The 57,671-nt window shown below is 43.1% G+C and carries 44 protein-coding genes (2 of these 44 cut by a window edge); 15 read left to right on the top strand and 29 right to left on the bottom strand.

Going from position 1 to position 57,671, the window contains the following annotated elements:
* The 5 genes in view from PR795_RS15900 to ltnD are tightly spaced (at most 10 nt apart) and all read right to left on the bottom strand, a layout consistent with a single transcriptional unit that may run on beyond the window.
* Window positions 1–690, bottom strand: partial view of a DeoR/GlpR family DNA-binding transcription regulator gene (locus PR795_RS15900; protein WP_006658331.1) — the 5' portion only. Its footprint begins 78 nt before the window's first position; 690 of the gene's 768 nt are visible here — the first part of the coding sequence; its start codon is at window positions 688–690; its stop codon lies off the left edge, out of view.
* Between the two features lie 9 nt (window positions 691–699).
* On the bottom strand, window positions 700–1,479 hold the full coding sequence (gene otnI / locus PR795_RS15895) for a 2-oxo-tetronate isomerase (protein ID WP_006658330.1): 780 nt from the start codon (window positions 1,477–1,479) through the stop codon (window positions 700–702).
* A 10-nt stretch (window positions 1,480–1,489) separates the two neighbouring features.
* Window positions 1,490–2,131, bottom strand: coding sequence for a 3-oxo-tetronate 4-phosphate decarboxylase (gene otnC, locus PR795_RS15890; RefSeq protein ID WP_006658329.1), 642 nt, complete (start codon window positions 2,129–2,131; stop codon window positions 1,490–1,492).
* On the bottom strand, window positions 2,124–3,401 hold the full coding sequence (otnK, locus tag PR795_RS15885) for a 3-oxo-tetronate kinase (RefSeq protein WP_181480562.1): 1,278 nt from the start codon (window positions 3,399–3,401) through the stop codon (window positions 2,124–2,126). Before otnK ends, otnC begins: the two co-directional genes overlap by 8 nt.
* On the bottom strand, window positions 3,398–4,306 hold the full coding sequence (gene ltnD, locus PR795_RS15880) for an L-threonate dehydrogenase (protein WP_181480561.1): 909 nt from the start codon (window positions 4,304–4,306) through the stop codon (window positions 3,398–3,400). Before ltnD ends, otnK begins: the two co-directional genes overlap by 4 nt.
* A gap of 386 nt (window positions 4,307–4,692) precedes the next feature.
* Between ltnD and PR795_RS15875 the strand changes: the two genes are divergently transcribed.
* Complete coding sequence (locus tag PR795_RS15875) at window positions 4,693–5,082, top strand: YidB family protein (protein ID WP_006663291.1); 390 nt, start codon at window positions 4,693–4,695, stop codon at window positions 5,080–5,082.
* Window positions 5,083–5,144: 62 nt separating this feature from the next.
* Here PR795_RS15875 and metE read toward each other — a convergent pair whose 3' ends face one another.
* Window positions 5,145–7,424, bottom strand: coding sequence for a 5-methyltetrahydropteroyltriglutamate--homocysteine S-methyltransferase (gene metE, locus PR795_RS15870; RefSeq protein ID WP_181480560.1), 2,280 nt, complete (start codon window positions 7,422–7,424; stop codon window positions 5,145–5,147).
* 108 nt (window positions 7,425–7,532) lie between these two features.
* Between metE and metR the strand changes: the two genes are divergently transcribed.
* A complete protein-coding gene (gene metR, locus PR795_RS15865; protein ID WP_181480559.1) occupies window positions 7,533–8,489 on the top strand; it encodes an HTH-type transcriptional regulator MetR in 957 nt (318 codons plus the stop codon).
* Here the strand turns inward: metR and PR795_RS15860 are convergent.
* The 3 genes from PR795_RS15860 to PR795_RS15850 form a co-directional block, all read right to left on the bottom strand.
* Window positions 8,386–9,273, bottom strand: coding sequence for a carboxylate/amino acid/amine transporter (locus tag PR795_RS15860; RefSeq protein WP_181480558.1), 888 nt, complete (start codon window positions 9,271–9,273; stop codon window positions 8,386–8,388). The two genes, metR and PR795_RS15860, sit on opposite strands and share 104 nt — an antisense overlap.
* Before the next feature lie 67 nt (window positions 9,274–9,340).
* On the bottom strand, window positions 9,341–10,990 hold the full coding sequence (locus tag PR795_RS15855) for a Na+/H+ antiporter (RefSeq protein ID WP_006658322.1): 1,650 nt from the start codon (window positions 10,988–10,990) through the stop codon (window positions 9,341–9,343).
* Window positions 10,991–11,282: 292 nt separating this feature from the next.
* Window positions 11,283–12,629, bottom strand: coding sequence for an NCS2 family permease (locus tag PR795_RS15850; protein ID WP_006658320.1), 1,347 nt, complete (start codon window positions 12,627–12,629; stop codon window positions 11,283–11,285).
* A gap of 605 nt (window positions 12,630–13,234) precedes the next feature.
* Here PR795_RS15850 and PR795_RS15845 point away from each other — a divergent pair.
* A complete protein-coding gene (locus PR795_RS15845; protein ID WP_272516941.1) occupies window positions 13,235–14,872 on the top strand; it encodes an ArnT family glycosyltransferase in 1,638 nt (545 codons plus the stop codon).
* Between the two features lie 57 nt (window positions 14,873–14,929).
* On the opposite strand, the gene PR795_RS15840 is transcribed toward PR795_RS15845, so the two are convergent.
* Window positions 14,930–16,126 (bottom strand): MFS transporter, encoded by a 1,197-nt coding sequence (locus PR795_RS15840; protein WP_272516940.1) that lies wholly within the window; start codon window positions 16,124–16,126, stop codon window positions 14,930–14,932.
* A 326-nt stretch (window positions 16,127–16,452) separates the two neighbouring features.
* On the opposite strand from PR795_RS15840, the gene PR795_RS15835 reads away from it, so the two are divergent.
* Entirely contained in the window at window positions 16,453–17,010 is a 558-nt protein-coding gene (locus PR795_RS15835; protein WP_006658315.1) for a helix-turn-helix domain-containing protein, read from the top strand.
* 45 nt (window positions 17,011–17,055) lie between these two features.
* On the opposite strand, the gene ilvN is transcribed toward PR795_RS15835, so the two are convergent.
* The 4 genes from ilvN to PR795_RS15815 all read right to left on the bottom strand — a co-directional run bounded on the left by ilvN (window position 17,056) and on the right by PR795_RS15815 (window position 20,016).
* Window positions 17,056–17,340 carry an acetolactate synthase small subunit gene (gene ilvN / locus PR795_RS15830; RefSeq protein ID WP_006658314.1) on the bottom strand — a complete coding sequence of 95 codons (285 nt, stop codon included), beginning with the start codon at window positions 17,338–17,340 and terminating at the stop codon, window positions 17,056–17,058.
* Between the two features lie 2 nt (window positions 17,341–17,342).
* Window positions 17,343–19,040: an acetolactate synthase large subunit gene (ilvB, locus tag PR795_RS15825; RefSeq protein ID WP_181480556.1), complete on the bottom strand. Its 1,698-nt coding sequence runs from the start codon at window positions 19,038–19,040 to the stop codon at window positions 17,343–17,345.
* A gap of 104 nt (window positions 19,041–19,144) precedes the next feature.
* On the bottom strand, window positions 19,145–19,234 hold the full coding sequence (gene ivbL / locus PR795_RS15820) for an ilvB operon leader peptide IvbL (protein ID WP_108479355.1): 90 nt from the start codon (window positions 19,232–19,234) through the stop codon (window positions 19,145–19,147).
* Between the two features lie 263 nt (window positions 19,235–19,497).
* Window positions 19,498–20,016, bottom strand: coding sequence for a single-stranded DNA-binding protein (locus PR795_RS15815; protein ID WP_006658311.1), 519 nt, complete (start codon window positions 20,014–20,016; stop codon window positions 19,498–19,500).
* A 348-nt stretch (window positions 20,017–20,364) separates the two neighbouring features.
* Here PR795_RS15815 and uvrA point away from each other — a divergent pair, with 348 nt between their 5' ends.
* Window positions 20,365–23,199: an excinuclease ABC subunit UvrA gene (uvrA, locus tag PR795_RS15810; protein ID WP_006658310.1), complete on the top strand. Its 2,835-nt coding sequence runs from the start codon at window positions 20,365–20,367 to the stop codon at window positions 23,197–23,199.
* 66 nt (window positions 23,200–23,265) lie between these two features.
* On the opposite strand, the gene PR795_RS15805 is transcribed toward uvrA, so the two are convergent.
* The 3 genes from PR795_RS15805 to dnaB all read right to left on the bottom strand — a co-directional run bounded on the left by PR795_RS15805 (window position 23,266) and on the right by dnaB (window position 27,336).
* Window positions 23,266–24,459 carry an amino acid aminotransferase gene (locus PR795_RS15805; RefSeq protein WP_006663296.1) on the bottom strand — a complete coding sequence of 398 codons (1,194 nt, stop codon included), beginning with the start codon at window positions 24,457–24,459 and terminating at the stop codon, window positions 23,266–23,268.
* 64 nt (window positions 24,460–24,523) lie between these two features.
* The gene (gene alr, locus PR795_RS15800) at window positions 24,524–25,606 is read right to left on the bottom strand and encodes an alanine racemase (protein ID WP_181480554.1); all 1,083 of its coding nucleotides are present in this window, start codon (window positions 25,604–25,606) and stop codon (window positions 24,524–24,526) included.
* A gap of 320 nt (window positions 25,607–25,926) precedes the next feature.
* Entirely contained in the window at window positions 25,927–27,336 is a 1,410-nt protein-coding gene (gene dnaB / locus PR795_RS15795; RefSeq protein WP_006658307.1) for a replicative DNA helicase, read from the bottom strand.
* Between the two features lie 212 nt (window positions 27,337–27,548).
* Here dnaB and PR795_RS15790 point away from each other — a divergent pair, with 212 nt between their 5' ends.
* Complete coding sequence (locus PR795_RS15790) at window positions 27,549–28,532, top strand: quinone oxidoreductase (RefSeq protein ID WP_036959788.1); 984 nt, start codon at window positions 27,549–27,551, stop codon at window positions 28,530–28,532.
* A 64-nt stretch (window positions 28,533–28,596) separates the two neighbouring features.
* Here the strand turns inward: PR795_RS15790 and PR795_RS15785 are convergent, their stop codons facing one another.
* From PR795_RS15785 to PR795_RS15755, 7 genes are all read right to left on the bottom strand, one after another.
* Complete coding sequence (locus tag PR795_RS15785) at window positions 28,597–28,770, bottom strand: hypothetical protein (protein WP_006663299.1); 174 nt, start codon at window positions 28,768–28,770, stop codon at window positions 28,597–28,599.
* A gap of 97 nt (window positions 28,771–28,867) precedes the next feature.
* A complete protein-coding gene (gene dusA / locus PR795_RS15780; protein WP_272516939.1) occupies window positions 28,868–29,893 on the bottom strand; it encodes a tRNA dihydrouridine(20/20a) synthase DusA in 1,026 nt (341 codons plus the stop codon).
* Between the two features lie 214 nt (window positions 29,894–30,107).
* Window positions 30,108–30,719, bottom strand: coding sequence for a hypothetical protein (locus PR795_RS15775; RefSeq protein ID WP_181480553.1), 612 nt, complete (start codon window positions 30,717–30,719; stop codon window positions 30,108–30,110).
* Window positions 30,720–30,913: 194 nt separating this feature from the next.
* Entirely contained in the window at window positions 30,914–31,387 is a 474-nt protein-coding gene (locus tag PR795_RS15770) for a DUF6882 domain-containing protein (RefSeq protein WP_181480552.1), read from the bottom strand.
* 16 nt (window positions 31,388–31,403) lie between these two features.
* The gene (uriH, locus tag PR795_RS15765) at window positions 31,404–32,339 is read right to left on the bottom strand and encodes a uridine-preferring nucleoside hydrolase UriH (protein WP_006663302.1); all 936 of its coding nucleotides are present in this window, start codon (window positions 32,337–32,339) and stop codon (window positions 31,404–31,406) included.
* Window positions 32,340–32,437: 98 nt separating this feature from the next.
* On the bottom strand, window positions 32,438–34,597 hold the full coding sequence (locus tag PR795_RS15760; protein ID WP_272516938.1) for an ornithine decarboxylase: 2,160 nt from the start codon (window positions 34,595–34,597) through the stop codon (window positions 32,438–32,440).
* Window positions 34,598–34,869: 272 nt separating this feature from the next.
* The gene (locus PR795_RS15755) at window positions 34,870–35,883 is read right to left on the bottom strand and encodes a mechanosensitive ion channel family protein (protein WP_006658299.1); all 1,014 of its coding nucleotides are present in this window, start codon (window positions 35,881–35,883) and stop codon (window positions 34,870–34,872) included.
* Between the two features lie 143 nt (window positions 35,884–36,026).
* Here PR795_RS15755 and PR795_RS15750 point away from each other — a divergent pair, with 143 nt between their 5' ends.
* The gene (locus PR795_RS15750) at window positions 36,027–36,434 is read left to right on the top strand and encodes a DUF2750 domain-containing protein (RefSeq protein WP_181480551.1); all 408 of its coding nucleotides are present in this window, start codon (window positions 36,027–36,029) and stop codon (window positions 36,432–36,434) included.
* A 33-nt stretch (window positions 36,435–36,467) separates the two neighbouring features.
* Here PR795_RS15750 and PR795_RS15745 read toward each other — a convergent pair whose 3' ends face one another.
* The 3 genes from PR795_RS15745 to rbsK form a co-directional block, all read right to left on the bottom strand.
* Window positions 36,468–37,484 carry an aldose 1-epimerase family protein gene (locus tag PR795_RS15745; protein ID WP_006663305.1) on the bottom strand — a complete coding sequence of 339 codons (1,017 nt, stop codon included), beginning with the start codon at window positions 37,482–37,484 and terminating at the stop codon, window positions 36,468–36,470.
* A gap of 63 nt (window positions 37,485–37,547) precedes the next feature.
* Window positions 37,548–38,855, bottom strand: a complete 1,308-nt coding sequence (fucP, locus tag PR795_RS15740; protein WP_006658295.1) for an L-fucose:H+ symporter permease — start codon at window positions 38,853–38,855, stop codon at window positions 37,548–37,550.
* 160 nt (window positions 38,856–39,015) lie between these two features.
* The gene (gene rbsK / locus PR795_RS15735) at window positions 39,016–39,936 is read right to left on the bottom strand and encodes a ribokinase (protein ID WP_006663306.1); all 921 of its coding nucleotides are present in this window, start codon (window positions 39,934–39,936) and stop codon (window positions 39,016–39,018) included.
* 182 nt (window positions 39,937–40,118) lie between these two features.
* Here rbsK and deoC point away from each other — a divergent pair, with 182 nt between their 5' ends.
* Entirely contained in the window at window positions 40,119–40,787 is a 669-nt protein-coding gene (gene deoC / locus PR795_RS15730; RefSeq protein WP_006658293.1) for a deoxyribose-phosphate aldolase, read from the top strand.
* 46 nt (window positions 40,788–40,833) lie between these two features.
* Window positions 40,834–41,613, top strand: coding sequence for a DeoR family transcriptional regulator (locus tag PR795_RS15725; protein ID WP_006663307.1), 780 nt, complete (start codon window positions 40,834–40,836; stop codon window positions 41,611–41,613).
* A 58-nt stretch (window positions 41,614–41,671) separates the two neighbouring features.
* On the opposite strand, the gene rnz is transcribed toward PR795_RS15725, so the two are convergent.
* A complete protein-coding gene (rnz, locus tag PR795_RS15720) occupies window positions 41,672–42,589 on the bottom strand; it encodes a ribonuclease Z (protein ID WP_154635936.1) in 918 nt (305 codons plus the stop codon).
* A gap of 257 nt (window positions 42,590–42,846) precedes the next feature.
* On the opposite strand from rnz, the gene PR795_RS15715 reads away from it, so the two are divergent.
* Window positions 42,847–51,051, top strand: coding sequence for an invasin domain 3-containing protein (locus PR795_RS15715; protein WP_272516937.1), 8,205 nt, complete (start codon window positions 42,847–42,849; stop codon window positions 51,049–51,051).
* A gap of 93 nt (window positions 51,052–51,144) precedes the next feature.
* Here PR795_RS15715 and PR795_RS15710 read toward each other — a convergent pair whose 3' ends face one another.
* Window positions 51,145–51,567 (bottom strand): DoxX family protein, encoded by a 423-nt coding sequence (locus PR795_RS15710; RefSeq protein WP_006663313.1) that lies wholly within the window; start codon window positions 51,565–51,567, stop codon window positions 51,145–51,147.
* Window positions 51,568–52,196: 629 nt separating this feature from the next.
* Between PR795_RS15710 and PR795_RS15705 the strand changes: the two genes are divergently transcribed.
* The 5 genes in view from PR795_RS15705 to PR795_RS15685 are tightly spaced (at most 52 nt apart) and all read left to right on the top strand, a layout consistent with a single transcriptional unit that may run on beyond the window.
* Complete coding sequence (locus PR795_RS15705; protein ID WP_006663314.1) at window positions 52,197–52,790, top strand: fimbrial protein; 594 nt, start codon at window positions 52,197–52,199, stop codon at window positions 52,788–52,790.
* Between the two features lie 52 nt (window positions 52,791–52,842).
* Window positions 52,843–53,535, top strand: a complete 693-nt coding sequence (locus tag PR795_RS15700; protein ID WP_006663315.1) for a fimbrial biogenesis chaperone — start codon at window positions 52,843–52,845, stop codon at window positions 53,533–53,535.
* Between the two features lie 14 nt (window positions 53,536–53,549).
* Window positions 53,550–56,057 carry a fimbria/pilus outer membrane usher protein gene (locus PR795_RS15695; protein ID WP_006663316.1) on the top strand — a complete coding sequence of 836 codons (2,508 nt, stop codon included), beginning with the start codon at window positions 53,550–53,552 and terminating at the stop codon, window positions 56,055–56,057.
* An 11-nt stretch (window positions 56,058–56,068) separates the two neighbouring features.
* A complete protein-coding gene (locus PR795_RS15690) occupies window positions 56,069–57,145 on the top strand; it encodes a fimbrial protein (protein WP_036968536.1) in 1,077 nt (358 codons plus the stop codon).
* Between the two features lie 12 nt (window positions 57,146–57,157).
* On the top strand, window positions 57,158–57,671 hold the 5' portion of the coding sequence (locus tag PR795_RS15685; RefSeq protein WP_272516936.1) for a fimbrial biogenesis chaperone. Its footprint extends 188 nt past the window's final position; the window shows 514 of its 702 coding nt (coding positions 1–514); it begins with the start codon at window positions 57,158–57,160; its stop codon lies off the right edge, out of view.

Here is a 57,671-nt window from a genome sequence, read left to right as displayed (position 1 = left end):
AATGATGTCGTGCAATTGATCTAATGGGCAAACACGAAACATACCGTATTTACCGAATTTACTGCTGTCTGAAACCAGTACACATCGACGGGCTACATCCAATAAAGTTTGTTTTATTTGAACTTTTTCCTCATGAGGCGTGGACACGCCATGTTGCAAGTCCCATGAGCTGGTGCTAATAAACGCGATATCCACATTCAGTGTTCGCAACATGGCTGCGGCTGTATTTCCCACACAAGAGTGATTGCGTTTATCAACCTGTCCACCAGTGTGATACAAATTCAGCTGCGATTTATTCATCAAATATTGCATGATAGAAAAATCATTGGTCACAATGGTGAGATTAAAACGCTCACCTAACACACGCGCGATTTCAAACGTGGTTGTTCCCGCATCGAGGTAAACCACCTGACCATCTTCAACCAGTGAGCTGGCAAATTGACCGATTTCGCGTTTGGTTTGATGATGCAGCCTCGCCTTCTCGCTCCATGGTAGCTCTTGGCGTAACGCATCATTTAACCGAACTCCACCGCTAATTCCGACAACCTTCCCTTCCTCTTCCAACATGCGAATATCACGTCGAACCGTCATATGAGACACATTCATTAAGCCAACTAAGTCATTGATAGACACAGTTTGGTGCTCATAGACATAGCGATAAATAAAATCACGACGTTCGGAAGGGATCATGCGGTTCTCCTAGGAATTAGCTTGCTTGAGCCAGCCTAAACCGTCTTCGGTGCGTCCGGCTGGGTGGTATTCACATCCCAGCCAGCCTTCATATCCCATTTCATCGAGTTGATTAAAAATCCATGGGTAATTGACTTCACCGCTATCCGGTTCATGGCGAAAAGGTACTGATGCTATCTGAATATGACTAAATTTACCCCAAAGACGCTCAATTGTTTTCAATAAGTCACCTTCCATAATCTGGCAGTGATACAAGTCCAATTGAATAAATACATTTTCGCGATTGATTTCAGGTAACAGCGCTTCAGCCTGCTTTTGGGTCGTTAAGAAATACCCCGGCATATCGCGGGTATTAATTGGCTCGATAAGCACACGAATTCCATGCTCCGCCATCACATCCGCAGCCTGTTGTATGTTCTTAATAAAACAGTTTTTTTGCTCTTCAAAAGTGAATTTTTCATCCACTTTACCTGCCATTGCATGCACTTGCTTACACCCAAGGGCTTTAGCGTATTTCAGCGCCGTTTGCACGCCTTGAGCAAATTCAGCTTCACGCCCAGGAAGAGATGCCATTCCTCGTTCGCCGGCACCCCAATTTCCTGCGGGCATATTAAATAGCGCTTGAGTAAGTTGATGTTTTTTCAATTCACCCGCAATAGCATCCGCATCTTCTTCGTAAGGAAAAAGATATTCAACCCCTTTAAACCCAGCTTGAGCAGCACGTTCAAAACGTTGAATAAATGGGACTTCGTTAAACATCATGCTGAGATTTGCTGCAAATTTAGCCATGTCTATCACCTCATTTCTGTGGGTAACGGCTTTCGAGCTCATGAACTTGCTCTGGCGTTAACGTTGTGAAGCCATGTGGACGTAATGTAATGTACAAGCGAGCGGTATCTTCTAATTCTTCCGCATTGAAAAATGCTTGTCTTAACGTTTTTCCACCGACAACCGGACCGTGGTTTGACAGTAAAATCGCATTATGATTTGGGGCTAATTTCGCGATTTCTTCACCGATTCGGTCATCACCTGGCGGTAAATATTCAATTAATGGTAATTTGCCCACGCGCATCACATAGTATGGTGTGATTGGGGGTAAGCAGTTCGCCGTATCTAAGTTCGGCAAACAAGATAATGCCGTTAACCAAGGTGAATGCAGGTGAACAACCGCTTGGCAATCAGCACGTTGTAAATACATTGCCATATGCATAGAAACTTCTTTTGTGGGTTTATCACCATCAATCCAGTTTCCTTGTGCATCGAGCTTACTCAGACGCTCAGGGTCTAAATCGCCAAAACTTGAGTTAGTCGGGGTGACAATAATGCAGCCATCCGCTAAACGAGCGCTAATGTTGCCAGCGCCGCCGCTACTGTAGCCACGGTTAAACATCGATTTTGCCCAATCCACCAACTCTTGGCGTAGCGCCTTTTCATTACTCATTAAACATCTCCTGTGCTAACTGGAAGAAATTCTCTTGACCGAAATTGCCTGATTTCAGTGCTAACCAGTTACCGCTTGTTAAATCCTGTACCCACGGCACACCCGGTGCGATAGGTGAACCAATACTTAATTGTTCTGTTCCAAGGCTCTGAACCACTTTCCCTGAGGTTTCTCCCCCCGCGATAATGAACGTGTTAAAGCCTTGGTCCTCCAATAAGGTCACCACTTGCCCAAACACATTTTCCACCGCCGTGCTCGATGATGCGGCGCCGTATTTTTCTTGTGTTTGTTTTAATAACTCCGGTGGCTGAGTGGCGTAAAGCAAAGGTGCCAAACCCGTCGTTTGCTGTGCTTGAACCCACGCAGCTAAGGCATTCGCATAGTCTGGATTATTGATACATTCACCGACATCTAACGCCTTACTTGGTGCCACTCGCTGGTAGTTCTGTACTTGTTTGTTGGTCATCTGTGAGCAACTACCTGATAAAATCACGGTTTTCCTGTCTTTTCCTGCCGGCTTAATCCCGCGACTTTCACTTTGCCCCCATGCCACTTGGCTATCTATATTTGCTAGTGCTGCACCCAACCCTGACCCACCTGTTAATAAAGGCAGTGATTGCGAAGCTTGGGCAATAGGCAACAGGTCATCCATGGTAAAACTATCGACGACGGCATAACTCACGCCTTGTTGACGCAACTGTGCTAACTGTTCAGCGACTGCCAAGCTCCCTTTCTGCACTGTTGCTAGATTAATCAACCCAGCCTTCCCTGTTGATTGTTTTTCCATGACTCGCAGCAAATTCGCATCAGTCATTGGCGTGACTGGATGGTGTTGCATGCCACTTTCATTCAGTAATTGACCGTTTACAAACAAGTGTCCATGAACCACAGTACGTCCATTGACTGGCAGTGCAGGGCAAACTAAGGATAAATCTGTACCCAACTGCTTCATCAACGCATCAGTGACAGGACCAATGTTGCCTTTTTCTGTTGAATCAAACGTTGAGCAATATTTAAAGAAAATTTGCTGGCATTGTGCTGATTCCTTCAACCAACGACATGCATTTAGCGAGGAGCTGACCGCTCCATCAACAGGGCAAGAGCGACTCTTTAAGCTCACCACAATGGCATCTACATCATGTGGAATTGGGGTATTTTCATTCGGCTCATTCAGTAATTGCACCACTTTCCAGCCGTTTTGTACCATAAAGCCTGCGATATCCGTCGCGCCGGTAAAATCATCAGCAATCACGCCTAATTTCACTGTCATACCTTTTTCTCCGGTAAGGTAATTCCTTTGAAGGTTTTAATCACCGCGCTATCATCCTGAGAGCCAAAACCTTCGTTGCTGGCTGAAATAAACATTTGGTGAGCGGTTGCGGCGAGCGGTAGTGGGAAATTCAGCGCTTTTCCGGTTTGCATCACCAAACCAAGATCTTTCACAAAAATATCCACTGACGATTTTGGTGTGTAGTCCCCATCAAGAACATGCTGCATACGGTTTTCAAACATCCATGAATTTCCTGCGGCATGAGTCACAATGTCATACATCACATCCAAGTTGATTCCCGCTTTTGCCGCCAACGCCATACTTTCCGCAGCAACCGCGATATGAACACCCGCCAACAGCTGATGGATAGTTTTCACGGTAGACCCTAGTCCAACCTCATCTCCCACTCGATATAAGCGTTCAGAAATTGCGTCAAATACAGGAGCAAGTTGAGTAAATAGTTCAGAAGAACCCGATGCCATTACCGTTAGCTTGCCTTCCGCTGCTTTAATCGCACCGCCAGAAATCGGTGCATCCACCAATAGAAGTTGATACTCAACAAGACGCTTTTCAATCTGCTTCGTTTGCTCTGCCGCCAATGTGCTGTGTAACACAATGATGGTATTTGGGCGAAGCTGCTCTACCAGTGGTTTTTCGCCACCAAACAAAATCCCTTCAACTTGCATTCCATTGACGACGACCATCAACACTGCATCCAACTCGTGGGCGTACTGCGCTGCATTTTTCCCTGTTGCTTGCGCGCCATATTTAAGTAGCGCGTCACACGCTTGAGGATTTAAATCAAATCCATAGGTTGGGATATTTTTTCTTATTAGTGATTGCGCGATCCCCATTCCCATCGAACCCAGACCAATAACGCCAACATGGTTAACGATATTTTTCATCTAGCCCCCTGATGTTGTCAGTTCTAACAATATTGTGAATTCTGGTGAATATTGTGAATTTTCACACAATCAAATTCACAAACACATGACTACCATCACACTAAAGAGAATATAAAATTTAACCAATTTTCATTTATTATACTGAAATTTAACAAGATAATAATTTCGCACCGCCTTCTATTCCTTCACAAGAAAGTGTGATAAAAATTGTGAGCATTCTGATGCATTTCTAGTCAGTGTATTTTGGTGAGTATTTAATTCCCACTATTCCTTCTAATTTTGATTGACCTGTTGAGTAAATTCCCCAAAATAGCCGCCTATTATTTTTTGTAAAATGTTCCATACTTGGTATTGAACACATTAATTACGTTATCGAGGAGTCAAAAATGGGTCTGTTTGATCAAATGTTAAGCATGGTTGCTGGTGATAAACTGCAACAGTTTCAATCCGTTATTGATTGGGTTGAAAAGCAAGGCGGGCTCGCTGGTGTCGTCGATAAATTTAACACTGAAGGCTTAGGCGGGATTGTTTCATCTTGGATTTCAGAAGGTGAAAATTTGCCAGTGGATGCTAGCCAGTTAATGCAAGTCTTTGGTGACTCAGGGATCCAAGAACTCGCTCAACGTGTCGGCTTAGATCCACAACAAGCAACAGATATGGTTGCCAAGTACCTACCCACTTTAGTTGATAGTGCGACTCCGAACGGTGAATTACCTGAAAATATTGATTTAGCGTCAATTGGTATGAATTTACTGAAACAAAAACTGTTTGGCTAAGTTCCGCTTGTGACAAGAAAGACTAATGAAAAAGCCCACTCATTCGTGGGCTTTTTACTCAGTTAGCGTTGATACTCATTACGCAGTTTTTTCGCGGCTTCCACCATATTAGCTAACGCTTGGCGAGTCTCCTCCCAACCTCGGGTTTTTAAACCACAATCTGGATTGACCCATAAACGCTCGGCAGGCACCCGCTGCGCAGCCTTGCGCAGCAACGCCACAATCCATTCAACATTCGGTACGTTCGGTGAGTGAATATCATAAACACCTGGACCAATCTCATTGGGGTAATCAAAATCTTCAAACGCATCGAGTAAATCCATATCTGAGCGCGATGTTTCAATAGTGATCACATCTGCATCCAATGCGGCAATAGAATCCATGATATCGTTAAACTCGCAGTAACACATATGGGTGTGGATCTGAGTCTCATCTTCCGCGATAGCAGCACTCAGTTTAAAGGCATCCACCGCCCACGTGAGATATGCTTTCCATTCATTACGGCGTAGCGGTAAGCCTTCTCGCAATGCTGGCTCATCGATTTGAATGATGCCAATGCCCGCCTTTTGTAAGTCATCCACTTCATCACGCAGCGCTAACGCAATCTGCTTCGCGATAGTTTCACGGCTCACATCTTCACGCGGGAATGACCAACACAGTATTGTCACCGGACCTGTCAGCATTCCTTTCACCGGTTTATCCGTCAACGACTGTGCATACTTCGCCCACTCCACGGTAATAGCTTCTGGGCGGCTAATATCACCAATGATCACAGGTGGCTTCACGCAGCGAGAACCGTAACTCTGTACCCAACCATTTTGCGTAAAGATATAGCCATCAAAGTGTTCACCGAAGTATTCCACCATGTCATTTCGCTCAGCTTCACCATGCACGAGGACGTCAATATCCAGTAGCTCCTGCTCCTTGATAGCTTGTTTGATGTGCTCACTGATACTGGTACGGTAATTCAGTTGATCCACATTGCCTTTTTTGAAATCAAGACGCAAAGAACGAATTTCACTGGTTTGCGGGAAAGAGCCAATTGTCGTAGTTGGCCACAACGGTAGATTAAAACGTTGGCGCTGAAGTTCAGCACGCTCTACATAAGGACGAGTACGCTCGGTATCTTTCGCGTTAATTGCCGCTAAGCGCTGAGCGACCTGCGTATTATTGACTCGAGAAGAGGTCCGGCGAGCACGAATTGGCGCACTATAGGCTTCTAATTTTTCAATATTTTCGGTGGTAGGCTGATTTAATGTATGGGTCAATAGCGCCAGTTCTTCACATTTTTGCAGTGCAAACGCAAACCAGCTTTTCACTTCGGCATCCAAACGCGTTTCATCATTTAAATCAATTGGGCTATGCAGTAACGAGCAAGATGAACCGACCCAAAGAGTACGCTCCCCTAGCAGCGGTTTCACCCGTTGAAATTTCTCGCCTAAATCCCCTTTCCATACGTTACGCCCATTAATTAACCCTAACGAAAGCACCCAGTCCTTAGGAAGTGCTTGATGCAGTGCCGCGATATCATCCTTGCCCGCAACCAAATCCACATGTAGTCCTTGCACTGGCAGTTGTTTAATCACATCCAAGTGATGGCTAATACCGTCAAAATAGGTGGTTAATAGTAAATTCGTTTTCCCTGTGAGGGCTTGATAAGCCTCTTGGTAGGCTTGCTGCCATTTGATAGGTAAGTCTAATACCAGTGCAGGTTCATCAATTTGCACCCATTCCACACCTTTTTCAGCGAGTCGAGAAAGTATCTCTTGGTATGCGGGGAGTAAATCCTTCAGTAAAGATAATCGGTCGAATGTCGGTCCTTTCACTTTCCCTAGCCATAGGTAGGTAATCGGTCCAATCACCACTGGCTTCACTTTATGCCCAAGCTTCAACGCTTCATCCACTTCATCAAACAGCTGATTCCACGACAATTTGAACTGTTGTCCTTGCTGGAATTCCGGCACGATATAGTGATAGTTAGTATTAAACCATTTTGTCATTTCCCCTGCGGCAGCAGGCTTACCTGTTGGGGCACGACCGCGAGCCACACGAAATAAAGTATCTAAATCAACAGTGCCATCTTCATTTTGATGACGCGGTGGAACGTTACCGAGTAATAAACTGGTCGTTAATACTTGGTCATACCATGCGAAGTCGCCGACTGGCAGCAGGTCTATCCCTGCATTTTTTTGTTGTTCCCAATGGCGAACACGCAGTTGGTAGCCCGTCTCAAGAAGTGCAGTTTGGTCAATCTTGCCTGCCCAATAATCTTCTTGTGCACGTTTTAGTTCTCTTTTCAGACCGACACGCGGAAACCCAAGTGTATGATTTATAACAGACATATTGACCCCTTAAAATATTTAGCCGTCTAGATGTTTACACATCTATAATCAACAGGTACTGTATAAAGCACAAGCGCAAATTATTCATCGTCAACTTGAAGGTTTCTCATGATCGAATTAAAACACTTAAAAACGTTGCAGGCGCTCAGCCAATACGGATCATTAGCTGCCACTGCGACGCACCTGCATCAGACTCAGTCTGCGCTATCTCACCAATTCAGTGATTTAGAGCATCGCTTAGGCTACAAACTGTTTGTACGTAAAACCCAACCTGTGCATTTTACGCCTCAGGGCGAAGTGTTGCTTCAACTCGCACAACGCATTTTACCGATGGTCAAAGATGCGATTCGCGTCTGTAATGAGCCAACCGTAAGCACTTTGCGTATTGCTATTGAATGCCACAGCTGTATCCAGTGGCTAACGCCGGCTTTACAACAGTTCAGACAGACATGGCCGCAAGTGACTGTTGATTTTAAATCTGGCGTGACGTTTGATCCGCAACCTGAATTGCTCTCACGAGAACTAGATATCGTCATGACTTCGGATATTCTTGCGGAGCAAAACTTACATTACACCCCTATGTTTGATTATGAGGTGAAGCTGGTGGTGGCAAATGACCATCCGTTAGCACAAAAGCCGTTGATTGAACCCCATGATCTCGCCAAAGAGACGCTGCTGATTTACCCTGTCCAACGTCAACGCTTTGATATTTGGCGTCATTTCTTGCAGCCTGCGGGAGTTTCACCCAACATTAAAACCGTCGACAATACATTAATTTTAATTCAGATGGTGGCGGCCAAAATGGGTATTGCGGCATTGCCTCACTGGGCAGTCGATTCCTTTGAAAAACAAGGTTTGATTAAGACAAAAACATTAGGGAATGGGCTATGGAGCCGACTGTACGCTGCATGTCGTGAAGGAGAACAGCGTCAGCCAGCCATTGAAACATTTACCAATACAGCTACTGATCACGCGGTAGAGAATTTGTCTTATGTGAAGCCGGTTCAAGGATCCAGCGCTTATGCACCCACAGAGAAGCAATTATCAGGCTCGACCCCATGGTAAAGCTGATCCAATTAGGGTGTTGCTGCCAAATTGCAAAGTTAACCAACAACCCTGCTGGAACCATCATGTTATTCATAATAGCAAGGGTTCCGGCATCCACCTTCGTTGCCCCATAGTTCCACATAAAGTAACCAATACCCGACGCAACCATGCCTAACCACAATAAAACAATCCATTGGGCTTGGCTTGTCGGCACCATCGCCTTATTACCAAACAGCAGCCATCCCACCAACGAAATCAGGGTTGCACCAATATAAAACCACGAAAAAGCTTGGTGTTGAGGAATAGGATGCACTTCCATTAAACGCTTATAACCAACTTGCCCAAGGGCAAAGAAGATGTTGGCAAGCTGAACAAACATCAATCCAACCCAGAATGACTCACTTAAATGATCATAACGAATAATGGCAGCGCCAATCACAGCGAGAATAGAGCTAAATAAGTAGCCTATACGTAGACGCTGGCGCTCTAAAAAGTCGTAAATCAGTGTGACGTAGAGAGGAGTTAATACCGTAAATAGCAAAAATTCAGCCACGCTCAGGTATTTATAGGCTTGGAAAACAAAGTAATACATGATCCCCAGCTGGCAAGCACCCACCAGCATGTACAACAAGATCACTTTGGTGCTGAAATTACGCCAGCGAAGGAAAGGAAGGAATACCAAGGCAGCCAAACTCACACGAATCAGAACAGATAACCAGCTATCCACCTGCCCTGCAAGGTATTCCCCCATTAAACTAAAAGACGCTGCCCACAGCAGCGTCGTAATCACGAGTAACCACATTGCTATCCACTCTTAAGCACGATTGTCTATCAAACAAGAATGCCCGTAGAATACTCGGTTTTTCGTTTTAATGCTCTTTTTCGATCAGCACGGCTTCCAATAAATCCAGATCCACCAGCAAGCTCTGCAAGGTTTCATTGCTAATTTTACGTGTAGCACGTAAATGATAGAGCTCACCACGCTCTGCACGTAGTGCTGTCAACCGGAAACGTCGCTCGAGATTTTCAATCTGCAAGTTATGCTCCATTTCGTCTTGATCCGCCGTCCGGCGACGTAAATGACCAATGACCCTTGTCGCAACTTCATTGATATCTTCGGAATCTAATTGCTCCTCAACATCTGCAGACAAACGCTCCTGCATTTTATTCAAGCTGACAATTGCCACTTCAGCCATGGCCGCTTTCGCCATGCGAATCTCGTTAATATCCGCCTCTTTATCCCCGACTTGGAAATTACGCAGTAGAAGCGGTAGAGCCACCACCCCTGCAAAAATAGAGAATAAAATGACCCCTGCGGCAATAAAGACAAGCTGATACCTTGCTGGGAATGGCGAACCATCCGTTAAAAAGAGCGGCACAGAGAGCACACCCGCTAAAGTAATAGCTCCGCGAACCCCCGCGAAAGAAGCTAGCCACAGCTCACGCACAGTATAATTTGCAAATTGAAGCGGACGCTTTTTCAGGAAGAGGCGGCTAAATCTTTTCATCAGCCACAACCAACAGAAACGTAAAATCAGTAAGGCGAAATAGATGATAACGACTGCGGTAAATAGCATCCACGTTTCAACGCTTGGATCGAGTTCCGCTTGAACGACCGACGTTTCCCAGATGCCCGGTAGTTGCAGACCCAGCATAATGAACACTAAACCGTTAAAAACGAACTCTAACATCGACCAGACGCTGTCCGCACGCAGGCGCATTGCTAAAGGTGCATTGCGAATAACACCGGATTTAGTGATAGTCATACCCGCCGCCACCGCGGCTAAAATACCGGAGAAACCGATATGTTCTGCAATCATGTATGATGCAAATGGCAGCAACAACATAAATACGATCTGTGTTGCAGGATCATCACCACTCCAACGGCTCATCAAACGTAGAGATTTACTGTATAGCCAAGTGACGGCAACACCGGCTAACAAGCCGCCCACTGCCACTTTAATAAATTCAATGGTAACCTCAGAGACACTGAAGACCATGGTTCCCATCGCAATGGCGACGGCAAATTTTAACGCGACCAGACCTGAAGCATCATTCATCAATGCTTCACCCTCTAGAACGCTCATCATACGCTTAGGAATGCGCCCTTTACCCACAATAGAGGACAACGCCACCGCATCCGTTGGAGATAATACCGCCGCCAGAGCAAAGGCCGCAATAAGTGGAATACCGGGCATTAGCCAGTAAATCAGATACCCAATCCCGACGACTGTCACCAAGACGAGCACCAACACCAGAATAAAAATTTCTCTTCCATTCTGGAAAAATTCACGGGTTGGCGTTTTCCAGCCATCGACGAATAACAGAGGGGGGATCAACAGAACCATAAATAGTTCAGGATCAAAAGAGACATGCAATCCAAATTGAGGCCACGCCAACAATGCACCGATAGCTATCTGAATAAGAGGAAGGGGAATACGGATGGGGATGACTTTCGTCACCACTCCAGAAACTGAAACAGCCAAAATCAAAATAAGAATAGTAAAGAAAATTTCCATGTTGCCCTTACTTATTGACTAATGCATACCCTAAATATCGCAGCTTAAAGTATAACGGGATAACCCAAAATTTGCCTGCCGCCGCATAGTAAGAGATAGCACCGTCCAGACCATGAGATTTTCAGTCAAGGCAGTCACTCATTGAAAATAGGCATTTTCACTTCATTTTCCGCCTTACCACTATTCTATCCTTAACAGGCTATCTGACGGGAAAATAATTTTAACTTTAGAATTAATCGCAACAATCCGTTAAAGGGCGACAATGGATGCCGCCCTATCATGAGAATTACCTTTAGATAGCGAGGTCGGCAGCATAAAACGCTACCAGTAGAACCGCGATAACGACGCTACCTAGGTTTAGCTTACGCCACTCACCCGCACAGATACGCCCAATAACCAGTGATGCAAAACCTAACATAATACCGGTAACGATATTACAGGTTAATACGATGAACACCGCACACAGTAGACCTGACATCGAATCCACAAAATCATCGAAATCCAATTTCGAGACATTGCTCAGCATCAACAGACCCACATACATTAGCGCTGGCGCTGTTGCATACGCAGGAACCAGATAAGATAACGGTGATAAGAACAAGATAAATAAGAATAAAATACCGACAACCACCGCGGTTAAGCCTGTACGACCACCCGCAGCAGTTCCTGCTGCTGATTCAATATACACGGCAGCTGGGGATGCACCGATTGCCCCTGCAAAAATACTGCTCACTGAGTCAGCGGTTAATGCCTTTCCACCATCGATAATTTGGCCGTCTTTATCCAGCAAGTTAGCTTGTCCTGCCACAGCACGAATCGTACCTGTCGCATCGAAAACCGCTGTCATGACTAACGCCAGAACACTTGGTAGAACCGCAGCTTGCAGAGCCCCCATGATGTCCATGTTAAACATTAGAGCCAAACCATCTTCACCCAATGAAGGCAGTTTAAAGAAACCTTGATACTTCACCGCAGGATCGAAAATTAACCCAATAATTGAGATAGCGATAATCACCAGTAATACCCCACCCGGCACACGGCGTTTTTCTAACCCAAAAATTACCGCTAATCCAATCAGGGACATTAAAACTGGGAATGACGTAAATTCACCCAATGCCACAGGTAAGCCAGCATTTGGGTTTTTCACTACTAAGCCAACACCGGTAGCGGCAATAAGTAATAAAAATAGACCAATACCAATACCGGTCCCGTGCGCCACACCCATTGGCATATTACGTAAAATCCAACTGCGGATCCCAGTGATCGAGATAATGGTGAATAAACACCCCATTAGGAACACGGCCCCGAGTGCAACTGGGATACTGATATGTTGCCCTAATACTAAGCTAAATGCCGTAAATGCGGTGAGTGAGATGGCGCAGCCAATTGCCATCGGTAGATTCGCCCACAGCCCCATTAATAATGAACCGAAGCCAGCCACTAAACAGGTTGCAATAAACACAGCAGTAGGAGGAAACCCCGCCTGCCCTAGCATACCTGGCACCACGATGACAGAATAAACCATCGCTAAGAATGTGGTTAATCCCGCAATGATTTCGCGGCGTACTGATGAGCCACGCGCTGTGATCTTAAAATATGAATCCAATTTGCAATTGGATGAAGCCTGTTGGCCTGCCATGGTATACCTCTGCTATTAATTTTAGAAAATTCTATGTCACTATTTTTACTAAGCAATTTTTTAATTTTGCCCAAATGCTTAGCGAACATTGTCTCAGCTTTAAATCCACGTAAACGATTACTTTTTTGAAAACACTCACTGAACCGAGATATCTATCAAGGCAAAATTATTCTCTAGGAACAGTACGCAATCGTTTGGCTTTTAGAGCAAAGTGAGGCAAATTGTGAAGAGCGTAATTATCGTTCGAAAGGGGGGAATTGATCAAGTGTTTTATGCCTGCCTATTTTTCAACCTGACAAATGCAAAAAATATCAAAAATGAGCTGTATCTTTGCGATTATCCAGAATAGTTAAGTTTATTCACCTTTATATACCTTTCGTTTAAAGACAAATTTAAAAGTATTGATAAACTATTTAATAATAATTTTTTATTATTTATAAAAATCATCTTTTTATAAAAGCATTTATTTCCAACACTGATTAAATAATTAATTTACTCAGTGATTGTTTTTATAAAAATATTTTCAATATAACATTTAAATATTCTCTATAAATACCATGTCAATGACTGCACCATCCATTACAACACCAAAGAAAAGCGCCTTAATGCTTTTTTTTCTGTTTTTACTTATTTATCTTCTTCCTGGAATTTATGGCCATAGCCCATGGAAACAGGACGAAAACTACAGTTTTGGTATCATCCAAACCATGTATGAAACCGGAAATTGGCTTGTTCCGACCAATGCTGGTGAACCATTCATGGAAAAACCACCATTATATTATTGGACCGCTACCGTTTTTTCTCATCTGCTTTCAGGTGTTATGCCACTGTATGATGCAGCACGCAGTGCCAGCCTATTTTTTTCTATTATTAACTTTTCCTTTTTTGTTTTATTAGCACGTCGTTTTTTTAAATCTGAACATTTTGCAGATGCCCGTGTTTGGACAGCATTTGCATTGTATATTTGTGCTCCGGGGGTATTACGTCATACCCATGAAATGTTTACTGATGTTTCGTTAATGACGGGAGCGACAATTGGTTTATATGGCTTATTAGGGCTGATTCAACAGCAAAAAATTACCGCATCTGCCTGCTGGCTTGCCCTTGGGACAATCATCACTACGCTTTCTAAAGGGATATTTATTCCTGGCGTTTTATGGATCAGCCTATTACTCGCGCCTGTATTTATCACACAATGCCGTATTAAACTATTTTGGCTACCTACTCTATTGGCGGGGGTTGTTGCTCTCATCGCAATTTTACCTTGGCCAATCATGCTGTATGTACAGCATCCAGAACTGTTTGTTACTTGGTTTTGGGAAAATAATATTGGTCGTTTCCTTGGATTCTCCGTTGAAAAACTCGGCGCAAAAGCGAACTTTACGCGAATTCCTTCTGCCATTGTGTTCTTTGCCCTACCCGCGGGACTACTTGCAACCGCCTATTTCCTACGCCACCCACTGAAACGCCTTCGCGATCGTAATGAATATTTACTCGTCATTTTCCCTGTATTGGGTGTGACGTTCTTGCAAATGTCTGCCAGTGGTCGCGCACTCTATTTACTGCCTTTCATTGCTCCGATGGCGATTTTAGCAGTACATACTTTGGGCTGGTTTTCCGATAAAGCCTTAAACGTATTTGCACGTTTCTCGGCACTATTTTGGTCGGGACTCATTCTCTTTTTGTGGATCTGTTACGTGATTGTGCTTATGGGGCACCAAGCACAATGGTTACCTGTATTTGGGCGCTGGCTTCCTCTTGATTATCATCTGGAATTTTCAATTTTTTCATTGATTTCGGGTATGTTTATTACCTGTTTTTGGTTCTTTCGTCATCGCTTAATCTCTTCTTCCAATACAGCGTTCCTCGCCATGAGAAATTGGTCACTCGGTATGGTGAGTGTCTGGAGCATTATCCTGACGCTGTTTGTTGGTTGGATTGATTACTCGAAAGGCTACGAAGGTGTATTCGTGGATCTTCGTCACCACTTGGAAGGACAATTCGCCCCCAATGACTGTATGGCATCTCAAGGTCTTGGGGAGTCGGAAACACCTATGCTCTATTATTACACGGGTATTTTGCACCAAAGGCAGATGCACTTTGAAAAACCGCAACACTGCCGCTGGCTTATTGTCTATTCCAAAGAAGTAAACCCTGCACCTGAAGGCATGGAATTCTTTTGGTCGAATCACCGCCCTGATGAATTCCACGAAAATTTAGTGGTTTACCGCGCGACCGAATAAAAAAATCCCCGAGCTAAAAACTCGGGGATTTTTTTCATCTGTTGAAATGAGTAGATTCTATTGCGCTTGCTGCTGAATTGCCTGTGCACCGTATTTTTCACGGGTAAACCATAAAAATAATCCGGCAATCCCAATCAGCAAAATAGGTAAACCAGAAGGTGAAATCGCAGTTGCAGCCCCCGCTAATAACGGACCTGAAAGATTACCAATTCCCCATAACATAGCTGCTGCGGCATTCGCAATAATGAGCTCATTACCCCTGAAATATTGCCCTATTTGCACCAATGCAATGGTATAAATTGCTCCCGCCGTTGCGCCTAGCACAAACAGTAGTACCCAAATAAAGTAAGTATGCGTAATCCAGAAGGGCAACAATATGCTCGCCCCTAGCGTGATAACACCACAAATGCGATACAATTTTTCGCGATTCATATGGTCAGCAAGCCAGCCAAAAGGCAATTGCATGATGGCATCCCCTGCCAGAATCGCACTGATCATCATCGCAGCAACTGCTTCTGTATGCCCCATTCCCATGCCATAAATCGGGAACATAGATAGAATCGTGCCATCAAAAAAAGCAAAAAATAAAATGCCAGCACAGATTCCGGGGGCGACTTTCACAAACTGCGTGATCGAAAAATGAGATTCAGAGGCTGTTTCGGTTAGCTTATCCCCGATTTTCTGATCCATCACTAGGAATAAAGCAACTGAAATTAAGTGAATTAGCGTACAAATGAATAGTGGCGATTTATCTTCCACGCCATAGTAAGCAATAAAAGAGGGACCTAATAGCTGGCTGACAGTAAACACGGTCGTGTAAATCGCTAATATACGCCCACGTTTGTTTTCCGGAGATAGCTCATTGATCCATATCTCTCCTAAGCAAATCATCACTCCGCTGGCTAACCCCGTAATCAACCGTAGCGGAAACAGTAACCATAACGGTAGTGAACTCAATAAAGGTAATAAACTGATAGCGGAAATAATCGTAGCGATAAGCATCGCTTTGCGCTTACCACTCCACCGCACAATACGCTGTACCACTGGCGCGATTAAAAACATTCCCAACGCGGGCGCGGCAGAAATAATGCCAATATACAATTCCCCGACACCAAAATTATTCAGTCTCAGCGCCACCATAGGGATACTGAGACCAATCACAATACCGATAACAGCAATGCTGGTTGTAATCGTAAAAATAGCAAAAGAGGCAGAACGTCGAAAATGTTGGAAACGCTGATTGTCAGGGCTCATTTTTGTATTAATCCGCTAAATTAGAATCACCCAGCGGATATAAACTCCAAAATATTATTATTTAATTGAAATAAAAAGCTGTTGTATGTTTATCTATCAGAATAATGCAAATAAATTATACCACGAATTTAATCAACAAAATAAGACACTCAAAAATAAGAAATATTATATTTACAACAATGCATTAAAAATTTATCTTTCCATTTATCATCTACCAGCAAAATATTATTTTCATAATATCGAATTTCTGACATTTCATATTTAAGATGTTAGAATTGGCAGCAGAAATTAGAGTTCATGGAAGCTAGATGTAGGAAAGTAATATCATGGAAAATAAAATAAATATAAAAATTGGTCAGAAAGTTCGTTTATTGCGCCAAGCGAGAAATTTGTCTCTCAGTGAGCTATCGCACTTATCGGGCATTTCTAAAGCCGCCCTCTCTAAGCTTGAATCGGGAGATTCGAACCCGCGTATCGACACTTTAGAATCCATAGCTGCCGCACTGCGTTTTCCTCTCAGTGATTTATTTACACGCCAAAATGAATCCTATCCCTATTTAGTAAAATCGACACCACTCGAAGGCGACTATTTAGAACAATTTAAATTCCGCATTAGCATGGGAAATGTGTCTGAGATCTGGCAGCTAAGTATGAAGAGAGGCGCGATTATTAACAGTCCCGCCCACATGGTGGGTACCCATGAGCATATTATGGTGCACTCAGGTTCCTTAATGCTGCGATTGGACGATGAACATAGTGTGGTACTTGACGCTGGGGATTTTTATGCCTTCAGCGGAGATTTCCCTCACGCTTATTTATGTATTGAAGGGGATGTCCATGCCACTGTCGTGATGACCTATGCTCATTTAAGTGATGGCGTTTAATTTATCAGCCTACCATCCCTGTAGGCCAATCATGCTCATTAAGAATTACTGCACATAATCCTGCATAATTTCAAATACGCGAAGGTCATCGCTAAAACGCACTTCACGGACATCTTCTAGCTTTTCAACTTGGTTAACCATTTGAGATAAGCGTTCATCTTTCTGAACTAATAACCAGATTCTACTTTCGTCCTTATCTTTAATTGGCATACACAAAATGCCATCCACGTTAAATGCTCGACGAGCAAACAACCCACAAATATGTGACATGACGCCCGGATGGTTGCGAACAATTAATTCTAAGGCGATTGGATGATGTTCAAATACCATAATTACGCTCCGATCATATCAATATTAGCGGCACCAGGAGGAACCATTGGATATACCTTCTGATTCACATCAATCAAGGCATGAATTAAGCACGGTCCTTTAGTGTTCATAATCGCTTCCAGCGCCATTTCAGGATCGGCCTCATTATTCAAATCACACGTTTGGAAACCAAACCCAGAAGCAATCTTAATAAAATCCGTCTGATAAGGATAAGCTGCAGCAAATATCCGATTTTCAAAAAACAGATCTTGCTGCTGGTACACCATTCCCAATGCTTGGTTATTCATTAAAATAATTTTAATGTTTAACTGATGCTCGGCAGCAGTGGCTAATTCCTGAATATTCATCATCAAGCTACCATCGCCAGAAAAACACACGATAGTTTTATCTGGGTGAGCTAAGGCAGCACCAATGGCGGCTGGTAATCCAAAGCCCATCGTACCCAAACCACCTGACGTCAACCATTGGCGAGGACGCGATAATGGGTAAACTTGTGCAGCCCACATCTGATGCTGCCCCACATCTGTTGTTACAATCGCCTCTTCACCCGCAGCTCTTGCCGTCGCTAAGACTAAACCGTAGTGATCTAATGGATCATCCGCATTCGCTAAATTCAGCGGATAATGAGTTTTCAGATCATTAACTTGCTGCACCCATTCTTGGCGATCATTACGCTCAACTAATGGCAGCAGTAATTCTAAGATTTGCCCTGCATCCGCATGAATCGCAATATCAGGACGCTTAATTTTACTGATTTCAGCTTTATCGATATCCACATGAATAATTTTGGCATTTGGACAAAACTTTTCTGCTTTACCAATAGCACGATCGTCAAAACGTGCACCAATAACAATCAGCAAATCAGACTCTTCCATTACCATATTAGTACTACGCGCCGCATGCATACCCAACATACCCAAATACAGCGGATGGCGCATTGGAATGGTTCCTAATGCCATCAACGTCATCGTAGTTGGTAACGAGGCTTTTTCTGCAAATGCGATAGCCGTCGCAGTCGAGTCTGAGCTAATCACCCCACCACCAAAATAAAGCACTGGCCGCTTAGCTCGGTTGATCATCTCCGCCGCTTGGATCACTTTCTCCATATCGAAGCTTGGTGTTTTATCCTTCGGTAAAACCTCTGGCAAGGTCTCTAATTCAATGGTTGCTGTTTGAACATCTTTCGGAATATCAATCCAAACAGGTCCCGGACGCCCTGATTCAGCGATGCGAAAGGCTTCGCAGATAACCCGAGGCAGGTCTTCAATGCTACGCACCAAATAGTTGTGTTTCGTAATCGGAATTGAAATACCGTAAGTGTCCACTTCCTGAAATGCATCAGTACCAATCATAGAAGAAGGCACCTGCGCAGTGATGCAAACCAATGGAATAGAGTCCAGTTTGGCATCCGCAATGGCAGTGACTAAGTTCGTTGCACCGGGACCGCTTGAAGAAATACAGACCGCGGCTTTACCTGTGCTACGCGCGATTCCTTGCGCAATGAAGCCAGCGCCTTGCTCATGGCGCGCCAGTATGTGACGAATTTTTTTGCTCTGCCCCAGTGCATCGTAGAATGGCAATGCCGCCCCGCCCGGAATCCCAGAAACAAGAGTAATTCCATGTTCTTCCAACAAATGGACGATTAATTCTGCGCCTGTAAAACAGGTTTTTTGTGGTGATGTTGTGCCCGACTCGCTCATAATTTTTTATTCCTTCACTAGCCTGCGGATCCGAGTTTTAGGTCATAAAAAAACCCCGCTCGGTTTGCGCCGGCGGGGTTTCTAAATCGCGTGATTTGTTCCCGTTACGGCGCTAAGCCCACGACCACCACCACACGCACGACTACCGCGGCTAGTGGCGCGGTAAGTAGTAGGTTTGAACGGTTAGCAGTCATTTTCACGGGGTTTTCCTGTAATTTAATTCTGTCTAGTTAAAGTCTGTCTGATTTTTCGTTATTGTGTTTGCTGCATTTAAGAAACCATAAAATCCTAACCTTCACAACCCTTTTTTTCGTTTTTCTTGGTTGCGGATTTCAAATGAGAGACGCATCACAAAATATTGTTGTGTTGTGATAACTTGAATTAAGTTTTCCATAAAAAAATAAAGCCCTTAAATTTAAGGGCTTTATTTAATGACTTGAATTTTCTAATACAAAAATTAGAACGGGATATCGTCATCAAAATCCATTGGTGGTTCATTCGATTGTGGTGCTGGTGAACGCGCTGGTGCTGCGCCGCCGCCACTGAACTGTTGCGCTGCTTGTGGCTGTTGTGGTTGACCCCAACTGCCTTGCCCGCCGCTTTGACCTTGTGATGGTGCATCACCACCGCGACCACCCAACATTTGCATTGAACCGCCAATATTCACCACAACTTCAGTGCTGTAACGATCTTGACCACTTTGGTCTTGCCATTTACGCGTTTGCAGTGAACCTTCGATATAAACTTGTGAACCTTTTTTCAGATATTCGCCGGCAACTTCCGCTAATTTGCCGAAAATAACAACACGGTGCCATTCTGTTTTTTCACGCATTTCACCGGTTTGCTTGTCACGCCAACTTTCAGAAGTTGCCAGAGTCAGGTTAGCGACAGCTCCGCCGTTAGGCATATAACGGATTTCTGGATCTTGTCCTAAGTTACCGATAAGAATTACTTTATTTACGCCTCTGCTGGCCATTTGTTACTCCTGATGCATTGAATTTTTAATCTCTGGACTGACCGTGAAGTTTAACACGACCTATCTGTATTGCACCATAAATTGAGATTGCTTGATGAGAAGTTGCGAAGCACTTTCCAAATTTAAGTGAAATCTGCATTACTGGTTTTTAGTATAGACGCTAATTATTCACACTACAGATAAGTTGTCATCCTTCCCCTCTGGAATGAAATATAAAGAGCACATATACTGTATATCCATTCAGCAAATTTTGTGCAATACTAACTTGTTCGTTAATACTTGCTCTTTCGTTTATTCGTACTGCCAAGTTTATTTTTGTTCACTATCAATTCATTCGGGAAGTGGTAAATGGAGAATATCGAAGTCCGCGGCGCTCGCACGCATAACCTAAAAAACATCAATCTCATCATCCCCCGAGACAAGCTGATAGTTATTACGGGGCTATCTGGCTCAGGGAAGTCATCCCTTGCCTTTGATACCCTCTATGCCGAAGGTCAGCGTCGTTATGTTGAGTCTCTATCCGCTTATGCTCGTCAGTTCTTATCCTTAATGGAAAAGCCAGATGTCGACCATATTGAAGGGCTATCCCCCGCTATCTCCATTGAACAAAAATCGACTTCTCATAACCCGCGTTCAACTGTCGGGACAATTACTGAAATTCATGATTATCTGCGTTTGCTGTTTGCCCGCGTTGGTGAACCTCGCTGCCCTGATCATAATATTCCGCTAGCCGCGCAAACTGTCAGCCAAATGGTGGATAACGTTCTCGCACAACCCACTGACAGTAGAATGATGCTGCTTGCCCCTGTGGTAAAAGAGCGTAAAGGTGAGCATGTTAAGTTACTCGATAACTTGGCGAGTCAAGGCTATATCCGCGCCCGTATTGATGGTGAAGTTTGTGACTTATCCGATCCACCAAAGCTTGAATTACAGAAAAAACATACCATTGAAGTAGTCGTTGACCGCTTCAAAGTGCGTGAGGATATTGCTCAGCGACTTGCTGAATCCTTTGAAACTGCACTAGAACTTTCGGGTGGTACTGCGGTTGTCGCCGATATGGACGACCCGAAAGCCGAAGAGCTCGTGTTCTCCGCCAATTTTGCATGCTCGGTGTGTGGCTATAGCATGATGGAGTTAGAGCCACGCCTGTTCTCTTTCAATAATCCAGCCGGGGCTTGCCCAAGTTGTGACGGTTTAGGGGTTCAGCAGTTCTTTGACCCTGAGCGTGTGCTTCAAAATACAGAAATCTCTCTCGCGGGCGGTGCAATTCGCGGTTGGGATCGTCGTAATTTCTATTATTTTCAAATGCTCATGTCATTAGGTGAGCACTACAAATTTGATGTTGAAGCGCCTTATGAGTCACTCAGTCCAGCCATTCAAAAAGTGATTTTATATGGCTCAGGCAAAGAGAGCATTGAGTTTAAATACCGTAACGATCGTGGCGATATCACTGTACGTCACCATCCATTCGAAGGCGTTCTTAACAATATGGAGCGCCGCTATAAAGAAACAGAATCTACTGCGGTGCGCGAGGAATTGGCTAAATACATTAGCAATCGCCCTTGTGTAACTTGTGGCGGAACCCGCCTACGTAAAGAAGCCCGTTTTGTGTTTGTAGAAAATACAACACTGCCAGAAATTGCTGACTACAGCATTGGTCATGCGATGGAATTTTTCCAAAACTTAAAACTCAGCGGGCAGCGAGCTCAAATCGCTGAAAAAGTACTTAAAGAAATCAGCGATCGTCTAAGGTTCTTAGTTAACGTGGGTCTGAATTATTTAACGCTTTCCCGTTCCGCAGAGACGTTATCCGGTGGCGAAGCTCAGCGTATTCGTTTGGCTAGCCAAATTGGTGCGGGTCTGGTTGGTGTCATGTATGTGTTAGATGAACCGTCAATCGGATTACATCAACGGGATAATGACCGCTTACTCGAAACGCTGGTTCACCTGCGTAATCTCGGCAATACCGTGATTGTAGTTGAGCATGACGAAGATGCGATTCGTGCCGCTGACCATGTGATTGATATTGGACCCGGTGCGGGGGTTCATGGTGGGCAAATCGTAGCACAAGGTACACTGGACGATATTGTTTCTAATCCAGAATCTCTAACAGGTAAATTCTTGAGTGGAGAACGCCGAATTGAGATCCCACAAGCTCGCGTTCCTTTTAATAAAGATAAAGTGCTCACCGTCGTTGGCGCAACGGGTAACAACCTGAAGAATGTCACCTTAACGATTCCCGTTGGCTTATTTACGTGTATTACAGGGGTTTCAGGCTCAGGAAAGTCAACGCTGATTAATGATACGTTATTCCCAATTGCGCAGCGCCAATTGAATGGTGCAACGGTGATTAACCCTGCACCTTATGCTCATGTCGAAGGTTTAGAGCATTTCGATAAAGTTATCGACATCGACCAGAGCCCTATTGGACGAACGCCTCGTTCAAACCCTGCAACTTACACAGGGATATTTACGCCGATCCGCGAGCTATTCGCTGGCGTACCAGAATCACGGACTCGTGGCTATAACCCAGGGCGTTTTAGCTTTAACGTGAAAGGTGGGCGCTGTGAGGCTTGCCAAGGCGATGGCGTGATTAAAGTTGAAATGCATTTCTTGCCGGATGTGTATGTGCCGTGTGACCAATGTAAAGGCAAACGCTATAACCGCGAAACCTTAGAAATTAAATATAAAGGTAAAAGTATCCATGAAGTGCTGGATATGACCATCGAAGAGTCTCGTGAGTTCTTTGATGCTGTTCCTGCTCTGGCTCGTAAGCTACAAACACTGATGGATGTTGGCTTGTCATATATTCGTTTAGGTCAATCCGCCACCACATTATCAGGCGGTGAAGCTCAACGCGTGAAATTAGCTCGCGAGTTATCTAAACGAGGAACAGGGCAAACCATCTATATCTTGGATGAACCAACCACAGGACTGCATTTTGCCGATATTCAACAGCTGTTAGTCGTCCTGCATCAGTTACGAGACCAAGGTAATACCATCGTGGTTATCGAGCATAACTTAGATGTCATCAAAACGGCAGACTGGATTGTTGATTTAGGACCGGAAGGTGGTAGTGGAGGCGGTGAGATTTTAATTTCTGGAACCCCAGAGGAAGTTGCTGAATGTGAAAAATCCCATACAGCACGCTTTTTAAAACCTATCCTAGCTCGTGGATACTAAATAAGTCTGAATACAAAAAGGGGAACACACTGTTCCCCTTTTTAATGCTTAAATAACAATTTGTTATTAGCTCACAGCCGCAAATGCTTCCACAATGCGTTTCACATTATGGCGATTCACACCAGCCATACACACACGACCAGTTCCAACCAAGTAAACCGCAAATTCGTCTTTCAAGCGATCAACTTGCTGTTGAGAGAACCCCGTGTAACTAAACATACCGCGCTGTTTTAATAAATGGTCGAAGTTTTTGTTTGGCAACGCTTTTTTCAGCTCATCCACGAGTACAGTTCGCATCTCAAGAATACGCAGACGCATCTCTTCGACTTCTTCCAACCATTTCGCTTTTTGCTGGCTATCAGTGAGTACCGCAGCCACAATCTTTGCACCATTAGACGGCGGGCTTGAATACAGGCGGCGAACACCCGCTTTCAGCTGACCTAACACACGGTCACGCTCATCTTTATCCTTACAGATAACGGATAAACCGCCCGCACGTTCTCCATAGATACCAAAGATTTTGGAGAATGAGTTGCTTACAAAGACAGGTAAGCCCGCTTTAACCATTGCGCGAATGGCGTAAGCATCTTCATTGATCCCTTCAGCAAAACCTTGATACGCGATGTCTAAGAATGGAATCAATTTGTGTTCAAGTGCCACTTTTGTCACTTCATCCCATTGAGCTGGTGTTAAATCGGAGCCCGTTGGGTTATGGCAGCATGGGTGCATTAAGATAATGCTGTTTTCTGGTAACTTTTTGAAAGTTTCCAGCATTTCATCAAACTTAACCCCTTTGGTCTTTTCATCAAAGTAAGGGTAGTAATGAACTTTTGTACCTGCACCAGAGAAAATAGAAGCGTGGTTTTCCCATGTCGGGTTACTGCACCAAACTTCAGAATTTGGGAAATAATGGTGTAAAAAATCTGCGCCAATTTTCAGGGCACCGGAGCCACCGATGGTTTGTACGGTTGCAATACGCTCTTGTGCAATCAGTGGGCAATCTGCACCAAATACCAATTTTTGTAATTCAGTACGGTAATCTTTCAAACCTTCCATTGGCAGATATAACGATGCACTTGCTGGAAGTTTGCTCAGAGCAGCTTTCGCTGTGCCGACGGTTTCCAGCTCAGGGGTTTTCCCTTCTGCATCATAATAAAGACCAATACTCAGGTTAATTTTGCCTTCACGAGTATCTTTATTAAATTCATCCATCAGCGATAAGATTGGATCGCCCGGATAAGCATCAACATGTTGGTACACAGGATATCTCCCACTTGTAGGTTTTCTTTATTGCTTTTGTCTAGTGAAAATAACCCTTTAAAACCTATTCGTCTACATATTCCATTGCGACTCTAGAGGTTAATTTCGTTAGAAGTTCATAGTTAATAATGCCTGTTTGTGTGGCAATTTCTTCTACTGGCAGAGCATTTCCCCAGAGAATGACATCATCCCCCACTTTATCGGTGGCATCTGGACCTAAATCCACGACGGTCATGTCCATGGAAATTCGCCCAATAATTGGCACTTTTCGTCCATTTACAAGCACTGGTGTCCCCGATGGTACGTTACGTGGATAACCATCTCCGTAGCCAATTGCGACCACGCCAAGGCGGGTATTACGTTCACTGCACCATGTTTCACCATAACCAACACACTGCCCTGCCGAGTGTTCTCTGACTGCAATCAAAGTGGACTTTAGCGTCATCACTGGCAATAAACCGAAGCTAGCTGCACTTTTGCCTTCTTGCGGGGAGGCGCCATACATCATGATACCCGGACGAACCCAGTCATAATGAGCTTCAGGCCATAACAGAATCCCTGCGGAAGCAGCGATAGATTTCTCACCGGGCTTGTCAGAAACAAACTGTTGGAAACATTCGATTTGTTTCTGAGTTGTGGGAAGCTCAGGCGCATCAGCCTGACAGAAATGACTAACAATATTGATAGGTAAATCAACGTTGTTACAGCTTTGTAGACGCTGGTAAAAACTCTCTGCATGTTGAGGAAGAATACCAAGGCGGTGCATACCAGTATCGAGTTTCATCCAGACTTTAATTTTTTTAGCGAGCTGTGCACTTTCCAGCATTTCCAGTTGTTCAACGCAGTGGATCACCGTATCGATGTTATATTCCACCATCAACTGCAAATCAGATTGCTCAAAGAAACCCTCTAATAAAACAATCGGTTTTGTCACGCCTTGATGTCGAAGAAGTAAAGCTTCATTTAAACGTGCAACACCAAATCCGTCGACGATCCCTTGAATTTCTGTGCCAACCCCAATTAATCCATGACCATAAGCGTTTGCTTTAACAACTGCAATCAGACGGCTATTCGGCGCCAATTCTCTAACCCGTTGCAAGTTGTGTCGCAGAGCGCGGCGGTTTATTAATGCTGTTGCCGCTTTCATTTCTTCCTCTTAATTATTCATTTTAAAATTTAACTTATTTAATCTTTAATCTTCTATACGTATAAGCTCTAAATAGTTTGAACTGTAGCAAGGCGGTAAACGAAGCTATCCCTAGGAGCATACACAAGTATGTGACTAGGGTTGCTGAGAGCAACCAACACAGCTACAGCTCAAAATATGACGAGCTTACCAACCTCTAAATAATTCGCACTGTGGCTAGACGGCAAGAGAAGCTAAGCCTGGGGAACATACATAAGTATGTGACTCAGGTTAGCGAACGCAGCCAACAACGCCACAGTATGAAGTATGACGAGGTTAGGTTATTCGTCGTCGTAGGCCGGCCCCGCATAATTATCAAACCGCGACCACTGCCCATTAAACGTCAATCTTACCGTCCCGATAGGACCATTACGCTGTTTACCTAAAATAATTTCAGCAACCCCTTTGAGGTCGCTGTTGTCGTGATAGACCTCGTCACGATAGATAAACATAATTAAGTCAGCATCTTGCTCGATGGAGCCGGATTCACGTAAGTCGGAGTTCACTGGGCGTTTATCCGCACGTTGCTCCAAACTACGGTTTAGCTGAGAAAGCGCGACAACAGGTACATTCAATTCTTTAGCTAATGCTTTGAGAGAGCGAGAAATTTCTGCAATTTCTAACGTTCGGTTATCCGACAAAGCAGGCACTCGCATTAACTGTAGGTAATCGATCATGATCAGACTTAATCCACCATGTTCACGGTAGATTCGCCGTGCACGAGAACGTACTTCCGTTGGTGTGAGTCCCGAAGAGTCATCGATATACATATTGCGTTTTTCCATCAATATGCCCATGGTGCTCGAGATGCGTGCCCAATCTTCATCATCAAGCTGCCCTGTACGAATACGAGTTTGGTCGACACGGGAAAGTGACGCTAACATACGCATCATGATCTGGTTACCTGGCATCTCTAAGCTGAAGATAAGAACTGGCTTTTCTTCGGTCATTGCCGCATTTTCACACAAGTTCATCGCAAATGTGGTTTTACCCATTGATGGACGTGCAGCAACAATAATTAAGTCAGAACCTTGTAACCCTGCGGTTTTCTTGTCTAAATCTTGGTAACCAGTAGAAACCCCAGTCACCCCATCGTGAGGTTGCTGATAGAGCTGTTCGATTTTTTCAACCGTTTCCGACAAGATTGCTTCAATCCCTTTTGGACCTTCATCTTTATTCGCTCGCGATTCCGCAATTTGGAAAACTTTGGACTCTGCGAAATCTAATAAATCTTCACTACTACGCCCTTGAGGATCATACCCCGCGTCCGCGATGTCATTAGCGACAGAAATCATATCGCGTACAATTGCACGTTCACGGACGATATCCGCATAAGCATTGATGTTCGCCGCACTTGGGGTGTTTTTTGATAATTCGGCTAAGTATGCAAAGCCCCCCACACTGTCCAATTCACCCTGTTGCTCAAGGGATTCTGACAATGTGATCAAGTCTATCGGCTTGCCCTGCTCCAGCAGGATTTGCATTTGCCCGAAGATAGTACGGTGAGGGCGGCTAAAAAAATCGGCTGAAGTGACACGCTCTGATACGGTGTCCCAACGTTCGTTGTCCAACATCAGTCCCCCCAATACAGACTGTTCCGCTTCGATAGAGTGCGGTGGAAGTTTTAATCCTTCCATTTGCTGATCGCGCGGTGGGTTTGTCTTGTAATCTGAGGAGGGTTTTTTAGCCATACTTGAAATATCCACGTCTATAATTAACCAACAGTTAGTATACGCCAATCTGAGGTGTCATGTGGCGTCTTTCTTGTTATCTATACAAGATATTATTACAGCCGCTATCTTAACGCAGCGCACAAACCGATAATTCTTCTTATTAAAGCATCGCGTTATGATGGCGCTATTGATACTGTTAATAAAAACAAACTCACCCATTGGAGATGATCATGGCAAAACGTATTGAATTTTCGCAACATGGTGGTCCTGAAGTTCTCAATTTTGTTGACTATTCCCCGAACGCTCCTGCGGAAAACGAAATTCAAATTGAAAACCGCGCAATTGGCATCAACTTTATTGATACTTACGTTCGTAGTGGGTTATACCCAGTTGCAAGCTTGCCATGTGGGCTTGGTACTGAAGCCGCTGGCGTCATCGTTAAAACCGGCTCTCAAGTAACCGGTTTCAAACCGGGTGACCGCGTCGTTTATGCTCAAGGTCCATTAGGCGCTTATAGCGAAGTGCATAATGTTCCCGAAAGTGCGGTTGCACATCTCCCAGATGGCATTACGTTTGAGCAAGCCGCGGCCTGCTCATTGAAAGGAATGACTGTTTATTACCTGCTAAACCAAACCTACCAAATTCAAAAAGATGAAATTTTCTTATTCCATGCTGCCGCTGGCGGCGTGGGCTTAATCGCCTGCCAATGGGCAAAAGCGTTAGGCGCAAAAATGATTGGTACCGTTGGCTCAGACGAGAAAGCGCAGCGTGCGAAAGCCGCAGGCGCATGGGAAGTCATTAATTACCAAACCGAAAATATTGCTGAGCGTGTGAAAGAAATTACGCAGGGTGAAAAAGTCAATGTGGTGTATGACTCAGTAGGTCAGGCAACTTGGCTAGCCTCTTTAGACTCACTGAAACGTCGGGGCTTAATGGTAAGCTTTGGTAATGCCTCAGGTGCCGTGACGGGTGTTAATTTAGGGATCTTAAATCAAAAAGGTTCCCTGTATGTAACCCGCCCATCACTTGGCGGTTATGTCACTAACAGAGAAGAGTTAAACCAAGCAAGTAAAGCTCTGTTTGATATGATTTTAAGTGGCAAACTCAATGTGGATGTTCCTTCATCACAAATTTTTGCGCTGAAAGATGTGCAAAAAGCACACCAAACACTGGAACAACGCAAAACCCAAGGCTCTAGTCTGCTAATTCCTTAATCAATAAAAAAGCGCCAGTCTGCGATAACTGGCGCTTTTAAATGTCTGATAATTTCAATTTTAACTAATAGTGTCCTTTATGAGCCTGCTGATCTTTATAGATTTGCTGGTTCTCTTTAATGGTGTTGTACACTGTTCCCTCATAAGGATCCTGCTTTGGTGGTTCCCGCATTTGTCCACCTGAACTTGAGCACCCAGCAACCAGCAGTAGCAACGAAGCTGTCATTAATCTTTTCATCCGCATCTTCCTATTGATTAAATGAATTTAATCATAACATGCAGATAATATTATTCGGTCAGCATCAATAAAAATCAAAATTCCATTTAAGTAATATTTACTCGCCACGCGTCACAAATGCGAGGGCTTGTTCAACCACAGAGAGATCTGCGCCTTGTTTATGAGCATTTTCACTTAAATGACGACGCCACTGGCGAGCCCCTGGAATACCTTGGAAAATCCCTAACATATGGCGAGTCATGTGCCCTAAATAAGCGCCTTTAGAGAGCTCATTTTCGATATACGGATACATACTGCGCACCGCCGCAACGCTATCAACAATAGGCATATTTTCATCAAACAATTGATTATCTACTGCGGTTAAAATAGACGGATTTTGATACGCTTCGCGCCCAACCATTACACCATCCAAATATTTTAAATGCTCTTTAGCTTCTTCAAGGGTCTTAATTCCGCCATTTATCGCCATCGTTAAATGAGGAAAATCACGCTTTAATTGATATACCCGCGGGTAATCTAATGGTGGAATTTCACGGTTTTCTTTCGGGCTTAAACCTGATAACCACGCTTTACGTGCATGGATAATAAACATCTCACAGTCACCTTTTGTAGAGACTGTATCGATAAATTCACATAAGAATTTGTAACTATCTTGCTCATCAATCCCAATACGCGTTTTCACCGTAACAGGGATAGAAACCACATCACGCATCGCTTTTACACAGTCTGCCACCAGCTGAGCATCCGCCATCAAGCACGCGCCAAAACGACCATTCTGTACGCGATCTGATGGGCAACCGACGTTTAGGTTAATTTCATCGTAACCGCGTTCTTCGGCAAGTTTGGCACATTGAGCGAGTGCGACGGGGTCACTGCCCCCCAATTGTAAAGAGACAGGATGCTCTTCTTCACTGTAAGCTAGGTAATCGCCTTTGCCATAAATAATCGCACCTGTTGTCACCATTTCCGTATACAACAACGTATTTTTCGTTAATAAGCGATGGAAGTAACGGCAATGACGGTCGGTCCAATCCAGCATTGGTGCAACCGAAAAACGGTTAAGGTTTTTGTAACCACCAATTGTTGATGGTGTATTTTGTTCTATCGTTTGATTTTGTTGCATGTTGGTCTTTTGGCGTTGATATCGAATTTAAGGCTTATGCTGTTGTGAAATAGCAAAAGAAAGCCGCATTTTAACAGCTGGCTTTCTTTTGTCATAATAAACTGTGCGGATCATTTTCGAGGAATTAAGCAACTTTCTGGGATTTTTGTTTTAATAATGATCTATCGATATTCAACTCATTAAAAAGCAAGAAGAAGTTGGCTGGATTTCAACCTCATGGGCTCATGGTAAATACTTTATAAAATGCAATGCCTGTACCAACAATAATCCCAATAAACCATTTTAAATTAGCGGATTGCATATCCTTAATCTGGTTAAGAACTGATTGCTCTGATCTCAAAATAGACTGAACTAATATATTATATTTATCATCTATCTTTTCTTGCAAAACATCACATCGAATATCCATTCTTGCTTGCAAAGCACTACATCTCTCATCCATTTTTTCTTGCAAAGCACTACATCTCTCATCCATCCTTGTTTGCAAAGCATCACATCGCTCATCCATTTTTGTTTGTAAGGCATTACACCGTTCATCCATCTTCTCTTGCAAAGAGTTGCATCGCTCATCCATTTTTATTTGTAAAGCATCTATTTTTTCTTGCAAAACACCACACCTATCATCCATTCTTGCCAAAGCAGAATCATGCTTATCATCCAATTTTTCCTTCAGAATTTCATGATTGCTATCTACTTTGTTCGTGATATTCGTTATGTGATTTTCTAGTGTGACTTTGAGGGTATTGTAAGCCCCCATCCCTTGGATAACCCATTGCAGTTGTGCGCTCTCAGGTAATGCCTTTTCCGGTTGTTGACCTTCGTACATGTAAGGTTCCTTATGCGTTTCATGAAAAAATAGAAAATATGTACGTTCCAATACTTTCTTATTTTCTGAATATAACGCATATAGAAAAACACTTTTTCTGAATAAAAATTAGCAAGCTAATCATTTAGCTAACAAGAATAAACAGACTGAAACCTGACGCCCTTTTTATCAACAATAAAAAAGGCGCTTCTGGTTTATATTTTTTGGAGGGAAACTTGACCGAAAGTCATAAAAATCAGTGTGCTGCCTGCAACGCCGCGATAAACACCTTGCTGCTCATTCAACTCACATGCCAGTGCCGCCAACTGCCATGCATCATACTCTTCGATATCGCTCACACGGGAAGTCAGCAAGCTATTATCTTGCCGTTCACCGTAAACTTTAACCACAATTGCATCTCGCATTAATGACTCTTCAATGGAGCTATTAGCCCAGCCCCACATCCAACTACCCACATTTTGGTCATATGTCCCGATAATTTGCACTGGTGCAGTGGCCATCACATTATCTGGCGCATGAAAAATAATGGTGCCTTCATCTTGATCCACCGACCAACTGGCTTCGTCCAGTTTCCAATTATCACAATGGAACTGGTTTTTCAGTTGCAGGGAATTCATGCTGCGTTCGATTAATGCCTCGTAAGGCATCTGTTCTAATTCACTATTCATGTTAAATACAATCCCATTAACCAATATTTTTCAGTGCGTCGATGACCATTTGCCAAAACTTGTCGCGGTCTAATTTTACCGCTACCTGCGTGTGGCAATCCGCTGGGGCTGGATGGCGAAAATCTGCCACAGTCATTCCAAGCGTGAGTGTTCCCGTCAATTCAATATCCACAGGGACTTTCTGCGTGGTCATGACGGAAGGGTCAATAACATAGGCAACCGCGCAAGGATCATGCACTGGCGGCGCATCAAAACCTTGTGCCTGTTTGTACATTTTCCCAAAGAAATCCAATAATTCGACAACAAACTGCGAACATTGCGTATCAATTTGAGCGATTTTTGCGACCACATCTTCAGTTGCCAATGCTTGATGAGTTAAATCTAATCCAACCATCGTCAGAGGCCATTTCTCATTGAAAACAATGTGTGCTGCCTCAGGGTCAATCTTGATATTAAACTCAGCTACTGGGCTCCAGTTTCCTACATGGTAACCGCCCCCCATCAGCACGACCTCTTTCACTCGTTCAACTATCCGTGGCTCCAATCTTGCTGCTAAAGCGATATTGGTTAACGCACCGGTGGGAACCAGCGTAATGGTTTTTGGCGGGTGGGACATAATGGTATCAATGATCAGATTCACTCCGTGACGCCCATCTAATGACAGCGTTGGCGTCGGTAACTCTGGGCCATCTAATCCAGAGTCTCCGTGAATATCCGGTGCAACTTCCACTTCTCGCACTAAGGGACGTGCGGAGCCTGCCGCAAAAGGAATGCCGCGAATATTCGCCATTTCAGCGATTGCGAGTGCGTTGCGGGTGACTTTTTCAAGGGTTTGGTTGCCTGCAACCGTGGTGACGGCGAGTAAATCGATGTCTGGATTACCGTAAGCCAGTAGCATAGCGATAGCATCGTCATGCCCAGGGTCACAGTCGAGAATAATCTTTTTCGTCATAGGGTTGCCTTATCGTCAATCGGGATCCACATTTGCGGATCCCAATTTAACTATCTCATTCGGCAAAATCTATGCGTGATGTCTGAATACGAATAAATTTATTTCAAAACATGCGCATACACGCGTTTTGGTCCATCTTCATTTTTCGAGATATAGACACCTTGTAACTCTGGCGCAAAACCGGGTAACGCATTAATTCCGGCCTCTAACGCCTTAAAGTATTGCAAGACTGGACCTGCCCACACTTCCCCCGGCACAACACACAGTACTCCTGGTGGATAAGGTAATGCCCCTTCTGCGGCAATACGCCCTTCTAACTCATCCAGCGGCAATAGTTCCACATTGCCACGAATAAACTCAACATGAGCCTGTTGTGGGTTCATTTTGACTTGTGGAAAATGCGCCTTACGGAACATCTCTTTTTGTAGCTGCTTAATATTGAAATCTACGCTCAATTGATGCATTTCTTGGCATAATCGACGTAAAGTGTAACCTTGATACTGATCTTGATAACGCTGATACACTGAAGGTAAAACGTCTTCCAATAACGCATCTTCATCCAAAAGTTGTTCAAATCGTACTAGGTGGGACACCAACAACTCGAGCTTTTCACGAGATTCAGCAGGTGTTAGCAGGAATAGAATCGAGTTTAAATCACATTTTTCAGGGATCACACCATGTTCACGCAGAAAATGCGCCAAAATCGTGGCAGGCACCCCGAAAGATTCATACTCCCCACTTTCTACATCAATCCCCGGTGTCGTCAGCATCAGCTTGCAAGGATCAACGAAATATTGATCTTGCGCGTAGCCATCAAAGGCATGCCAACGCTCTTTAGGTATAAAATTAAAAAAGCGCTGCTCCGACGCAATTTGTTCGGTTGGATATTCATGCCACGGCTTGCCATCCACGAGATCAGGCACAAACGGCCTAAAGTGACGGCAGTGTTGAATAATGGATTTGCGTACCTCAATTCCTTGCCTCACACACTCCATCCACATCATTTCTCCCGCCGCACCTTGGTGCATACGTGCGTTCACATCGAGTGAGGCAAATAGCGGATAAAACGGGCTAGTAGAGGCATGCATCATAAATGCGTTATTCAGCTTTTTATGGGAGACAAAGCGATCCTGTCCTTTGATATGATTATCTTTTTTATGGATCTGTGAAGCTTGCGAAAAACCAGCTAACTGCTTGTGAACAGATTGCGTCACCATGATGCCGGGATCATTTTCATTCAATTCCAGTAATAAAGGCGAGCATTGGCGCATCATCGGAATAAACTGTTCATAACCCACCCATGCAGAGTCAAATAGAATGTATTCGCAAAGGTGCCCAATTTTATCCACCACTTGCCTTGCGTTGTACACCGTGCCGTCATAGGTGCCAAGCTGGATCACGGCAAGGCGAAACGGTTTTTCAAGCTGCGCTTTTTCTGGCATCACGTCGTTTACCGCATTACGCAGATAGCTTTCGGTAAAACAATGAGCATCAATCCCGCCAATAAAACCAAATGGGTTACGTGCCGTTTCTAGATAAACGGGTGTTGCCCCCGCTTGGATCAGGGCGCCATGATGGTTAGATTTATGGTTATTGCGGTCAAACAGCACTAAATCACCTGGTGTTAATAAGGCATTCAGCACCACTTTATTGGATGATGAAGTGCCATTCAGCACAAAGTACGTTTTATCCGCATTAAAGACTTTCGCGGCAAATTTCTGGGCTTCTTTTGCAGCACCTTCGTGGATCAGCAAATCCCCCATCGCCACATCGGCGTTACACAAATCAGTACGAAAGAGGTTTTCACCGTAGAATTGATAAAACTGCTCGCCAGTTGGGTGGCGACGGAAAAATTGTCCGCCTTGGTGCCCTGGGCATGCAAACGTCACATTATGACCCGCGGCGTAGTCCATCATGCGTGCAAAAAATGGCGGTAATAACTGCTCAAGATATTGGTTTGCAGCATCACGTAACTGGCGGCTATTTTCTTCACGCGCAGCAGGTGCTGGCGGTAAGAGCGCGGTTAAATAATCAGGTATTGAGGCATTGTCCGGTAGCTGTTTATCACTAATGACAAACAGCGGAATACTGAGTTTACTGTCAGCAACTCTCTTCCACAGTCCTTGGTTGGCATCTTGTTCAGAAAGCACAACCGCAGCAATATTATTTAACTGTGCATCGCGAATATCTACCCACTGGAAATGACCGGTAAAATAGATAGCGACCCCCTGGCTACATGCCACATTGATTTTCTTCATAGCAGTCTGGCTCTTGGTTAGCTGAGGTAAAGAGGGGCTCAATATACTTGATAGATACTGAGATTGAAATAGTCAGAATTAATGCAAAATTATTCAGTTTTGCCTAGGTTAAATATTTTTTATAACTCACTGGTTAATCGCATAAAAATTTAAGCACAGACAGGCTGGCTTTTTAAGCATAAACCATAAAAAATAAATTATTTGCAGATTAACCGACCGAAACAAACACTCTCAGTAGTGAATCAGTCGGTTAACTGTCGAGGATAACGAGGTTACTTGTTTCTTTCCACATACAGCGTTTGAGATGGATACGCAAAGTCCGCATTGTGGCTTTTTACTATCTCAATAATTTTCAAGTAAACCGCTTGCTGAGCATCTAACCATTCCGCCCAAACCGTCGTTTTGGTGAAACAATACACCATAATATTCAGGGAAGAATCGGCAAACGCATCGAAATAAACCAATATTGTTTGCCCAGTATCGATGTTCTCATCTTGCTTCAGCATTGTACGGATATCGTCCACAATCGCACTGATCTTGTCGGCATCCTCATAACGTAAACCGATTTCCGTTTTTATTCGTCGATTGGTCATTCGTCCTGGGTTTTCAACACTAATAGAGGAAAACAGTGAGTTGGGAATATACAGCGGGCGATGGTCAAAAGTGACAATCTTAGTGATGCGCCAGCCAATCTCCACCACCGTACCTTCGATATTTCTATCCGGTGAACTGACCCAATCTCCTATATTGAACGGACGATCAAAGTACAGCATGATCCCAGAGAAAAAGTTACTCAGGATATCTTTACCCGCCATACCGATAGCGATACCGCCAATGCCGCCAAATGCCATTAATCCTGATAGGCTCATGCCAAAATGTTCGCCAAATAACAGTATAATAATGACAATGACGGCGGTCTTAAACACTCGAGCAATGATACGTGCGGAGGTAGGGTCACTCCCTTTTTTAATCTGTTTCTTTTCAAGGCGGTTAACCAACTGAAAGAATTTTCGCGTGATAATTAATGCAATCACCGATATGGCAATTAAGTTAATTAGTGATGTCGAGATAAAGGTTAAATCAAAATCACTGGTTGCCATATCGATAGATTGTGCTGCCACTAGCACCATTACACATAGAACCATGGTCTGAATGCCATGCACCAAAATGCTTTTTCGCTTATGTTTATGTCGCTTATGTAAAACCTCGAAAAACAAATACAAGGCTAAACAAACGGCAATGATGGTCATGCCAATGGCATATTTTTCGAGTAGTGCTTCTATCATGTCTTATTGCCCTAAACTGACATTGAAAACTAATTTGCTGTGTAAAATATAACACTCTAAATAGTGAGTGAATAACTGCTAAGATAACAATTATTCACCTAGTTATCTCAATAATTATCAATTACTTTTTAGGTAATCCAATAATGAATAGCGCCTATTTTTCGCCTAAAGAGCAAGAGATCAACAATGTTCTATTGCTCTCCCCTCATCGCCGATATCTCTATTTTGTTGGCAAAGTTGCTGATTGGGAACAGGTTTGGACATTAACTAACCATGATGGATTAGTAACCGCGCAGAATGATGACCACCGCTTATTTTTACCGCTATGGGCTGCGAAAGAGTACGTAGAACTGTGTTTGACGGATGAATGGGCAGAATGTTATCCGCTACCGATGACACTAGAACATTTGATGACAGAAATCTTACCAGATATGGCAAGTGCCAATATTCAAACGGCAATCATGATGTTACCGAATGTGAAAAGCACTCCTATATTTGCTGCACAAAGCTTACTTGATGACTTACAAGAAGAGTGTCAACAATATGAATAAAAGGCTGCTCAACGGCAGCCTTAGTAAAAAAAGTTACTGCTCTACACCCGTTGTCACCGTAAATTGACGGTTTTCTCCGGCTTCTAACCAAATCAGCGTCTGGTTATTTTTAGCGGCAATAAACCCTTCAGGGCGGCAGGTTGCAGGTAACACAAAGGCCCCTACTTTTTGATCACCATTATATAAAATCCAGCGTGTCGCATAATTTAGCTCATTCGATTTAAAACGAGTTACAAAGGTATTGCCTGCTGGTGACCGCATTTTAAATTCAGGACTGGCAGTGTATTGGCTCAAATTATCCATAAAGAAGACAATCTCAGGGTCACACATCTGCGGCTGATTTAATTGATTTAGCGTCACCTCTCCAGACTTGAGCGCTTGGTTAAAATCGAGCCATTTTTGAGTTGGGTGTACATGCCCCGGAATAGACTCCCGCAACTTAATTGCCTGCTCAGGAATATTTTGCGTCAAGGTGGCATCATCCACATAGGCGTAGTTCATATGGCACATATATTGAAGCGGCATTGGTACAGACGCTAAGTTAGTCACTGACATGTGAATATCAAACAGTGCACTATCCGCATTTAATTGTACGGATGGCGCGGCACGATAATGGTGACCAAAGCCCATCACATACTCATATTCACCGCACACTTTAAGGCTGGTTTCAGTCAATTCAAGCCATGCGCTATCCATTGGTGCGCAGGGCATTTCCCCGTGTAATGGGTGATTATCTTCTGGCGATGGGCAACCATTACTGATTAATCCAGAATGGAAAGCGAAGCAGCCATAGGTTTCAATTACGGTTGGAACAGGCTTGGGTTCTGAAAACATATTTTCCATTTTCAGATTTTGCCCGCAAAATTCAGCATCCCAAATCATCTGCCCTAAAAATGGCAAAATGGTTAAGTGCCCCTGCGAGTTTTCAACCCGCAGCCCTTGCACGCCAGATTGGTAAACAAAGGCGGAAACGGAAAACTGGCTATTTTTCAAAACTAAGGTCGGTTTTTCCGTAAATAAGCGTTTATGTAACGGGATAATTGTGTTCATTGTCATACTCACGGTTTGAAGTAAAGATGGGTAGGCACAACGCCTACCCTGAGCAATAGCGAATTATTTGGCTTGTTGTTTCGCTTTAAAGCGACGTTCGCCGACGAAATAGATGCCCACGTAGACGAAGCACAGCATTGAGACTAAGAAAGAGAGTTGCAGAGAGTGAGTGATATCCGCGACATAGCCTTGGATTGCAGGTACAACTGCCGCGCCGACAATCGCCATCACAATCACTGCACCCGCCATTTCGGTATGTTCATTATCGACCGTTTCCAGCGTACCAGCATAGATAGTTGCCCAGCATGGTCCAAACAGAATGCTCACTAATACCGCCGCATACACTGCAGTGAAGCTCGGCATAAAGGCCACATACACCAGGAACAGCACACCAATAATCGAATAAATAATCAGTACTTTATCAGCGTTAAAGCGAGTCATTAAGATGTTGGCAATAAATTTACCAATAAAGAAACAGGCGAAGCTGTACACCATAAAGTTAGAGGCATCTCGCTCGTTGATATCCCCCATTTCTAGCGCTAAACGGATGGTGAACGACCAAACAGCAACTTGCATTCCCACATATAGGAACTGGGCGATGATCCCTTTTCTAAAGCGACTGTTTTTAGCTAAATATTTTAAGGTATCCAGTGCAGAAGGACGTTTATGTTCCGCAGTTTCTGCCACTTTACATTTCGGGAATTTCGTCAGTAAAAACAGGATCATCACCACAACCAATACCATGATCATATAACGGTATGGTTCAAGGGTGTTTTCCAGCATGGCTAAACGGAATTCATGGATTTGAGTCGCATCCATTCCTGCCATTTGGCTTTGTAGGCTTTCCCCTTCCGAGAAAACTAAATATTTGCCCAGTAAAATCCCACCTGCGGCACCAATTGGGTAGAAGGTTTGGCTGATATTCAGACGCAGTGTCGCGTACTGTTTTGGACCGATCATGGAACTGTAAGTATTGGCTGCGGTTTCAAGGAAGCTTAAACCAATCGCGATAGCAAAAATCGCCGCTAAGAACATAGTGTAAGTTGCCATGTGTGATGCTGGGAAAAACATGGAACAACCCGCAATATACAAGATCAATCCGATCATAATCGCGTATTTATAACTGGTTTTTTTGATCACTAATGACGCAGGGATCGCAATCAAAAAGTAACCACCATAGAACGCGCTTTGCACTAATGCAGAAGCAAAGTTACTGAGTTCAAAGACGCTTTTAAACTGTGTGATTAAAATATCGTTCAATGCTGCTGCGCATCCCCAAAGCGGAAATAAGCAGGAAAGCAGGATAAATTGGAATATAGGTGTCTTATTCAGGTACCCATCAGGTAACTGAGTGATGTTCTTGATGTTCATAGTAACCCTTAATCGTTTTTATAATATTTTTAACCGGTTAAACGGGCTTTTTGCTCTAATGGCAACCTTCATTTCAACCGGTCATGCTCAACATCATTCAAATTCAGAGCAAATATTGTGGGTACAGGTAATGCTTCTGGCGCTTGAAAGATGGTTAGAACTAATTATTCAACTGCACAAACTCACTGAACTGCTCGATACTTGGATAAGAAGATTGCGTGCCTTTTCCTGTTACGCTGAAGGCTGAAAATAGAACCGCTTTTTTCATCGCTTCTTCGATGTTTCCGGTGTGAACATAGTAATGAGAGAAACAACCGATAAACGCATCGCCAGCACCACTAGTGTCAATTGCATTGACTTTGATAGCCGGAATAAATAACTCACTGTCGCGAGTCATCCATAGCGCACCTTTGTCGCCTAAAGTGACAATCAGGTTTTTCAGACCTTTGTCTAACAGGGATTGTGCGGCACGACGCACGTTATCCATGGTATCCACAGGCATGTTGGTCAGAATTTCTAACTCGGTTTCATTCGGTACAAAGAAATCACAACGACATGCGTAATCTAAATCCAGTGCGCGTTGTGCGGGTGCTGGGTTAAGTAACACAGGAATGTTGTGCTTATTACCGAAGGCAATCGCGTGGTAAACCGTTTCCAGCTGCACTTCCAGCTGCAATACGATCAGTTTGCACTTTTTCAGATCTTCCGCGGCGCGGTCGATATCTTCTGGGGATAAAAACTTATTCGCCCCTTTAACAATCAAAATACTGTTAGACGAATTTTGGTTAACAAAAATCGGTGCGACACCGCTTGAGGTGCATGGTACTTTTTCTACATAGCGAGTATTGATGCCATAAGACTCAAGATTACGGATGGTGTTATCCGCAAAAATATCGTCTCCAACTTTAGTTAGCATAATCACTTTAGAGTTTAACTTTGCTGCGGCAACAGCTTGGTTTGCCCCTTTACCGCCACAACCGATTTTGAAGGCTGGGGCTTCGAGGGTTTCCCCTTCTTTTGGCATTTGATCAATGTAGGTGATCAAATCGACCATGTTTGAACCGATAACTGCTATATCCATGATGTCCCTCGTGTTAAATAAATCACATAATGATATAATCCTAACATTATCATGTTGCAAAAATATCATTTGTGATTAGGATCTCGAATAACGAATGATCAAGTGTTATATCTGCCACATTTCCTCATTCTTTGTTACCTATTCCACATCTATTCTGAAAACGTCATATAGGAAGGTTTAAAATGCAAGATTTAGCGAAATATATCGATCATACTTTATTGGCTGCTAACGCAACGGTTAATGATATCAAAACGTTATGTGCAGAAGCCGCACAATATCATTTTGCCTCTGTGTGTGTTAACACCGGCTATGTACCTTTAGCAAGTGAATGTTTAAAAGATAGCGATGTGATGGTGTGCTGTGTCGTAGGCTTCCCATTAGGTGCATGTTTAACAGAAGCTAAAGCATTTGAAGCCGCTGAAGCTGTTCGCCGTGGTGCCGATGAAGTGGATATGGTCATCAACGTTGGTATGCTAAAAAGTGGTGATTTAGACTTTGTTCGTCAAGATATTGAAGCCGTTTTTGCGGCTTGTGGTAAGGCAACACTGAAAGTGATCCTCGAAACTTGCCTGTTAACTGATGAAGAAATCACACAGGTTTGTGAAATTTGCCGCACAATTAACGTTGGATTTGTGAAAACTTCAACAGGATTCAGTACAATGGGTGCCACTGAGCATCACGTCGCTTTAATGCGTAAAGTGGTTGGCAATGAAATTGGCGTCAAAGCATCCGGTGGTGTACGTACGCGTGAAACCGCAATTAAGATGATTGAAGCTGGTGCTAACCGCGTTGGTGCAAGCGCGAGTGTCGCTATTGTGACTGGAGAAAATACCACTCCAAGTGACTACTAAACAACGGGGCGCGGTTCGTCCGCGCCATCATAAAAAGGATTGCAGGGTGATAGAAACTAAACAAAAAGAACGCCTTCGCCGATTAAGTGAATGTATTAAACGTTCAGGACGCATTCACCTTAAAGAGGCAGCGAGAATACTCGAAGTTTCTGAAATGACTATTCGTCGAGATCTCAATGCCGATACTGAAGGTCCCATTCCAATGTCACTGCTTGGTGGCTATATTGTTTCTGTCACTCAACCTGCCGCTTTAACTCCTCATGAGCCTCATGCCGATATTTTCACACCAGACCAAACTGAAGATCTGTATATTCCAAATCTAGCCGCCAGTATGGTCAGCGAAGACGATGTGATCTTTTTCGATAATGGCATTGAAATGGCCACCTTGATCGCCTTGATCCCTGAAGAGATAAGCTTTACTGGAATTTGTTACTCCCATAACGTTTTCCTTGCTTTAAGCCAGAAAAAGAATGCTACCGCTCTGCTCTGTGGTGGGGAATATCGCCCCAAAAGTGACTCTTTTTACAGCCCAACATTGCCTTCTTTATTGGATTCCATCAACCCCAAAAAAGCGTTTATGTCCGCAACTGGCGTTCACAGTGCCTATGGGGTGACTTGCTATAATCTCGATGATTTACCGATGAAAAAGAAAGGCATGGAAAAATCTATTCGTAAGATTTTATTAGCGCCTTACAATCTGTTTGATGAAGTGGCGACGGCGAATATGGGAGAGTTATCTCAATTTGATGTGATTGTCACGAACCGGCAACTCAGTGATGAATACGAAACATACTGCCGTAATGGGTTTGTTAAAGTTATTTATTAGGCTGAGGTATTTCATCAAAACAAAATCGACACGTTTGAACCCGTGTCGATTTGTTTTCTCACTCAATTTTCACCGTCAAGTAATCTTCAGCTATCTGAGTTTCTGGAAATTCTGCTTGGCATTCCGCCAGTAAGCGAGGAAGATCAGCGGGCCCATAACGTCCGCTTAAGTGTGTGGCGATAAACCGTTTCACATTTGCTTGCTTAGCCAATTGCGCGGCTTGGCGAGTTGAAGAGTGCCCATGCTCATTGGCTTTCACCTCCAGCGCCACTTCTAGCGTGGTTTCATGCACCATCACATTAGCATTTTTAGCCAATAGCAACGCTTCTGGTGTTGGGGTGGTATCCCCAAAAATCGCGACCACCTTCCCTGCAACCGGCTCACCAAGGTAGTCAGCCCCATTCACGCTGCGGCCATCTTCTAGCTCAATAACTTCGCCCTTCTTCAGCGCCTGCATCCAAGGTCCGCGAGGGATCCCATCTTGCTCCAGTTTTTGCACATTTAGCGTCCCCGGTTTTGGATGTTCTTCAATACGATAGCCATAACATTCTACGCGGTGATCCAACCGATACGCTGTGACAACTAGCTCCCCATCATCAAATAACTCACCTGCTTCAATTTCTACAATTTCAAGAGGATAAGTCATGAAGGAGTCGCTCACTGATAAAACGATTTCCACATACTGCTTCAGGCCTTTTGGTCCATATAGCGTTAATGGGTCTGTGGCTCCTCCCATCGACCGGCTACAGAGTAATCCAGGTAAGCCAAAAATATGATCGCCGTGTAAATGTGTAATAAAAATCTTCTCGATTTTTGGGGTTTTAAAGGGGCTATTTAAGATTCGATGTTGTGTTCCTTCGCCACAGTCAAACAGCCAGTAACCTTTACGAATACCGACTAAATTTAATATTATGCTGGTGACATTGCGCTCTTTTGTTGGCACACCTGCGCTAGTACCCAAGAAAGTCAGTTCCATCGTTCCTCTATCTATCTCTTTGTTTTTGTTTTATTAAAATACAATTCCAAACTTTTCCAACGTGGCTAGAGCTGTCTTTCTCAGCATCTTTTTACTGTTATCATTTTCGTCGTGACCACGTTTAGAAAATTTATGGAATTCATTGTTTTTCCACCGAACAAATTCAATTTCTTTTTAAGTCAAATCAATTCACAAGCCTATATCGAATACCCACCTCAGAATAGCCGCGTAAATTTTCGCCACTAGGAATAAATTGAATGAGCTCCTCTGTTTCGACCGTTAAGCAAAAATTGGCTAACGGTTTTGTTATATTTACGGCTATTTGGTCATCTGTCATTATGCCTGTTATCCCAGCTTATGCAAAAATGTTGGATAACAAAGAGTTACCATCATTAGGTAGCGACCAAATCATCGATGAAAATAATACCGAACACTTAGCCGCTGAATACACTAAAACAGTTGGAACCTTCCTTTCACAAAAGAAAACGATGAAGGATCTGTCTCAGATAGCGCAAGACTACGCTCGAAATAAAGTTTCCAGTGAAGCGACAAAAGAGATTGAATATTGGTTATCCAAAGCAGGCAATGTCAAACTCAATATCGATTTTGATAAAAAATTCTCCATCAAAAATTCACAGTTTGACTGGTTGATCCCTTGGTATGACCAAGAAGATATCCTGCTATTCACCCAGCACACTCTTCATCGCTATGATGAGCGTTTTCATACCAATAATGGAATTGGCTTACGTTATTTTCATGAAAAAAGCACTATCGGTATGAACGCGTTTATCGATCACGATTTGTCTCACGCCCATACTCGCGTAGGATTAGGAGTGGAATACTGGCAAGACTATTTAAAATTAAATGCCAATAGTTATTTCGGTTTAACATCATGGAAAAGTGCCTCAGAATTAAATCACGATTTTAATGCTAAACCCGCTCATGGCTGGGATATACAAGTAGAAGGTTGGCTGCCAAATTACCCACACCTAGGTGGAAACCTAAGATATGAGCAATATTATGGCGATAGCGTTGCATTATTTGGAAAAACAAAACGTCAAAAAAACCCAAATGCCGCAACCATCGGTGCTAACTGGACGCCATTCCCATTATTCACATTAAATGCCAGTCATAAGCTTGGTAGTGAAAAACAAGTAGAGACCCAAGCCAAACTTCAATTTACGTGGACCTTCGGTAAAAACTTAGCTCACCATTTAGATCCAACCAAGGTTGCCGAGACCCGTCGTCTTTCCGGCAATCGTTATGATTTTGTAGAGCGTAATAATAATATTATTCTCAACTACCAAAAGAAAACCGTACTACACCTGTCATTACCGAGTAAAATTCAAGGGGTAACAGGTCAGTCCGTGCCGCTAGTCAAATCTTTCACAAGTAAATACCCCCTCAAACATATTGAGTGGCAAGCACCTGAATTTTTGGCTGTAGGCGGTTCTATTAGTTCGGATGATCAAATGGCAACCTTAACTTTGCCATCTTATCAAACATCCAATGCAGCAAAAGATGTACAAAGGATAAATCGCTACCGTTTACGTGCAATTGCCTATGATATTAAAGGTAATGCCTCGCCTGTCGCTGAAACATTAATTGAAATTACCCACTCTGGCTCAATCAGTATCAGTCCTCGTGATATGAAATTTCATGGGAAAGGCTTAGCGAATGGAAATGATATTAATGGTCTTACTGCTATTGCCAGAGACTCTCTTGGTCATGCAATCCCTAACACAAAAGTGGTCTTTGTTTTACCAAATGCGCTCACACTCGCCTCCCGGAAAACAAAAACGACCACTAACTCCAGCGTTCAAAATAGCCTACGTAAAAAAATGCAAACAATGAAAGTCGCTAACCCCTGGGAGTACATAACAACAACCAATGATAAAGGCGAAGCACTGGTACAATTTACCTCAGAAATTGCAGGATCATACGAAATTAGCGCTTACACAGGTAATCATCAACCGGCGAAAGCCCAAGTCGTTTTCAAGCCAGACTCGGCTCAAGCCAGTATCCACAGCTTTACAATCACCCGATCCGGTGTTCTTGCCGATGGTATTTCAACAAATTCAGTAAAAGCTCACATTACTGATAAAAATAAAAATCCGCTCGCCAATCAGGAAGTCACTTTTTCGGCAACGCATGCAAAGATCGTCGATAAAGCAACAACCAATGAAAATGGCATTGTTGAAGTTACACTCACTAGTTTAAAAGCGGGTTCAAGCGAAGTGACCATCTCCATCAATGGCCAGAGTGAAACCAAATCTGTTCAATTCCTTAGCGGTAAATTACATCAAGTGACTATCCTAGATGTCCCTGAAGTGTATGCAGGCAGAGAAAGCCAAGTATCATTTCAATTACTGGATAGTCACGGCAACCCAATTATTGATGCCCAAAATGACATTACGACCATCATTGACAAGAAAACGGAGTCAACAGCAATTTGGGATACTGATATCGACAAAGGCATCTATGCCGCTAAAATTTCCGGGCAACAATCTGGTACGCATACCATCCAAGTTGTTATGGGCAAAACAGTTTCACAAGAACAAAAGTTTAATACGCGTGGAACAAATGCCGTCGCATCTGTCGCCGCTGACGGCAGCGGTCCACTAGGAACATTAGGCGTCATCGCTGATATTGAAATCGATATCAATCCTAACCGTACAGATTTTAAATCTGGTGACAATCCACTTGTGATGGTCACGCTGAAAGATAGTTTTGGCAATGAGATTGAAAATATCGACCCTAGTAATATTCATCTTGGTGATTTAAAAGGAAACGATATTGCTTGGCGCCAAGATGGAAAATATGACTATATTGTCAATTTACCATTAACCAAAACTGGGGATATTGATATCACAGCCCATGTGAATGGTATATTCAGCCCCAAAACTGTTTTGACGGTCAGCCATAATGTTGATATTTCAAAAATTCAAGATGTGGTGCTCCCCCCGATCAACAACACCCCGCAAGCCGGTGAGACACCGTCGATCAGCGTGGTATTAACTGATAGCCACGGCAACCCAGTCAACGACGTGAAGCAACTTGAAGTGATCATTGCAGGAACACCGCATACGCTTCCAGCAACTCAGAATCCGGATGGCAGCTACACAATCACCCTGCCGGCGCAGCACAGCGGTAAACAAGACATTCAGGTGACCGTCAACGGTAAGGATTCCAACAAAGAGACTTTAACTGTACAAGCCCCAACACCAATCCCCTCCAAGGTACAAGGGAACAGGGGTGAGCAAGGTGTCCTAGAGACCGTTACCTTAAGCAGCGCCGCCCTCACGGGACTACAATCCGGTGATGCCCTTGATTTAACCGTGACGGCGAAAGATGCTTTTAAAAATCCGTTAACGGGTCTCGCTTCGGCAATCGCGTTAACCCATGGTCAAACTGGCTCCATCACTTGGACAGATAACCAAGATGGTACCTATACGGCTTCACTGACCTTAAGCAAGCTGGGCAAAGATAGCCTGACGGCGACCGCCCATAAGGTGGACAGCAATACCCTCAAGGTCAACGTCACTAACCGCACCGGTCACACCGGTGTGCAAAATGTGGCGATCACCCCGACCAATAAAGCCCCGCAAGCCGGTGAAACACCAACGCTGACCGTGACCTTAACCGATAGTAACGGCAACCCGGTCAACGATATTCAGCAACTAGAGGTGACCATTGCTGGCACCACCCACACGCTCCCAGCGACGCAAAATCCAGATGGTAGCTACACCGTGCCCCTGCCAGCGCAGCACAGTGGCAAACAAGACATTCAGGTGATCATCAACGGTAAGGATTCCAACAAAGAGACTTTAACTGTACAAGCTCCAACACCAATCCCCTCCAAGGTACAGGGGAACATGGGTGAGCAAGGTGTCCTAGAGACTGTAGCTTTAAGCAGTGCCGCCCTCACGGGATTACAATCCGGTGATACCCTTGATTTAACCGTGACGGCGAAAGATGCCTTTAAAAATCCGTTAACGGGTCTCGCTTCGGCAATCGCGTTAACCCATGGTCAAACTGGCTCCTTCGTCTGGAAAGATCATCACGATGGTACTTATACAACTTCACTCCCCTTGACTAAGCTGGGCAGTGATAGCTTGACTGCGACCATAAACACTATCGCTAGCCAACCTATTTCGATTACGGTTGAAACTCAACAAACTAAAACATCAGTGAACGCCGTTGAGTTACACGCCCAGCACCTACAGATTTCTGCGGGGCAGAGCACAACACTCACTCTCACTTTGCGTGATAAACACAATAATAATGTTGAGAAAATTCCTTCTAGTGACATCAAATTAGAAGATAACAAACTGACGCTATCCAATATTCAATGGAAAGAGCAAGGTAATGGCGTATACACCACCGAAATCTCATTCAAACAATTAGGAAATCATAAGCTTGTTAGTACAGTCGGTTTCACCAATAGCCCCTCTATTGATATCGATGTTATCGCGTTAAAAGGAGCTATTCACGTTCATCACGTTAACCTTGATGCTACACCGAAACAATTTGTCGTTGGTGAAAAAATTCAACTCAAACTCACGCTGCTTGATCAGTTTAATAATGGCGTAACCGATGTACTGGATAATAGTATAAATATCAATGATGATAATACGCGCAGTGCGCTAAAAGGGTTGCAATGGCACCATCAGCAAAAAGGTGTCTATACAGCGGAAACAACTGTGACTAAAGGTGGCATTCATTCATTGAAAGCCACTGTTAATAGCAAGCAAGATAATGTGCTAATTCATGCCATTTCTTCCGTTGGTCAGAAGCAAGTCAGTGATGTTCAGCTATCAACTAGCACCGCAAATATCGTTGCAGGTACTCCCGCTACGCTGATATTGAAACTCAACGACCAACACAGCAATCCAGTTTCTCAAGTCAACAGTGCTGATATTTCCTTAGAAAATAGCGCTGGCACGCCCCTTCCAACGACTTGGCTTGAGATGAACAACTTAGGAATTTATACCGCACAGATCTCATTAAATAGCGTTGGAAAGCAAACTGTCACAGTGAAAGTCAATAATATCTCACACAATGCCACTCTTCAGGTCACACCTCCTCAAGGTGCATCTTCAGTTGCGACATTGGAGATATCCCCAATAACCACCGTTGATGCCGGTCATACCTCCTCCATTACCTTGATAATGAAAGATAAATATGGAAACCCTGTTAACAACGTTCTCAACCGTGATATGACCCTTGAAATTGATGGCGTTATTCAGTCGATTCAACTGACTGAATTAGGCGATACAGGTCAATACTCTGGAGAACTTCCTGCACAGCAAAAAGGTCAACATGCCGTTAAAGTGACCGTTAATGGTCAGCTAGCAAGCGTAAATTGGACTATCAATAACCCAATGCCAATCCCATTAAGCACCGTTGATAGGACGGGGCAACGTGGTGCACTTGATACAGTAATGCTTAGCAGCAGTAAAAAAACGGTTGGTTCTGGTGATAAAATCACCGTTACACTTAACTTAATGGATAAATTTAATAATCCTTTAACCGGAGCGAATTCTCATTTAAAGCTATTAACAAATTTAAGTGAGATATCTCAATGGCAGGATCACAGCGATGGCAGCTATTCGATTGACTTACTGATGAATAGATTAGGCTCGCAAGATGTGCAGGCGATCGTCAAAAATATTCTCAGTAATAAAGTAACGCTTGAAATTAAGGCTCTAAGTGGTGCTAGCAATGTCAATACAACGGCGCTGACGATTAAAGATGCGGCAATAGAAGCGGGAGATACCACTGAATTAACCCTACGACTTAAAGATTCGGTAGACAATGGTGTCACCAATATTCAAAACCGAGATATTCACCTTACACAGAACAACGCCAAAATTGATAAGAAATGGTTATCTGCCATGGATGGTATTTACACTACCCAAGTACAAATCAAGCAGGTCGGTGTTTACCCACTTCGAGCAACGGTTAATCAGCAAAATAGCCGAATTGAAACTATTGAAGTCACTGCACCTGTTGGAAGTACTAAAGTGGCAAAAGCCAAGTTAGCCTCCAGTATTGTGAATTTGGATGCAGGTAGCAATGTGGAGTTAACGCTAGAGCTGAAAGACCAATACGATAATCTCATTATTGGTGTCAATGGTTCGGATATTATGCTGGAAAATAGCTATACAGCTGAAACTATCGATAACAGTCGATTAGCGTGGCGTATGGATTCCGCAGGTATTTATAAAGCATCACTTCCGTTAACGCTCGTTGGAAAACATAAGTTAAGCGCAGTGATTAATAAACAACGCACTTCAACCGCAGATATTACTGTCAATGCACTCAAAGGCGCGGCCAATGTCAGCCAAGTTATAATAACAACTGGAAAAAATACAATTTCCGTTGGTGAGAAAACAGAGCTTACATTAAAAGTTCAGGATCGCTTTGGTAACGAAGTCGATGATGTTTTAGCTTCAGATATTGACTTAACCAATACCGACTCAAAAATCAAAACCTCAGTAAAATGGGTAAAATCACCTTTAACATTAGGCACGTACATCACAGATGTGCAGTTTGATAAAGTGAAGTCACACACTTTGATTGCCAGCGTCAATGGGCAAACAAAAATGCTTCAAATCCATGTACAACCACTGAAAGGGTATAGCAATGTTGCAGCCATTGCCCTACAAGCCCCAGCAAAAATTGAGGTAGCAGAAAAAACCAAACTCACACTAACCTTAATGGATAAATTCAATAATGGTGTGGTTGGCGTTGAAGCTCAGCATATTGAACTCCTTATTGGGTCAACCCTTCAGACCACAACCTGGGTAGACAACCAAGATGGATCTTATCATACAGAGTTTGCTTTAAACCAAGCCGGTGATACCCCACTGATGGTAACAGTGAATAAATTCACGGAGACGAACTCTATTCACGTTAATTCACCAAGTGGTAAAGATAAAGTAGCTTCAATACAACTTGCCGCAACCGTTACTCAGGTCTTACCAAATACATCAACGGTGCTCACCTTAACGTTGAAAGATCAATATGGAAACGGAGTGAATAACGTACGGAGTAAAGATATTTTATTATCGAATAGCTATACACCTGAAAACTTAACATCACCGAATTGGGCTGAAGATGGCAAGCAATCGGGTATATATACGGCTTCTGTAAACTTGCAGAAAGTCGCAGAGCACACGTTAACGGCTAAGGTGAATAATCTCGATAACATCCTAAAAATTACCGTTCAACCCTTTACGGAAATACAACATGTCAATAGCCTTGAGTTAGCCATAGATAACAACAACATTACGCTTGGTGAAAACGTCATGTTCACATTAAGCACGAAAGATATCTATGGAAACAACGTCATGATAAAACCGGCTGATATCCATTTAAACAATGCAAATGGAGCCGTAAACCAGCCAACATGGAAAGAGCAAAATGGTGAATATAAAGGAGAAATGATCCTCTCTATTAGTGGAAATTATGTCATTACTGCAAATGTGGGTACCCAAATCAGTGCCCCAATTAACCTAACAGTACAAGCGGGCACACCTGTATTTGCCACTGGTAAGAGTCAATTATCTGTAAATAGAGATGACCTTGATGAAAACAGTAGTACCAATGCCATCGTGACATTAGAGTTAAAAGATGCAAATGGCGTCGCAATTAAAGGAAAAAAACCCCATATACAAGCTACTGCTGGAAAGATTGACCGTATCATGATTGAAACCACTGATGGCGTATATACCGCTAACTTTAATAATCCTGTGGTGGGTGAATCGACAATTTATCTTGATAAAGCTTCCATTGATTACTCAGGGTCAACACCGGAGATCATCGTGGTGACCTACGGTAAATTAAAAATTAAAGCGCTTGGAAGAGAACATATCTTCTCTGAGAATGATGAATTCCCTCACACTGGATTTGCTGGGGCTCAATTTCAAATTATTGCTCCAATTGGTAAACAAACTGATTATGACTGGAGTGTTGACATTGATTGGTTATCTATTGATAAAGAAGGGATTGTCACCCTATTACGCAAACCAACGCCTATAAAGGGTATAAATGCAATGATCCCTATCTTTACAGGGAAGCCTAAAGCACACACCAATTATAAACGCACTGTAGCGTATCGTTTTACGTTGAAAAAATGGTATGAGTATAAGGGGGACTTTTCGGTGCAAAAAGCAATAAATGTTTGCCAAGCTCCTAGCCGTGTAATTCTGCGCGATGATCTTGTAACAAGCGGAGCAACATGGGTAATGCAACGTAAAGCTGGGGAACGAGTTTTCCATGAATGGGACAACCAGCATTTTCTAAAGCAACTTGTCCCTAACACACAACCGATTCTCTTGCTTGCTGATATGCAAACCTCAACAAAGCTAACTCATGCATTGAATCCATATAACTATGAGCTTATGAAAGCAAATGATGAAAGAGGAGTCATTTGCGTTGACGACCTTCAACCTTAAATAAATCTTAAAGCCCCTTATGGAGACTAGATTTTAGTTAATTAAACACAAAAGGGCATCGATTTCGATGCCCTTTTCACTATTCCACACTATTTATCGCCAATTTTCGCTTTTCACCACGGAATATTTCCCGGCACCCAACAAAGCAATCGCCAGCGCACTCACAAAGAAATAAACGATACTCTCAATCGCCCATGCCCCTGTTTTATCCAATAAAAAGGTTTTGTCTAGCCCTACCATTAACCACGCGACAACCATGGTAAAAGCAACTAAAAGCGCTGAAGGGCGAGTCAAAATACCCAACACAATGAAGATAGGAGCAACCACTTCCCCTAAAATCGTGCCATAGGCAATAAATTCAGGTAAGCCATAAGACGCCAGCAATCCTTTGATGCCACTCGCACCTGTTAGCAACTTGCTCATTCCATGAAATAGCATTAATCCCCCCACCGCTAAGCGCAACAGCAATTTTCCTGCGTCTTCATGTGACAAACAACGATTGAATAGTCCGACCATTTTGCACCCCATTTTTACGTTATGTTACTTATCATTATGGTTCAAAAATGCAAAATGCGAATTGTTTTAATTTACATTTTCTTCATCTATATCAAGGTAATTTCAGTTACTTTTACTACACTCTATCTTATTCAAAAATAGCGACCATTATTCATTTTTTTAATCGAATTTTTTGAAGTTATTGACTCTACTATTATTCAGTAAGAGCCTAAACCAATTTAATTAACCATATAGTTAATAAGATTAATTATCTAATTAATTTTTAATTAATTAAAAAAATATAACCCTTTAAACTGACACTCGTTTTATTTGTTTTTTAATTAAAAAAATAGAGATAGCCATGGCAATTTAAATAAAAACCCAAAAATAAAAAAACGGCCTTATATTATTTATACTTAAATCCGTATATTCACTACTTTCCCATAAAAAACCAGCATGACATACAAAATAACAGTTACATTTTGAATTTTCACTCTAAAAATTCAAAATCATTGGTTTTATAAACCTAAAAATTCGACTTTACAGTTCTTGAAGTTCCTAATTCATTAGCTAAGCTTAAAAAGCTAGCAAATCCAGCTAGCGAAACAAATCACTTATTTAATTAATCGAGAACCTCGATGGGGTTAATTATGCCTAGACATATACTTTCTCTATCAATACTGTCCTTATCCGTGTTATCTGGCTCAGTAATTGCTGCCACAAATAGCCCTGGAGGTATTATTTCTTTCTCCGGTGCAATTAGTGATACTACCTGTACGATTAATGGTAATAACAGCGCTGATATGTCGATTGCTTTAGATCCGATTATATCTTCTGATGCAGGAACAACGGCAAGTACAGTTATTACAAAAAACCAAAAAGCCTTTGGGCTTACCTTTTCAAACTGTGCAATTGTTGGTGGAGGTACGCCAGCAGGGACATTAAAACTTCACTTCTCTTCAAGTAATATTTCGCCTTCAGGCCTGTATTTAATGAATACAACAGTGAACGAAAATGATCCGGCCGTTGCTCGTAACGTGGGCTTTAGCTTGTCACAGACTGGATCACCAACCGTTGCTATTCCATTAAATACGACCTTTGATACTCAGTTAACCGCAGCCAATACCACTTCAGCTGCGGGTGCAACATTGAACTTAATTGCTAGCTACTACAAAACAAATGCGACTGCCGCATCTGTCGGTGCGCTGCAATCAAACGTTGTTTATACCGTTTCATATCTATAACAATAAACTCAAGCTAGGTTCCTCTGAACCTAGCTTTTAGTGAGAATTTATTATGAAAATAAAATTATTATTCTTACTTCTTTTATTATTTTCTAAAGAAACATTTTCAAACGTTATTATTACAGGAACAAGAATTATATATCCTGAAGATGCACAAAGCATGTCCGTGCAATTAACTAATAACAGTAAAACACCGTCATTAGTTCAATCTTGGATTGATGATGGCAATATAAACTCAACACCTGAAAATTCAGATGCACCGTTTTATCTTTATCCTCCTATTATCAAAATAGAGGGTTTGCAAGGTCAACAATTAAAAATTAAAAAAACAGATAGAAAACTTCCAGATAATGTTGAAAGTATTTTTTATTTAAATGTCCTAGATATTCCTAAAGCGCCAGATTCAATGAAAGGGAAAAATGTCATTCAATTAGCGGCGCGTTCAAGAATAAAATTATTTTATCGACCTAAGGGATTAACTGAATCACCTGAAAATATCACGGACAATATTAATTACCAGCTAAATAATAACGGTATTGTCGTGAATAATAATTCCCAATACCACTTTACAATTGCTGCTATTACAACGCCTGAAGATAAAAAAACAACGCTTGTTGATTCAGAGATGGTTCCACCCCACACATCCAAAACACTGCCGTTAAAAAAGCAGTTAAAAGGTAACAATCTTATTCTGACTTATGTTGATGACTATGGTGTTTTCAAATCTAAAAACCTTCAGCTTTAACAGAAGAAACCATCATGAAAAAAGAAAATTATCTCTACATCCTTATTTTAATAGGGCTACAGACTTATCTAAAAAATGCATTTGCAGATGAATTCGATACCTCCCTTTTGGTGGGTGAATCTGCAAAAGGAGATATTTCTCGTTTCTATTCGGATGGACAAATTCCAGCGGGCAAACAACTTGCGGACATCTATGTTAATCAGGTTTGGAAAGGACAGTTTGACATCAATGTTGAAGATAATGGTAAGCAAATCAGCATTGCGCAAAGTGATGTCCCTAAGCTCGGTTTAAAAACCACACCTAACCAAACAGATCAGACTGAAGATAACGCATATGTTCAACTCAGCTCACTGGCACCCAATTTACATTACCAATTTAAAATCAGCGAATTACGACTAAACATTACAGTTCCACAAGTGTCGATTAAACAATCTGAATCTGGTTATGTCGATCCCAGCTTGTGGCAACATGGCGTGCCAGCCATTATTTTTGCTTATAATACAAACTATTACACTTATAAAGAGAAGAAACACGAAAAGAGAAATAATGAGAATTTCTATGCCACCCTCAACTCGGGTGTCAATTTAGGTGCATGGCAATTTCGTGATGAATCCAGTTATCGCTATTCATCCCATGGCTCGCAAAAATGGCGCAATAACACCCGCTATGTATACCGCCCAATCAGCCAGATTAACTCAGGGCTGAAGGCTGGCGATTTTTATACACCAACGGCGCTATTTAATAGCATCCGTATGCGAGGAATAATGCTCGCAACGGAAGTGGGTATGTTGCCAAACTCAAGCCAAAACTTTGTGCCGATTATTCGGGGCGTCGCACAAACCAACGCCTTAGTCAGCGTTTATCAAAATGGGTATTTGGTCTATCAAGAAAACGTGCCGCCAGGTGAATTCGCATTTAACGATATTCAGCCTAGCGCGGGAAGCGGTGATTTATTGGTGGTAATACAAGAAGCGGATGGTCGAAAAGAATCATTCTCTGTTCCCTACTCCGCCGTACCCGACATGCTTAAAGAAGGTGTTTCCAACTATAACGTTCTTGCTGGGCAAGCAAAAATCGACAATACCTCATACCAACCTAAATTTATTCAAGGTGAATATCATTACGGCTTGAATAACTTAGTGACACTCTATTCCGGCGCTCTACTCAGTGAGAAATATTATTCCGCCGTCATTGGAAGTGGTTGGAACTTTCGCTTTGGTGCTATCTCCGCAGACGTCACTCATGCCAAAACTAAATTGGATAGTGGAGATAAGAGTGGTCAAAGCTATCGTTTAACCTACAGTAAATTTATTGATGCCACTTCGACCAGTTTAACGCTCGCCACATACCGCTATTCCACTAGCGGCTACTATAGCTTTGTCGATTCAATTTATTCTCATGATAACTATAAAGCCTGGCAGCGATATCAAGACGAAAATGCCAACCAAATTGGCAATAATAATAACAATTCCGATCTCTCGCTAAGTAACTTCGATGCCTTACGAGGCTCACGGGCGAAAAATACCTTCACCGTTAACTTGAATCAGCAACTTGGCGACAATTATGGCTCTGTTTTTGTTTCTGGAACCCATCGTGATTACTGGAATACTCACGGCAGTAGCCGAGAATATCAAGTTGGTTATGCCAACAACTACAACGACATTTCCTACAACGTATCTGTATCACGGGTGCGTAATTATGATAATAAAGAAGAAACCCGCGTTTATATGAATATCAGCGTTCCCATTAGCCTATTCGAAAAACGCGCTAACGTGAGCTTAGGCAGCTATTTTACTGATTCTCACTATGAACAAACTGCCATGAGTGTCAGTGGCATCGCGGGGAAAGATAACCAAATTAATTACACCGTGACAGGCACGAATCAGTCTGGGGGTAACAATGTCCTCGGTGGAAATATTACCTATAAACACCCTTACACCACATTATCCGGTTCTTACACCGAAGCGAATGATTATCGTCAGGCAGGGTTAGGTGCCCGAGGTACCTTGGTTGCTATCCCTAACCATATCGCCTTATCGGGTGATACCGGGGATACCTATACCATCATTGATGCCCCAATGGCCGATAATATGATGGTTAATGACAATAAAACCACGCTAACCAATCAGCGCGGTGTGGTGCTCGTGACCAACAGCACCCCTTATCGCGCTAACTCATATACCCTTTCTGATACCGAAAACACGGCTGGCGCTGAAGTGCTCGGAAATATGGCGAACATCAGCCCGTATCAAGGCGCAGTGAACTATATCAAGTTAGAAACAGACACTCGACAAACCTTTATTTTACGTGGTGAAAAAACGGATGGTCATAGCCTGCCATTCGGTACAGAAGTTGTGGATCCACAACAGCAAAGTATTGGATATGTAGGGCAATCTGGCGTGTTGTACCTCAAGAGTGATCAACTACCTTCAGCCTTACACGTCAAGCTGAAAGGGGAAAAAGAGTGCGTCATTCATCAACCAATTAACACGATGGATAAAGGTAAAAACCGCTGTCAATAAAGGAACATCCAATGAAAAAAACCACATTGGCATTATTATTTTCCAGTTTACTTGCCGTCAGCCAGTATGCCTCTGCGAACTGTCGACAAGCGACAACAGTCACGGCGTCCCCGATTACGTTTGATATATCAAACGATTTAAGCAACTCATCGACTGTCGTGGCCAAAGACTCTCGAACCATATTTTCCGGGACATTTACTTGTACCAATAATGGACTACTCCCTAATGTCGTTGGTATTGCCTCACCATTTCAAGGTCGCAAAGCAACGGTGGGATTTAATGGAGGTAAACAATTAGTAGAAGTGACCGTCACCAAATTAGAAAAAAACAATGTGTCAAACCTATCTGCCGGTTCTCACAATGCCAATGAACTCAATGTAAATTTCACCATACAATTTACCCTTGTGACCGTCAAACCGAGCTCAAATTATGTTGAAATTGCAGGAAGCAGTATAACCATTAACCCCGTTGTTTTTGCTTCGGATGCATCCACTTTAGGTCTTGTACAATGGCTTATTGATGTGGTGACCAGACTCCTCGCGTTTTTGCTTGGACTCAATTGGACCACTCAACCTGATGATATTTACTTACAACCCGTTCAAGTCACCTATAACCCAATCACCACCACGTGTAACTTTGCTAACCAAGGGTTAGTGGTGACTCTGCCCCCCGTCAGTATCAGTACCGTCAAATCAGCAACACGCGCAGGTTATACGCCCTTTAATCTCAATTTTACCTGTCAAGATTTTCTGGCAGGAGGTAATGCATCAAGGGATATCAATATTTTCTTATCCAGCAGCAGCTTACTTACCACAGATAAAACCACCATGAATAACACCGCCAGCCAAGGTGCTGCCGGTGTAGGTTTTCGGTTAGTGACCGCAAGCAATCCCACCACGCCTATCACTCTTTCAGATAGTGTGGCAGCACAAAATACCGCAACCTCTATTTTCAGTGTCGCAAAAGGGAGTCCGATTTCCCCATCATTTACCCTCAATATGGGGGCTTATTATTACCCTTATACCCCTGCCATCGTGACGCAAGGCCCTGTATCCAGCACCGCAACGGTGGTCATGTCTTATAATTAGAAGGATGAAAAAATGCGGCATATTCAAGGGATTATTTACAGTTTAATGTTGCTCCTTCTCAGCTCACAGACGCACGCGAGCTTAATACTCAAAAAAACGCGTTTGATTTACTTAAGCGACCAAAAATCAGCCAATATTCAAACCATTAATGACAGTGAACAAGCAAGCTTAGTACAGAGTTGGGTTGATGAGGGCAATATCCATTCTACCCCTGAAACAACAGAGGCGCCGTTTATTGTGACGCCGCCTGTGACCAAAATCGCCGCTCATGATGGCGCGCAATTACGGATTCGATTTATTGGTGGGGATTTACCGCAAGATAGAGAATCTGTTTTTTACCTGAATGTACTTGATATCTCGCCAAAACCTCAAAACAAAGAAGGCATGAATATTATTCAGTTAGCGCTACAAATTCGTATCAAAGTTTTTTATCGACCCGCAGCGCTTGCCAGTGGCGTAGAGTCATTTATCAATAACGTGAGTGCCTCACATTCCGAGAATCAGCTTTCAATTAAAAATCCTACCC

This window comes from Providencia sp. PROV209, from assembly GCF_028479485.1.
GTDB lineage: Bacteria > Pseudomonadota > Gammaproteobacteria > Enterobacterales > Enterobacteriaceae > Providencia > Providencia alcalifaciens.
The sequence above is the reverse complement of the archived record's forward strand: the minus strand, read 5'-3'. Positions and strand labels throughout refer to the sequence as shown.

Excerpts from the sequence above, each read along its gene's own strand:
- fucP (WP_006658295.1), bottom strand. The coding sequence starts at position 38,855 with ATGAACATCAAGAACATCACTCAGTTACCTGATGGGTACCTGAATAAG.
- PR795_RS15845 (WP_272516941.1), top strand. The coding sequence starts at position 13,235 with ATGCTTTTTTTTCTGTTTTTACTTATTTATCTTCTTCCTGGAATTTAT.
- PR795_RS15775 (WP_181480553.1), bottom strand. The coding sequence starts at position 30,719 with ATGTACGAAGGTCAACAACCGGAAAAGGCATTACCTGAGAGCGCACAA.
- PR795_RS15815 (WP_006658311.1), bottom strand. The coding sequence starts at position 20,016 with ATGGCCAGCAGAGGCGTAAATAAAGTAATTCTTATCGGTAACTTAGGA.
- PR795_RS15860 (WP_181480558.1), bottom strand. The coding sequence starts at position 9,273 with ATGTGGTTACTCGTGATTACGACGCTGCTGTGGGCAGCGTCTTTTAGT.
- PR795_RS15745 (WP_006663305.1), bottom strand. The coding sequence starts at position 37,484 with ATGAACACAATTATCCCGTTACATAAACGCTTATTTACGGAAAAACCG.
- PR795_RS15695 (WP_006663316.1), top strand. The coding sequence starts at position 53,550 with ATGAAAAAAGAAAATTATCTCTACATCCTTATTTTAATAGGGCTACAG.
- ilvB (WP_181480556.1), bottom strand. The coding sequence starts at position 19,040 with ATGAGCGAGTCGGGCACAACATCACCACAAAAAACCTGTTTTACAGGC.
- PR795_RS15785 (WP_006663299.1), bottom strand. The coding sequence starts at position 28,770 with ATGAAAAGATTAATGACAGCTTCGTTGCTACTGCTGGTTGCTGGGTGC.
- otnI (WP_006658330.1), bottom strand. The coding sequence starts at position 1,479 with ATGGCTAAATTTGCAGCAAATCTCAGCATGATGTTTAACGAAGTCCCA.
- PR795_RS15790 (WP_036959788.1), top strand. The coding sequence starts at position 27,549 with ATGGCAAAACGTATTGAATTTTCGCAACATGGTGGTCCTGAAGTTCTC.
- alr (WP_181480554.1), bottom strand. The coding sequence starts at position 25,606 with ATGAAAGCGGCAACAGCATTAATAAACCGCCGCGCTCTGCGACACAAC.
- deoC (WP_006658293.1), top strand. The coding sequence starts at position 40,119 with ATGCAAGATTTAGCGAAATATATCGATCATACTTTATTGGCTGCTAAC.
- ivbL (WP_108479355.1), bottom strand. The coding sequence starts at position 19,234 with ATGACTGCTAACCGTTCAAACCTACTACTTACCGCGCCACTAGCCGCG.
- rbsK (WP_006663306.1), bottom strand. The coding sequence starts at position 39,936 with ATGGATATAGCAGTTATCGGTTCAAACATGGTCGATTTGATCACCTAC.
- PR795_RS15690 (WP_036968536.1), top strand. The coding sequence starts at position 56,069 with ATGAAAAAAACCACATTGGCATTATTATTTTCCAGTTTACTTGCCGTC.
- PR795_RS15875 (WP_006663291.1), top strand. The coding sequence starts at position 4,693 with ATGGGTCTGTTTGATCAAATGTTAAGCATGGTTGCTGGTGATAAACTG.
- PR795_RS15750 (WP_181480551.1), top strand. The coding sequence starts at position 36,027 with ATGAATAGCGCCTATTTTTCGCCTAAAGAGCAAGAGATCAACAATGTT.
- dusA (WP_272516939.1), bottom strand. The coding sequence starts at position 29,893 with ATGCAACAAAATCAAACGATAGAACAAAATACACCATCAACAATTGGT.
- dnaB (WP_006658307.1), bottom strand. The coding sequence starts at position 27,336 with ATGGCTAAAAAACCCTCCTCAGATTACAAGACAAACCCACCGCGCGAT.
- PR795_RS15835 (WP_006658315.1), top strand. The coding sequence starts at position 16,453 with ATGGAAAATAAAATAAATATAAAAATTGGTCAGAAAGTTCGTTTATTG.
- ltnD (WP_181480561.1), bottom strand. The coding sequence starts at position 4,306 with ATGAAAAATATCGTTAACCATGTTGGCGTTATTGGTCTGGGTTCGATG.
- PR795_RS15770 (WP_181480552.1), bottom strand. The coding sequence starts at position 31,387 with ATGAATAGTGAATTAGAACAGATGCCTTACGAGGCATTAATCGAACGC.
- uvrA (WP_006658310.1), top strand. The coding sequence starts at position 20,365 with ATGGAGAATATCGAAGTCCGCGGCGCTCGCACGCATAACCTAAAAAAC.
- ilvN (WP_006658314.1), bottom strand. The coding sequence starts at position 17,340 with ATGGTATTTGAACATCATCCAATCGCCTTAGAATTAATTGTTCGCAAC.
- metR (WP_181480559.1), top strand. The coding sequence starts at position 7,533 with ATGATCGAATTAAAACACTTAAAAACGTTGCAGGCGCTCAGCCAATAC.
- otnC (WP_006658329.1), bottom strand. The coding sequence starts at position 2,131 with ATGAGTAATGAAAAGGCGCTACGCCAAGAGTTGGTGGATTGGGCAAAA.
- PR795_RS15700 (WP_006663315.1), top strand. The coding sequence starts at position 52,843 with ATGAAAATAAAATTATTATTCTTACTTCTTTTATTATTTTCTAAAGAA.
- PR795_RS15855 (WP_006658322.1), bottom strand. The coding sequence starts at position 10,990 with ATGGAAATTTTCTTTACTATTCTTATTTTGATTTTGGCTGTTTCAGTT.
- rnz (WP_154635936.1), bottom strand. The coding sequence starts at position 42,589 with ATGGAACTGACTTTCTTGGGTACTAGCGCAGGTGTGCCAACAAAAGAG.
- PR795_RS15755 (WP_006658299.1), bottom strand. The coding sequence starts at position 35,883 with ATGATAGAAGCACTACTCGAAAAATATGCCATTGGCATGACCATCATT.
- uriH (WP_006663302.1), bottom strand. The coding sequence starts at position 32,339 with ATGACGAAAAAGATTATTCTCGACTGTGACCCTGGGCATGACGATGCT.
- PR795_RS15705 (WP_006663314.1), top strand. The coding sequence starts at position 52,197 with ATGCCTAGACATATACTTTCTCTATCAATACTGTCCTTATCCGTGTTA.
- metE (WP_181480560.1), bottom strand. The coding sequence starts at position 7,424 with ATGTCTGTTATAAATCATACACTTGGGTTTCCGCGTGTCGGTCTGAAA.
- PR795_RS15850 (WP_006658320.1), bottom strand. The coding sequence starts at position 12,629 with ATGGCAGGCCAACAGGCTTCATCCAATTGCAAATTGGATTCATATTTT.
- otnK (WP_181480562.1), bottom strand. The coding sequence starts at position 3,401 with ATGACAGTGAAATTAGGCGTGATTGCTGATGATTTTACCGGCGCGACG.
- PR795_RS15760 (WP_272516938.1), bottom strand. The coding sequence starts at position 34,597 with ATGAAGAAAATCAATGTGGCATGTAGCCAGGGGGTCGCTATCTATTTT.
- PR795_RS15715 (WP_272516937.1), top strand. The coding sequence starts at position 42,847 with ATGAGCTCCTCTGTTTCGACCGTTAAGCAAAAATTGGCTAACGGTTTT.
- PR795_RS15840 (WP_272516940.1), bottom strand. The coding sequence starts at position 16,126 with ATGAGCCCTGACAATCAGCGTTTCCAACATTTTCGACGTTCTGCCTCT.
- PR795_RS15710 (WP_006663313.1), bottom strand. The coding sequence starts at position 51,567 with ATGGTCGGACTATTCAATCGTTGTTTGTCACATGAAGACGCAGGAAAA.